The 47435-nt window shown below is 72.7% G+C and carries 41 protein-coding genes and 1 pseudogene; 20 read left to right on the forward strand and 22 right to left on the reverse strand.

The genetic code is table 11. From position 1 onward, the window contains the following. The 3 genes and pseudogenes from DC432_RS10380 to DC432_RS10390 all read left to right on the forward strand — a co-directional run. A pseudogene (locus DC432_RS10380) lies at window positions 1-304 on the forward strand (sugar ABC transporter ATP-binding protein); the annotation flags it as partial. Continuing rightward, entirely contained in the window at window positions 297-1259 is a 963-nt protein-coding gene (locus DC432_RS10385) for a PfkB family carbohydrate kinase (protein ID WP_116537835.1), read from the forward strand. The pseudogene DC432_RS10380 and the gene DC432_RS10385, both read left to right, overlap by 8 nt. Continuing rightward, a complete protein-coding gene (locus DC432_RS10390) occupies window positions 1256-1915 on the forward strand; it encodes a nucleoside/nucleotide kinase family protein (protein WP_116537836.1) in 660 nt (219 codons plus the stop codon). The genes DC432_RS10385 and DC432_RS10390 overlap by 4 nt, the downstream gene beginning before the upstream one ends. A gap of 305 nt (window positions 1916-2220) precedes the next feature. On the opposite strand, the gene DC432_RS10395 is transcribed toward DC432_RS10390, so the two are convergent. The 6 genes from DC432_RS10395 to DC432_RS10420 are packed head-to-tail and all read right to left on the reverse strand — an operon-like array spanning window position 2221 to window position 9189. After that, window positions 2221-3078, reverse strand: a complete 858-nt coding sequence (locus DC432_RS10395; protein ID WP_116537837.1) for a DeoR/GlpR family DNA-binding transcription regulator — start codon at window positions 3076-3078, stop codon at window positions 2221-2223. A gap of 9 nt (window positions 3079-3087) precedes the next feature. Then, window positions 3088-4080, reverse strand: coding sequence for a 4-hydroxythreonine-4-phosphate dehydrogenase PdxA (gene pdxA / locus DC432_RS10400; RefSeq protein ID WP_116537838.1), 993 nt, complete (start codon window positions 4078-4080; stop codon window positions 3088-3090). Further along, complete coding sequence (locus tag DC432_RS10405; protein ID WP_116537839.1) at window positions 4077-5360, reverse strand: four-carbon acid sugar kinase family protein; 1284 nt, start codon at window positions 5358-5360, stop codon at window positions 4077-4079. The genes pdxA and DC432_RS10405 overlap by 4 nt, the downstream gene beginning before the upstream one ends. Continuing rightward, window positions 5360-6823 carry an aldehyde dehydrogenase family protein gene (locus tag DC432_RS10410; RefSeq protein WP_116537840.1) on the reverse strand — a complete coding sequence of 488 codons (1464 nt, stop codon included), beginning with the start codon at window positions 6821-6823 and terminating at the stop codon, window positions 5360-5362. Before DC432_RS10410 ends, DC432_RS10405 begins: the two co-directional genes overlap by 1 nt. A gap of 37 nt (window positions 6824-6860) precedes the next feature. Next, a complete protein-coding gene (locus tag DC432_RS10415; protein ID WP_165801244.1) occupies window positions 6861-7874 on the reverse strand; it encodes a hypothetical protein in 1014 nt (337 codons plus the stop codon). Window positions 7875-7920: 46 nt separating this feature from the next. Continuing rightward, window positions 7921-9189: an ADP-dependent glucokinase/phosphofructokinase gene (locus DC432_RS10420; protein ID WP_116537842.1), complete on the reverse strand. Its 1269-nt coding sequence runs from the start codon at window positions 9187-9189 to the stop codon at window positions 7921-7923. Between the two features lie 212 nt (window positions 9190-9401). On the opposite strand from DC432_RS10420, the gene DC432_RS10425 reads away from it, so the two are divergent. From DC432_RS10425 to DC432_RS10445, 5 genes are all read left to right on the forward strand, one after another. Then, window positions 9402-10415, forward strand: a complete 1014-nt coding sequence (locus DC432_RS10425) for an LLM class flavin-dependent oxidoreductase (protein WP_116537843.1) — start codon at window positions 9402-9404, stop codon at window positions 10413-10415. A 338-nt stretch (window positions 10416-10753) separates the two neighbouring features. Further along, entirely contained in the window at window positions 10754-11959 is a 1206-nt protein-coding gene (locus tag DC432_RS10430; protein WP_116537844.1) for an LLM class flavin-dependent oxidoreductase, read from the forward strand. Continuing rightward, on the forward strand, window positions 11956-13302 hold the full coding sequence (locus DC432_RS10435; protein ID WP_116537845.1) for an NtaA/DmoA family FMN-dependent monooxygenase: 1347 nt from the start codon (window positions 11956-11958) through the stop codon (window positions 13300-13302). The genes DC432_RS10430 and DC432_RS10435 overlap by 4 nt, the downstream gene beginning before the upstream one ends. After that, on the forward strand, window positions 13299-15191 hold the full coding sequence (locus tag DC432_RS10440; protein WP_116537846.1) for an FAD/NAD(P)-binding protein: 1893 nt from the start codon (window positions 13299-13301) through the stop codon (window positions 15189-15191). Before DC432_RS10435 ends, DC432_RS10440 begins: the two co-directional genes overlap by 4 nt. Before the next feature lie 162 nt (window positions 15192-15353). Continuing rightward, window positions 15354-16823, forward strand: a complete 1470-nt coding sequence (locus DC432_RS10445; protein ID WP_181373568.1) for a radical SAM domain-containing protein — start codon at window positions 15354-15356, stop codon at window positions 16821-16823. Window positions 16824-16840: 17 nt separating this feature from the next. On the opposite strand, the gene DC432_RS10450 is transcribed toward DC432_RS10445, so the two are convergent. Genes DC432_RS10450 through DC432_RS10465 form a run of 4 tightly spaced genes read right to left on the reverse strand, consistent with a single transcriptional unit; the run spans window position 16841 to window position 20824 of the window. Then, window positions 16841-17881, reverse strand: a complete 1041-nt coding sequence (locus tag DC432_RS10450; protein WP_116537847.1) for an ABC transporter ATP-binding protein — start codon at window positions 17879-17881, stop codon at window positions 16841-16843. After that, entirely contained in the window at window positions 17878-18711 is an 834-nt protein-coding gene (locus DC432_RS10455; RefSeq protein ID WP_116537848.1) for an ABC transporter permease, read from the reverse strand. The genes DC432_RS10450 and DC432_RS10455 overlap by 4 nt, the downstream gene beginning before the upstream one ends. Then, entirely contained in the window at window positions 18708-19583 is an 876-nt protein-coding gene (locus DC432_RS10460; protein WP_243393096.1) for an ABC transporter permease subunit, read from the reverse strand. Before DC432_RS10460 ends, DC432_RS10455 begins: the two co-directional genes overlap by 4 nt. Continuing rightward, window positions 19580-20824 carry an ABC transporter substrate-binding protein gene (locus DC432_RS10465; RefSeq protein WP_116537849.1) on the reverse strand — a complete coding sequence of 415 codons (1245 nt, stop codon included), beginning with the start codon at window positions 20822-20824 and terminating at the stop codon, window positions 19580-19582. The genes DC432_RS10460 and DC432_RS10465 overlap by 4 nt, the downstream gene beginning before the upstream one ends. Before the next feature lie 72 nt (window positions 20825-20896). On the opposite strand from DC432_RS10465, the gene DC432_RS10470 reads away from it, so the two are divergent. Both DC432_RS10470 and DC432_RS10475 read left to right on the forward strand, forming a co-directional pair. After that, window positions 20897-21589, forward strand: a complete 693-nt coding sequence (locus tag DC432_RS10470; protein ID WP_165801245.1) for a TVP38/TMEM64 family protein — start codon at window positions 20897-20899, stop codon at window positions 21587-21589. Beyond that, window positions 21582-22208 (forward strand): CDP-alcohol phosphatidyltransferase family protein, encoded by a 627-nt coding sequence (locus tag DC432_RS10475; RefSeq protein WP_116537850.1) that lies wholly within the window; start codon window positions 21582-21584, stop codon window positions 22206-22208. Before DC432_RS10470 ends, DC432_RS10475 begins: the two co-directional genes overlap by 8 nt. An 83-nt stretch (window positions 22209-22291) precedes the next feature. On the opposite strand, the gene DC432_RS10480 is transcribed toward DC432_RS10475, so the two are convergent. Continuing rightward, entirely contained in the window at window positions 22292-23749 is a 1458-nt protein-coding gene (locus DC432_RS10480; protein WP_116537851.1) for a dihydrolipoyl dehydrogenase family protein, read from the reverse strand. Between the two features lie 37 nt (window positions 23750-23786). Here DC432_RS10480 and DC432_RS10485 point away from each other — a divergent pair, with 37 nt between their 5' ends. Continuing rightward, the gene (locus DC432_RS10485; RefSeq protein WP_116537852.1) at window positions 23787-24452 is read left to right on the forward strand and encodes a methyltransferase domain-containing protein; all 666 of its coding nucleotides are present in this window, start codon (window positions 23787-23789) and stop codon (window positions 24450-24452) included. Window positions 24453-24581: 129 nt separating this feature from the next. Here DC432_RS10485 and DC432_RS10490 read toward each other — a convergent pair whose 3' ends face one another. Further along, a complete protein-coding gene (locus tag DC432_RS10490; protein ID WP_116537853.1) occupies window positions 24582-25604 on the reverse strand; it encodes a methylenetetrahydrofolate reductase C-terminal domain-containing protein in 1023 nt (340 codons plus the stop codon). Window positions 25605-25712: 108 nt separating this feature from the next. Between DC432_RS10490 and DC432_RS10495 the strand changes: the two genes are divergently transcribed. Genes DC432_RS10495 through DC432_RS10505 form a run of 3 tightly spaced genes read left to right on the forward strand, consistent with a single transcriptional unit; the run spans window position 25713 to window position 29977 of the window. Next, window positions 25713-26327 carry a pyridoxine/pyridoxamine 5'-phosphate oxidase gene (locus DC432_RS10495; protein WP_116537854.1) on the forward strand — a complete coding sequence of 205 codons (615 nt, stop codon included), beginning with the start codon at window positions 25713-25715 and terminating at the stop codon, window positions 26325-26327. Between the two features lie 3 nt (window positions 26328-26330). Continuing rightward, a complete protein-coding gene (locus DC432_RS10500) occupies window positions 26331-27164 on the forward strand; it encodes an FAD binding domain-containing protein (RefSeq protein WP_116537855.1) in 834 nt (277 codons plus the stop codon). After that, window positions 27161-29977: a molybdopterin-dependent oxidoreductase gene (locus tag DC432_RS10505; protein ID WP_116537856.1), complete on the forward strand. Its 2817-nt coding sequence runs from the start codon at window positions 27161-27163 to the stop codon at window positions 29975-29977. Before DC432_RS10500 ends, DC432_RS10505 begins: the two co-directional genes overlap by 4 nt. Before the next feature lie 7 nt (window positions 29978-29984). Here the strand turns inward: DC432_RS10505 and DC432_RS10510 are convergent, their stop codons facing one another. From DC432_RS10510 to DC432_RS10550, 9 genes are all read right to left on the reverse strand, one after another. Beyond that, entirely contained in the window at window positions 29985-30872 is an 888-nt protein-coding gene (locus tag DC432_RS10510) for a helix-turn-helix domain-containing protein (protein WP_116537857.1), read from the reverse strand. Window positions 30873-31081: 209 nt separating this feature from the next. After that, a complete protein-coding gene (locus DC432_RS10515) occupies window positions 31082-31939 on the reverse strand; it encodes a PhzF family phenazine biosynthesis protein (RefSeq protein WP_116537858.1) in 858 nt (285 codons plus the stop codon). 34 nt (window positions 31940-31973) lie between these two features. Continuing rightward, window positions 31974-33257 carry an allantoate amidohydrolase gene (locus DC432_RS10520; RefSeq protein ID WP_116537859.1) on the reverse strand — a complete coding sequence of 428 codons (1284 nt, stop codon included), beginning with the start codon at window positions 33255-33257 and terminating at the stop codon, window positions 31974-31976. Then, window positions 33254-34486 (reverse strand): pyridoxal-phosphate-dependent aminotransferase family protein, encoded by a 1233-nt coding sequence (locus DC432_RS10525; protein WP_116537860.1) that lies wholly within the window; start codon window positions 34484-34486, stop codon window positions 33254-33256. Before DC432_RS10525 ends, DC432_RS10520 begins: the two co-directional genes overlap by 4 nt. Further along, window positions 34486-36129 (reverse strand): AtzH-like domain-containing protein, encoded by a 1644-nt coding sequence (locus DC432_RS10530; RefSeq protein ID WP_116537861.1) that lies wholly within the window; start codon window positions 36127-36129, stop codon window positions 34486-34488. Before DC432_RS10530 ends, DC432_RS10525 begins: the two co-directional genes overlap by 1 nt. 163 nt (window positions 36130-36292) lie before the next feature. Beyond that, window positions 36293-37477 carry an acetamidase/formamidase family protein gene (locus DC432_RS10535; RefSeq protein WP_116537862.1) on the reverse strand — a complete coding sequence of 395 codons (1185 nt, stop codon included), beginning with the start codon at window positions 37475-37477 and terminating at the stop codon, window positions 36293-36295. Continuing rightward, on the reverse strand, window positions 37474-38808 hold the full coding sequence (allB, locus tag DC432_RS10540) for an allantoinase AllB (RefSeq protein WP_116537863.1): 1335 nt from the start codon (window positions 38806-38808) through the stop codon (window positions 37474-37476). The genes DC432_RS10535 and allB overlap by 4 nt, the downstream gene beginning before the upstream one ends. 51 nt (window positions 38809-38859) lie before the next feature. After that, a complete protein-coding gene (locus DC432_RS10545; RefSeq protein ID WP_116537864.1) occupies window positions 38860-39582 on the reverse strand; it encodes an aspartate/glutamate racemase family protein in 723 nt (240 codons plus the stop codon). Further along, window positions 39579-41228, reverse strand: a complete 1650-nt coding sequence (locus DC432_RS10550) for an NCS1 family nucleobase:cation symporter-1 (RefSeq protein WP_116537865.1) — start codon at window positions 41226-41228, stop codon at window positions 39579-39581. Before DC432_RS10550 ends, DC432_RS10545 begins: the two co-directional genes overlap by 4 nt. 159 nt (window positions 41229-41387) lie before the next feature. Between DC432_RS10550 and DC432_RS10555 the strand changes: the two genes are divergently transcribed. The 4 genes from DC432_RS10555 to hpxO all read left to right on the forward strand — a co-directional run bounded on the left by DC432_RS10555 (window position 41388) and on the right by hpxO (window position 44283). Continuing rightward, a complete protein-coding gene (locus DC432_RS10555) occupies window positions 41388-42011 on the forward strand; it encodes a helix-turn-helix domain-containing protein (RefSeq protein ID WP_116537866.1) in 624 nt (207 codons plus the stop codon). A 194-nt stretch (window positions 42012-42205) separates the two neighbouring features. Further along, window positions 42206-42733: a 2-oxo-4-hydroxy-4-carboxy-5-ureidoimidazoline decarboxylase gene (gene uraD / locus DC432_RS10560; protein WP_116537867.1), complete on the forward strand. Its 528-nt coding sequence runs from the start codon at window positions 42206-42208 to the stop codon at window positions 42731-42733. Window positions 42734-42769: 36 nt separating this feature from the next. Further along, window positions 42770-43090: a hydroxyisourate hydrolase gene (gene uraH / locus DC432_RS10565; RefSeq protein ID WP_116537868.1), complete on the forward strand. Its 321-nt coding sequence runs from the start codon at window positions 42770-42772 to the stop codon at window positions 43088-43090. 8 nt (window positions 43091-43098) lie between these two features. Continuing rightward, the gene (hpxO, locus tag DC432_RS10570) at window positions 43099-44283 is read left to right on the forward strand and encodes an FAD-dependent urate hydroxylase HpxO (RefSeq protein WP_116537869.1); all 1185 of its coding nucleotides are present in this window, start codon (window positions 43099-43101) and stop codon (window positions 44281-44283) included. Between the two features lie 45 nt (window positions 44284-44328). Here the strand turns inward: hpxO and DC432_RS10575 are convergent, their stop codons facing one another. Next, a complete protein-coding gene (locus tag DC432_RS10575; protein WP_108320713.1) occupies window positions 44329-44850 on the reverse strand; it encodes an adenine phosphoribosyltransferase in 522 nt (173 codons plus the stop codon). A 216-nt stretch (window positions 44851-45066) separates the two neighbouring features. Between DC432_RS10575 and DC432_RS10580 the strand changes: the two genes are divergently transcribed. Further along, window positions 45067-46746 carry a glycoside hydrolase family 13 protein gene (locus tag DC432_RS10580; protein ID WP_116537870.1) on the forward strand — a complete coding sequence of 560 codons (1680 nt, stop codon included), beginning with the start codon at window positions 45067-45069 and terminating at the stop codon, window positions 46744-46746. 28 nt (window positions 46747-46774) lie between these two features. Next, window positions 46775-47435 (forward strand): LacI family DNA-binding transcriptional regulator (locus DC432_RS10585; RefSeq protein WP_133177921.1); only part of this gene is annotated, 661 nt, incomplete at its 3' end.

Genomic DNA, 47435 nt, shown 5'->3' on the forward strand with positions numbered 1-47435 from the left:
CGTCCGTGCCGCCGCCTTCGGGCGCGGCGTCATCATCATGGACGAGCCGACGGCCGCTCTGGGCGTGAAGGAGTCCGGACAGGTCATCGACCTCATCCGCTCCATCAAGGACCGCGGCATCCCCGTGATCCTCATCAGCCACGACATGCCCCACGTGTTCGAGATCGCGGATCGAATCCACGTCCACCGGCTCGGCCAGCGCGCGGGCGTGGTCGATCCGAAGCAGCGCAGCATGTCGGAGGTCGTCGCCCTGATGACCGGTGCCGAGCGGCCCACCGACGACGAGCGCGCGGGACGTGTCTGAACCGCGAGGCGTCTTCGTCGGGCTGACGACGCTGGACGTGGTCCACGTCGTGGACCGCGCTCCGGCGCCGAACGAGAAGGTCACCGCCACGGCGCAGTTCCTCGCGGCGGGGGGACCCGCGGCGAACGCGGCGGTGACCTTCGCCGCGCTGGGCGGACAGGCGACGCTGGTCACGGCCATCGGGCGCGGCTCCGTCGCGGAGGTCATCGTCGCGGACCTCGAGCGGCACGGCGTGCGCATCGTCGACCTCACTCCCGATGAGGGGGATCGCGCACCGGTGTCCGCCGTCAGTGTGAACCCCGCGAAGGCCCAGCGCAGTGTCGTGTCGATCGACGCGACCGGCGCGAGCGTCGCCGCCCCGGCGTCGGCGGATGCACGGGCTCTCGTCGGCGAGGCAGCCGTCGTGCTGATCGACGGCCACCATCCCGCACTCGCCGTGGCCGTCGCCGGGGCCGCGCGGGCGGCCGGGCTGCCCGTCGTCGTCGACGCCGGTCGCTGGAAGCCGGTGATGGCCGATCTGATCGATCTCGACCCGCACATGCTCTGCTCGGACGACTTCCGCCTGCCCGGCACCGACTCGGCCGACGACAGCGCGCGGGAGCTGCGACAGCTGGTCGGCACCGTCGTGACGACGCACGGCGGTGCCCCCGTCGATTACCGGGAGAGGGGCGAGCCGGAGGGCCGCATAGAGGTACCGCCCGTGAACGCGATCGATACGCTCGGAGCCGGAGACGTCTTCCACGGCGCCTACGCGTTCGCCCTCGCCGCCGGGGAGGCGGACATCCGGGAGCGCATCGCCTTCGCCGCCCGTATCGCCGGGCGGCGGGTGGCGACGATGGGGCCGCGGGAGTGGCTCACCGCCCTCCACGCACCCTCCGCCCCCTCTCCCTCTCCCTCTGTCCCCACGCACTCCGACCCGTCATCCCCCGGTGCCGAGAAACAGGTTCGACCATGACCACTCCTTTCACCCCGACCGTCGAGGAGCTCACCCTCGCCGACGTCGTCGCCCAGGCCCGCACGCTGGCCGTGCCCAAAACTCGCCGTATCCTCGGCCTCACCGGCGCTCCCGGAGCCGGGAAGTCGACGGTGGCGGCACATATCGTCGAGGCCCTGGGCCACGAGAGCGCCGTCCTCGTCCCGATGGACGGCTTCCACCTCGCGAACGAGGTCCTGCTCTCGCTCGGACGCCGCGATCGTAAGGGTGCGCACGACACCTTCGACGACGACGGATACGCCCATCTGATCGAGCGCATCCACGCGCAGAAGCAAACGGACGCCGTGATCTACGCACCGGTCTTCCGGCGCGAGATCGAGGAGCCGATCGGCTCGAGCATCGGCATTCATCCCGAGACGCCGCTCGTCGTCACGGAGGGCAACTACCTCCTGCTCGATAAGGACGCGTGGCCGAAGGCCCGGGCGGCCGTGGATACCGTCTGGTTCCTCGCCCCGGCCGAGGATATGCGCCACGAGCGGCTCATCCGACGCCACCAGGCCTATGGCAAGTCCATCGACGACGCGCGGTTCTGGACCCTCGGTTCGGACCAGATCAACGCCGACCTCATCCACTCGACCGCACGTCACGCCGATCGGGTCATCCGGATCATCGACTGACCGAGAGCACCGAGGCCCCGGTCCTCGCGGAACCCCCGTTCCGTGATCGCCGGGGCTTCGTCGTTCCCCCGACGCTTGAACGGACGGACGCGGGGCCGGCGACGCGGCTCCGGTCGAGGAGAGCAGGGAACGGGTGGATGCCGGGATCCCGGCGGCGCAACTCCGGCAGGGGCGGGGTGGACACCGGAGACCCGGAGCACTCCTACGGCCAAGAGCGGCGGACGCGTGCACGACTCGGGCCGGGACTCGCCGGTCCGCGCGTGCATGCGCGACTGCGGACGAACGGCGGATCCCGGCCCCGCCGGTCAGGTGGACAGGCCGGCGGGCCGCTTCGCCGGACCGGCGGGTACGATGACCACCTCGACACCGGCGTCCTGGTCGAAGGGACGGAGCTGCTCGGCCGTGGCACCGTCGTCGGTGATGAGCGTGTAGCCCCCGGACAGCACGGCCCACGCGGTGAAGGGGGCGTTGCCGAGTTTGGACGAGTCGGCGAGCACGTGCGTGCGCAGCGCGTTGCGCGACATCGATTCCTTGATGATCGTCTGCGTGAGGTCGGCCTCGCAGATACCCCGGCCCGCGACGATGCCGTCGGCCCCGAGGAAGGCATGGTCGGCGCTCACCCGGCGCAGCGCCTCCTCGGAAAGGGGGCCCACCGTGCTCTGACTCGGCCTGCGCAGCTCTCCTCCGAGGAAGATGACCGTGAAGGGCGCCTCCATGAGCGTGGGCAGTTCGGTGAGAGAGTTCGTGATGACCGTCAGATTGCGGAACGACGTCAGACCGGGCACGAGCTGGCCGACCGTCGTCCCGCCGTCGAGGAAGACCGTGTCCCCATCGGCGACGAGTTCGAGGGCGCGCCGTGCGATGGCGTGCTTCTGCTCCCAGGCCTGGCCGTCGCGCTCATCGACCGTGGTCTCGTGCCCGTGGCCCGTGAGGAGGGCTCCGCCGTAGGTGCGCGTGATGCGTCCGTCGCGTCGCAACTCGGCCAGGTCGCGACGGATGGTCGACGGCGAGACGGCGAGCATCGCACTGAGACTCTCGACCGCTGTCTCACCCGACTGCACCATGGCGACGATGCGTTCGCGGCGTACCCGAGTGGCGCCGCGGGCTCCCGACGAGGCCGCCGGGGCGGGGACCGCGGACGACGGTGACGCGCTGTGTCGCATGGAACGTGTCTATCGCACTCGGGCCAACAGGACAGCCTGGCGAAGCGCCTCGGTCATGCCCGCCCCGTCTGCGATCCCCTTGCCGGCGATGTCGAACGCCGTCCCGTGGTCGACCGAGGTGCGCACCACGGGGAGTCCCACCGTGATGTTGACGCCGGCATCGATGCCGAGCACCTTGACGGGGCAGTGCCCCTGGTCGTGGTACATGGCCACGACGATGTCGAAATCGCCGCGCACCGCACGGAAGAAGGCGGTGTCTGCGGGCACGGGACCCTGCGCGTCGATGCCCTGCTCGCGGGCGTTCTCGATCCCCGGCATGATCTTGAGCTCCTCCTCGGCGTAGCCGAAGAGGCCGTTCTCACCCCCGTGGGGATTGATCGCGCAGACCGCGATGCGGGGCTTCTCGACGCCCGCGTCGACGAGGGTCCGGTGCGCGCGTTCGATGGTGCGGGTCACCAGGCCCGGCTCGATGCGGTCGATCGCGTCGATGAGCCCGAGGTGGGTCGTCACGTGGATGACGCGCAGCGACCGCGCGCTCAGCATCATGGACACCTCCTCGGTCCCGGTCAGGTCGGCGAGCAGTTCGGTATGGCCCGGGTAGATGTGCCCCGCCAGGTGCAACGCCTGCTTGTTCAGCGGCGCCGTGCAGATGGCATCCACGGATCCATCGACGGCGAGGTCGACGGCGCGCGCGATGTACCGGTACGCGGCGTCTCCCGCGGCGGCCGAGAGCTGGCCGAAGACGACCTCGGGGGTGACGTTGGCGAGATCGATCACGGGCACGGCCCTGCCGTCGAAGTCCGCCTCATCGGGGTGCTCGACCGCGACGAACTCCACATCCGAGCCGAGGGTGGAGGCGACGTCGCGCAGCCAGGTGAGGTCGCCGATGACGACGGCGCGGGTGCTCTCGCGCACGGTCGGGTCCGCGAGGGCCTTCACGATGATCTCGGGGCCGACGCCCGCGGGGTCTCCCATGGTGATGGCGATGCGTGGACTGGTCATTGTGCTCCTTCGAGTTGCCGCTGCAGATGGATGACGGCGCGGATCAGGGCTTCATCGTCGCCGAACGATCCGGCTTTCGAGACGAAGGGGAAGGCCGCCTGGGGTGCGTTCAGCCCGGGCTCGGCGAGCCCCGCGGCCATGCCGCCGTCGAGGGACGCCGTCACGTGGAGCGTGAGGACGCCCAGTTGCTTGAAGCTCTGGCGGGAGGTCTCGCCGCCGACGACCACGATCCCGTCGACGTAGCCGCGGAGTTCCGCAACCACGGCGGCGATGACGCGGGCGTGCTTCGGGTCGAGCGGGAGCGTGTCGTCGACAGGACGCTGCACCCCGATCGCGGCGACGGCGCCGGTCGCGAGGGCCGCCCGCAGCTCTCTGATGAGGCGCGAGACATCGCTGGGTTCTTCGGCGTAGCAGGCGACGGCCCCGTCGGCGACGAGCGCCTCGAGCTGGGCCGACGAGCGTGCGGATGCGCTCCCGGACACGACGAGGATGCGGGGATCGCGCCGGGTGGTGAGAGCAGGGAGGGCGGGTGCCGACTCATCATCTTCCCCCGCATCGAGCTGCGGAGACAGCTCGAGCGCGAGCTGGCGGAACAGACCGGCCGAACCCACCCAGAGAGCGACGGAGGACGCGACCCCGATCTCGACGATGCGGCGGAGGTCGGCATCCGTCTCCGCGTCGAAGACGTAGATGACCGGCCGTGGGTGCGGCGCACCGACGACCTCGTTGCCGAAGCCGCCGGAGCGCAGCTCGTCCAGGCCCACCACGCGAACGGCGAACCCCGTCTGCTCGGCGAGCGCGCGCACGGTCGGCGCCGCGAACCGCACGTAGCTCTCCGTATCGTCGAGGTCGACCCCGTCGACGACGACGCGAGATCCCCGGGTGATCCTGCCCTGCTCCGGTAGCGCCGGGGCGAGGAAGACCGGGCCGGGCTGCTCGAGCCGTGACACGACCGCGCGGATGTCGGATGCGATGGAGCCCCGCAGGAGGGAATCGATCTTCAAACCGAGGCGCATCGCCGGGGTCTCGAGGACGAGGTCGATGCAGCGGTCCCTCTTGTCCACTGCGGCGAACGGGGAGAGGTCGCGGGTGTCGGAGCACAGGATGCGCACGTCGGCCCCGCGACCGGGGCGGGCGTCGATCGCGGACGATGGGATGACCTGGGTCGTGAAGCCGTGCGCGGAGAAGGGGGCGGCCGCGTCGAGAGCCCCGGTGAGGTCGTCGGCGATCACCGCCACCCCTCGCCGCGTCTCCCGCTCGCCGTCGATGTGCGCCCTCATCAGGACCGTTGCGACGTGTGGCGGACGTAGGTGGTCTGTCGGCGGAAGAACTGGTCGAACCCGTGCGGGCCGTCGTCACCGCCCAGTCCGCTCTCGCGGAAGCCGGTGTGGAAACCGTTCATCTCCTCGGGGCCCGTGCGATTGACGTACACCTCGCCGAAGCTGAGGTCGTCGCTCGCGCGGAACGCGGTGTCGAGGCTCGAGGTGAAGACGTAGGCCGACAGCCCGTAGTTCGTGTCGTTCGCCCGCGCCACGACCTCGTCCCACGTGTCGAACACGCTGATGGGCGAGACGGGCCCGAACACCTCGTGTGTGAACACCGCCATCTCGTCGGTGACGTCGGCGAGCACGACCGGGTTCATCCAGTAGCCGGCCCGGAAGGCCTCGGCATCCGGAAGATCCGCCCCGAGAACGACGCGGGCGCCCTGCGCGGTGGACTCCGCCACCAGGGCCTGAGTCTTCTCGAGCTCGGCGCGGCTGACCTTGGGGCCGAGCTGCGTGGACTCGGAAAGGGGGTCGCCGACCACCAGCTCGCCGACCGCCGCGACGTAGCGCTCGACGAAGTCGTCGTATACGTCGCGATGCACGAAGATGCGCTCGGCGCAGATGCAGACCTGGCCGTTGTTCGCGTGCCGCGAGGCGACGGTCTCGGCCACGGCGTGATCGAGGTCAGCGTCGGGCATCACGATCAGCGGGGCGTTGCCGCCCAGCTCGAGCGAGACGGGCTTCACCTGGGATGCCGCCGCGGCGAGGATCGCCTTGCCGGCGAACGTGCTGCCGGTCATCGAGATCATCTGCGTGGCGCGGCTCGTGACGAGGGCCGAGCCGATGACCTCGCCCGGTCCCGTCACGACATTGACGAGGCCGGGCGGAAGCAGGCCGCTGTCATGGATGATGCGCGCGACGGCGAGCGCCGACAGCGGCGTCTTCTCGTCGGGCTTGACCACGATCGCGTTGCCCGCGGCGATCGCGGGAGCGACCTTGCGCGAGGTCAGCGCCGAGGGGTAGTTCCACGGGATGATCGCCCCGACCACGCCGTGCGGCCGGCGGCGGACCCACAGGCTCTCGCCCCTGTTGGGGGTGTAGCCCATCTCGTCCGTAAGGGTTTCGAGCAACGAGGCCGTGTAGCGGAAGTACCCCGACGTGGCGCCCGTCTCCCCCCGCGCCTCCGAGATGGGCTTGCCCACCTCCGCGACCAGCAGCTGCGCGAGCTCCTCGGCGTGCTCGTCGAGCAGATCGGCGATACGGCGCAGGATCGTGGCTCGCTCCCCCGGCGGCGTCGCCGCCCAGGGCCCCCACGCGCGGTCGGCGGCGGCCAGCGCGCGCTCGAGATCGTCGACGCTGCCGTCGTGGACGACGGCGACGACCTCTTCCGTCGCGGGATTGCGCACATCGCGCGGAGCACCGCGACCGGTGGAGAGCTCGCCGGCGATGAGCAGATCGGTGGTGATGGCGTTCGACATGATGACCTCTTTGCGTTCTTCTTCGGACGTCGTCGGATCAGGCCCGTGCAGCCTCGGCGTGGTACGTCTCGTACCACCCGCTCGAGACGCTCTCCGCGGAGAGCGACGGGCGGTAGGGGCGCGCGTGGGCGCGGGTGATGTCGGTCAGGTCCCGCAGGCGCTGTCGCGCCAGCTCGATACCGATGTTCCAGGCTTCGTCGGTCGTCGCCGTGCCGGCTTCGCGCCAGATGGACCGTCCTGCGAGCCATCCGCTGGAACCCGCCTTCGACGACAGCTCGACCTGGTCGGCGAACTCGGCGAAATCGACGCCCGCCGAGAGGATCACCCACGGCACGTCGATCGCGGCATCCAGTTGCGCGAGGGCGTCCTCGGCGCGCGTCACGTCGCCACCCGCGCCGAGGTAGCCCGGGAACTCGGTCTTGAGCACGTCGGCTCCGAGCTCCACGGCGAGCCGGCCCGACTCCACGATCCCGTCGATTCGCGCTTGCTTCCACTCAGACGAGGTCGGGTCTTCTCCGGCGAGCGGATGCCAGATGGGTTCGACCACGAGGGGCATCGCCCAGTCGGCGGCCTCCTTCGCGAGTGCGGAGACGAGGTCACGCTGCTGCGCGGCGAACGGCGACTCGGGGCGGTAGAACCACAGGAGCTTCGCGACGTCGGCCCCGGCGAGTTTCGCCTGGCGGATGCTCCACGTCTCGCGCATCCGCGTGGCCCGCTCGGTGGCATCGCCGAGGTAGCCGTCGTCCTCGAGGCTGACCATCACGCCGATGTCGCTGCCGATGGCATCCGACAGCACCGACTGGGCGTAGGAGTACTGCGGGTCGACGAGGAAGCCGCTCACCGACTCGCGCAGGCCGTCGATGACCCGGTGCTTGCCCGCGACCGTCTGCTCATAAGTGACGGTGGAGGGGTCGTCGTCGATGAGGATCTGGAAGTCGGAGAGGTGGTCGATCGCGCACAGCGTGAAGAAGCCGTCGGACGTCGTCGACCGACGCAGCGATCGGACCTTGCCCACGTCGTGGGGCAGCGGAGCGGAGGTGGAGTGAGACACGGAGGGACCTTCTTGTCGTAGGTGGTCTGTCGAGGTCGGAGCGAGTTCAGCGGGGCGCAAGGGCGAGCAGCATGCCGGCGACGAACGTATCGCCGAGGCCGAGCGTCACGCAGGGCGACGGCGTATACGGGGAGGGCACCGCCACAAGGCGGTAGCGCGGATCGGGAGACTCCCGGCGCAGCGAGGCGGGGAGGGGGCTGAGAGTGGTCCCGGCCGGCATCTCGCGCGGGAGGACAGGCGCGCCGGTCACCGCCCGAGAGGCGGCGAGCAGGCAGCCGGCCAGCAGGGCCTCCTCCTCGAGCACCGGATCGCCTGTCGTCACGACGAACGCGAAATCGTCGGCGTGCACACTCACACGATCCAGCCCGAGCTCGTTCGCGATGGCGACCGCCGCCTCGACCGGGTCGGGGATGGATGCCAGCTGACCGAGTTCTGAGAGCGACATACCGAGGCTGTTGGCGAATCCCGTCAGCCCGGCGACCGCGGAACGAGCGTGCTCGTGGCTCTCGTACTCGGCGATCTCGAAGTGAACGAGCCGGGGGCGGTCCGCGAGCCAGGCGAAGCGATCCTGGAACCAGGCCCGCGTGGGCTCGACGGCGGCGGGCTCGGCCGTCTGGAAGCCGGACAGCAGCATTGTCGTGAGCCGGTGGTCCTCCACGTACGCCGCGAACGCGTCGTCCAGGTCGAGAGCGCGAGCCGGAGCACGCAGGATGATGCGGGTCGAGCGGCGCGTGATGATCGCCTCGGCGTCGCCGACGGCTCCGCGCAGCAGCACGCCCTGCGTGAACTGGAAAACGAAGATCGGGTCGTTCGGCCGTGCGGGCGACGGCGTGATCTCGCGCGGCGAGTGCAGCCCGCCGTCGTCGCCGACGACGCGGAGGCCGTCGTCCATCGTGTCGAGCTGCGCGGCGGTGCGATCCGACAGGGCCAGTACGCTCTGCACGCCGAGGGATGCCAGCACGCGCGAGACCTGTGCTCCGGTCCCCCCCATCGTGGGCGTGCCACGGAAGGTGCGCACGATCCAGTCGAATCCACGACGCTCGGCGAGGACTTCGCCACCGCGACCGTTCAGGATTCGATCGTGCAACCATCGGGCGAGGTCGCGCACCTCTGCGTCGTCGTCGTCCCGCGCGTCGACGATGGCGGCGAATTCGACCTCTCCGACGGTGCAGATGTGGTCGTTGCACACCGAGAATCCGGTCGCGATGAGCGGCGCGGTCCGGACGAGTCCGTTGAGTCCTCCGAGGACCGCGGCGTACTTCGCGCGAGCTTCCTCGACCTCGAGGAGGTCGTTGCCCGACAGCGTCTCGCTCATCCTTGTGCCACTCCCTCGCGACCTCGTCGTCGACGCCGCATCGCCCCACCTGCCTCGTCGAACGCGTGACCGTGGGTTGGGTGACCTCGTGGTCCGAGACTAAGCGAGTCGCGCACATTGCGCAACTAAAAATGCGAGTCGCGCGATACGCGCACATTGCGCGGATGACGGCACGCCGCGCGACCTGACCGCGCCACCCCTATCGTCGATGCATGACCCGCGCCCTCCGCTCTCTCGGCTTCCTCACCATCGGCCTCTTCGATCGCGAGAATCCGCGCGCCGGGCACGAGACCACGCTGTCGATCATCGAGCGCGGCGAACGCCTCGGCTTCGACAGCGCGTGGCTGCGCGATCGGCACCTGCAGTACGGCATCTCCTCCCCCGTCGCGGTTCTCGCCGCGGCCTCGCAGCGCACGAGTCGCATCCGGCTCGGCACCGCCGTGATCCCGCTCGGATGGGAGAACCCGCTGCGCCTCGCCGAAGACCTCGCCACCGTCGATGTCCTGTCGGGCGGGCGGCTCGAACCGGGATTCTCGGTGGGGCCCCCACCGCGGCTCGACGACGTCGCCCACGCCCTGTACCCCGACACGGTCGAGCACGAGGATTTCGGCTACGAGCGCCTCGCGCGCCTGCGTCGCTTCATCGCCGGAGACGCGGTCAGCGCCCGCGCCGGCACCGAGGGGATCGAGGAGTACTCGGAGCGGGTCGAACCGCACGCCGCGGGCCTGTCCGACCGGCTCTGGTACGGCGCCGGTAGCGCGGCATCCGCCGGCTGGGCGGCCGGGAACGGCTTCCACCTGCTGACCAGCAGCGTGGTGCAGGCGGGCGAGACGACCGACTTCGACCGCGAGCAGTACGCGCAGATCCGGCTTTACCGTGACGCCCATCCCGACGGCGAGAAGGCCCGCGTGTCGCAGGGCCTGGTCGTGATCCCCACCGACTCGGCCACCCCCGAGCAGCGTGCCCGCTACGTGGCCTACGCCGACGCGCGGCGCGGGCGGGTCGGCATCCCGCACGGTCCCCGCGGGCTGCTGTTCGCCGAGGATCTCGTCGGCTCGTCCGAGCAGATCGCCGAGCGTCTGCTGTCGTCGCGGTCCTACCCCGAGGTCGACGAGGTCGCGTTCGCGCTGCCGTTCGATTTCGCCCCCGACGACTACGCGCAGATCCTCGAGGACATCGCGGGGCGGCTGGGGCCGCTGCTGGGCTGGCGGGCCGCCGCCGTCTGACGCGCAATCGCGGATGCCGACGTGCGCAACCTCCGCGATGAGCGCAACCTCAGTCGGCACGGGTCGAGTCGCGCGGAGTTTGCGCACATCGCGGAGGTTGTGCACCTCGCGGAGCATGGGCACCTCGCGGAGTGCGGGCGCCTCGCGGGCGCACCCCGCAGCTCGCGCTCTCCCGGGCCCCCGGCGCTCCGGGCACCCCGGCACCCCCGACGCTCCGCTCGGCCCAGCGACGGGCCCGTGGCCTTTCGTGACGCCGTGAGGCGTTGTGTGACGACGCGCGTTGAGACCCGCCCCGTGCCCGGCGACAGTGGTCAGCACCCCTCGAGAGAAGGAGCCCCATGTCGCACCGCGCCCACCTCGCCGTCGCCCTGGACGGCGCCGGCTGGCATCCCGCCGCCTGGCGCGAGTCCACCGCCCGCCCCACCGAGCTCGCCTCGGCCGGGTACTGGCGCGACCTCGCGCGTCTCGCCGACGACGCCGGTGTGCTCTTCGCGACGATCGAGGACGCCCTCTCGCTGGGCGGTCGCTCCCCCGAGGCGGATGCCGAGACCCGCCGCGACCGCGCCCGTGGACGCCTCGATGCGGTGCTGCTGTCGTCGTTCCTCGCCCCCGCGACCCGTCGGCTCGGCCTCGTTCCGACCGTGACCACCACGCACCCCGAGCCCTTCCACGTCGCCACGGGGCTGCAGACCCTCGACCACGTCAGCCGGGGCCGCGCGGGCGTTCGCCTGGTCGCGGGCTCGACCCCGCAGGAGCGCGCGAACTTCGGGCGTCGCGCCGAGGGCCCGGCGGGCCTGCCGGCCTCGGGCCGCGTCGAGGACGACCCCGCGCTGCTCGCCGCGTTCCGCGAGGCGGGCGAGGTGGCCGACGTCATCCGCCGTCTCGCCGACTCGTGGGAGGACGACGCGATCGTGCGCGACCTCGAGACCGGTAAGTTCCTCCACCGCGAGCGCGTGCACCGCGTCGACTTCGCGGGCGAGTTCTTCTCGATCACGGGCGCCTCGATCGTGCCCCGCTCCCCGCAGGGCCAGCCGCTCGTCACCGCCCTCGCGCACCAGAGCGTCCCTTACCGTTTCGCGGCGGCGCACGCCGACCTGGTGTTCGTCACCCCGAGCGACGCGGGCGGGGTGGGCGGCATCCGGGACGAACTGGCGGATGCCGCGGCCCAGGTGCGCGACGAGGTCGAGCCCCTGCGGGTCTTCGCCGACCTGCTCGTGCTCGTCGCCCCGAGCCGCGCCGAGGCCGCCGAGACCTGGGCACGGCTCGAGGAGCGCGCTCCGCTCACCACCGACGCACGGGTCGTCGTGGGCACCGCCGACGACGTCGTGGACGAGATCCGCGCGCTCGTCGACGCCGGCGCCGACGGGGTGCGCCTGCGCCCCGCTCGCCTTCCGGCCGACCTCGTCGCCATCGCCGAGCAGGTGGTGCCGCGGGCGCGGGCCGCCGGCATCCTGTCGCCCGACGGCGGCGAGCCCACGCTGCGCGAGCGCCTCGGCCTGCCGCGTCCGTCCAGCCGCTTCGCCCGTCAGGAGGTCGGCGCATGACCCGCCGTCAGACCCATCTCGCCGCGCACTTCCCGGGCGTGAACAACACCACCGTCTGGACCGACCCGAGCGCGGGCAGCCAGATCGACTTCTCGTCGTTCGAGCACTTCGCCCGCACCGCCGAGCGCGGGTTCTTCGACTACCTGTTCCTCGCCGAGGGGCTCCGCCTGCGCGAGCACCGCGGGCAGCTGCACGATCTCGACGTCGCCGGTCGCCCGAACACCCTCGCTATCCTGACCGCCCTGGCCGCCGTGACCGCGCACATCGGCCTGGTCGGCACGCTCAACACCACGTTCAACGAGCCGTACGAGCTCGCCCGCCAGCTCGGCACGCTCGACCTGTTGTCGAACGGGCGGGCCGGGTGGAACGCCGTGACCAGCTCGGACGCCTTCCACGGCGCGAACTTCCGCCGCGGCGGGTACCTCGACCACGCCGACCGCTATGTGCGCGCATCCGAGTTCGCGGCGCTGTCGAAGGCGCTCTGGTCGTCGTGGCGTGACGATGCGGTCGTGGCGGACGCCGAGTCGGGGGCGTTCCTGCGCGACGACGCCGTTGCGCGCGTCCGGCACGAGAGCCGCCTGTTCGACGTGGACGCGGTGTTCGACGTGCCGCGCTCCCCCCAGGGGCGCCCCGTGATCGTGCAGGCCGGGGATTCCCCCGACGGGCGCGACTTCGCCACCGACCACGCCGACGTCATCTTCTCGCTGCACACAGAATTCACGGATGCGCAGCAGTTCTACCGCGATGTGAAGGGGCGGCTGGCCGCCCGCGGCCGCGACGAGGACTCGCTCAAGATCCTGCCCGCGGCGACCTTCGTGCTCGGCGACACGGCGGACGAGGCCCGGGAGCGTTCGCGCGAGATCGCCCTGGCCCAGGTGCGGCCGCAGACCGCGATCACGTATCTCGAGCAGATCTGGAACCGCGACTTCGGCGGGTACGACGCCGATGGTCCGCTGCCCGACGTCGAGCCCGACACCGGCGCCGAGACCGCGCAGGGCTTCGCGGGACGCCACGCGGCGATCCGCGCGCGGATCGACCAGCTGCGCGCCCTCGCCGCCGAAGAGAAGCTGTCGATCCGCGAGCTCGTCATCCGTCTGACGGCGAAGCACACCTTCGTCGGGACGCCCGAGCACGTGGCATCCGAGATCGATCGGTACGTCCAGGAGCGCGCGACCGACGGCTTCACCGTGGTCGGCCACGTCACCCCGCACGGCCTCGACGAGTTCACCGATCGCGTCGTGCCGCTGCTGCAGGAACGCGGCTCGTACCGCCGGTCGTATGACGACGGCGCGACGCTGCACGACCTGCTGGGGCTGCCCCCGGTGGCGACTCCGGTGCGATGAGCGTGCAGCCCTCGCGACTCGTGGTGCTCGGCGCGGGCCCGCGCGCGGTCATGCTGATCGAGCGTCTGCTCGCGCGGCGCACGCGCGCGGACGCGCCGGTGCAGATCACGCTCGTCGATCCATTCCCGCCGGGCGCGGGGCGCATCTGGCGGCGCGAGCAGTCTCCGCTGCTCAAGCTCAACTCCATGGCGCGCGACGTGACGGTGTTCACCGATGACTCGTGCTTGATCGCCGGTCCCGTGCGGTCGGGTCCCTCGCTCATCGAGTGGGCGGAGCGCGTGCGCGACGGGCGGCTCCCCGACGTCGACCTCGACGACCCGACGCTGGCCGACGAGGTGCGGGGGCTGCGCGGCGACAGCTTTCCCACGCGGCGGTTGCAGAGCGTGTACCTCGACTGGTTCTGGCGCCGCACGGTGGCGATCGCGCCGCCCGGCGTCGCCATCGACCACCGCGCGTCCAGCGCGCAGTGGGTCGACGACACCCCCGACGGGTGGGAGGTCGCCCTCGACGACGGCACCCGCCTCGACGCCGACGTGCTCGTCTACGCCCTCGGCCACGCCGGGCGCGAACCCTCCGCCGAGGCGCGCTCCCTGCGCGACGCCGCCGCGCGCGAGGGCCTGACCTACCTCGAGCCCGCTTTCACGGCCGACGCCGACCTGTCGGTCCTGGGCGCGGGCGAGGACGTGATCGTCCGGGGGATGGGGCTGGCATCCATCGATGCCGTCGTCCTGTTCGCCGAGGGCCGAGGCGGACGCTTCGCGCGGACCGACGGCCGCCTGACGTACGAACCCTCGGGAGCCGAACCCCGTCTGCACCTGGGCTCGCGCCGAGGGGTGCCGTACCGCTCGAAGGTGTCGTCACCGCTGCGCGGCGAGCCGCCCACCCGCGAGGTCCTCACCCCCGCGGCGATCGCCGGCCTGCTCGCCCGACCGGACTCGGTCGATTTCGTCGACGACGTGTGGCCGCTCATCGCCCGCGAACTCGTCTGGGGGCACTACCGCGAGCTGTTCACCGGCCACCCCGACCGCGTCGGCACGACGTGGGAGCGGTTCCGCGAGACCCTTCGAACGGTGGATGCCGACACCCCCGCGCTGCGCGCCGCCGTGGCCGCGGTGGTTCCCGATCCGCTCGACAGGTTCGACGTGCCGGCCCTCGACCGGCCACTCGCGGATGAGACCTTCGCCGACGCACGGGCCGCGCACGACCGCGTCCGTCGGCACATCGTCGACGATCTGCGGCTGCGCACGACGCCCGAGCACAGCACGGCGCAGGCGTTGTTCCTGACCATCCTCGGCTCGTTCCTGGCGCTCGCCGACATCCCCACCGAGCGGTGGAGCGCCCGCTCGCGCGCGGTGGACCTGCCCGTCACCTGGCACACGTTCTTCAGCTACGTGGCATCCGGACCCCCGCCGCATCGCCTCGAGGAGCTGCTCGCCCTCGCCGACGCGGGTGTCGTGCGCTTCCTCGGCCCCGAGGTCTCGGTCCGTGTCGAACCCGGTCGCGGCTTCGTGGCCTCGTCACCGCGCGTGTCGGGCGAGCTCGCGGCTCGCGCGCTCGTCGACGCGTGGCTGCCGGCGCCGGGCGCTGCCGCGAGCGACAACCCGGTGCTGCGCGAGCTCGCCACCCGGCACGGCCGTGAGGTCCATGTCGCCGATGAGGGCTTCACCGGCTCGCTCGGGCGGATCGACGTGGATGCCGACGGCCGCGTCATCGCACCGACGGGCGCCGCGCACGAGACGGTGTTCGCCCTCGGGCCCTTCACCGCCGGCACCGAGGCCGGGGCCTTCACGCGTCCGAACGCGAACTCGCTGTCGCTGCGGCAGACCGACCGCGTGGCCGAGGCCGTGGCGGCCGCGCTGGCCGCGCGTCGCGTCGCCGCCGTCCGCTGACCCGCCCGCGCCCCACCCGGTCGCCGCGCACCTGCTCAGGAGTTTCGCGCGGCCGCCGCCCCCACCCGGCAACGGGAAGGGGCAGGATGGAACGACGCGCAATCCGAACCGGGGCGAGCGGCGAACATCCCTCGTAGGGCGAAGACGCCACGAAAGGACGACATGCGACTCGCGACGACCCTCCGACGCTTCGAGCTGGACACGCGGCCCATCCACCCCGAGACCCGCCGCGCCCTCGACCGGCGGTGGGCCGAGCTGCCCCCGCACGCCAAGACGCCCAGCCAGCTGCTGGGACGCAGCGCGGTGGGCTGCGAGGGGACGCACGGCGTCTTCCCCAAGTGCAACCTCACGTGCTCGCCCTGTTACCACTCGGCCGACGCCAACAAGGTCCGCATCGACGGCGACCACACGGTCGACAACGTCACGCGTCAGATGGACTACCTGCGCGAGGTCCGCGGACCCCGCGCGCACGCGCAGCTCATCGGCGGCGAGGTCAGCCTGCTGAGCGCCGAGGACCACGCGCGCTCGCTGCTCGCGATGCGCGCCGTCGGCCGCGAGCCCATGTCGATGACGCACGGCGATTTCGACTACGACTACCTGCTCGACGTCGTCCTGGACGACGACGGGAAACCCCGCTTCGACAAGGTGTCGTTCGCCGCGCACTTCGACTCGCTCATGCGCGGTCGCCGCGGCGCGGTGCGCCCCCGCAGCGAGGCCGAGCTCAACCCGTTCCGCGAGAAGTTCGCCCGCATGTTCGTCGACCTCAAGCGCGACCACGGTGTGAGCAGCTACCTCGCCCACAACATGACGGTCACCCCCTCGAACGTCGCCGAGGTGGAGCAGGTCACGCGCGATGTGCTCGAGATGCCGTTCGACATGATGTCGTTCCAGCCGGCCGCGTTCATCGGCGACGACCGCCGCTGGCGCGAGGACTTCGGCGAGGTCACGATCGACGCGGTGTGGGAGCGCATCGAGGCCGGCGCCGGGCAGAAGCTGCCGTGGCAGGCGACGCAGTTCGGCGATCCGCGCTGCAACCGCTCGACCGTGGGTGTGCGCGTCGGAAAGACCTTCGCCCCCGTGCTCGACCCCGAGGACCCCAAGGACATCGCCGCGCGCGACCGGTTCCTGTCGCACTTCGGCGGGATGATCTTCGGTGGCATCCCCCGTCACGTCCTGGCGGTCAAGGTCGTGCGCGCTCTCGCGTCGCACCCGGGCGACATCCCCCCGCTGATCGGCCTGATGTCGCGCGTCCTGCGCCGCGCGGGTGGTCTGCGAAAGGTCGTGGCGGCCGCCCGCCGCGGCAAGGTGTCGTTCAAGACGTTCGTGATCCACAATTTCATGGATGCCGAGCAGGTCGCGCCCGCGTGGAAGCTCATGCAAGAGGGCGTGACCGCCGACGATCCGCTGCTGCGCGAGACGCAGGAGCGCCTGGGCGCGTGCATGTACGCCATGGCGCACCCCGAGGACGGCCGCCTGGTGCCCGCGTGCGTGCAGCACTCGGTGCTCGATCCGAAAGAGAACGAGGAGCTGCGCCGCATCCTGCCGCTGCCGACGGTGCGCCCGGGTGCGACGGTGACGGCACGCCCCTCGGGGCTGACCGCGGTACGCGAGACGGGTGCGCGCACGGCCTGAGGCGGCGGGAACGTCCCTCAGCCCACGACCACGTGCGCAAGGGCCTCCGGCACCGAGAGCGCCACCTCGTCGCCCGGTCGCAACGCCGACACCGACGCGACCTCGGCGTGCACCTCGAGTGCGCCCGCGTCGACGGTGATCTCGCTGCGCGCGCCCACCAACCGGCGCGACCGGACCGTGCCGGCGATGCGGAGGGAGCCGGCATCCGTCCCCTCCCCCACCCGCACATCTTCTTGCCGAAAGACGAGGGTGGCGGGTCCGTCGGCGACGCCGGTCGCGGCCACCGCGCCGAGGGCACTGCGATGGATGCCGCCCACCACCTCGCCCGGGACGGCGTTGCGCCCGCCCATGAGCTCGGCGGCGCGCAGGCTGCCCGGTCGTCGGTAGGCGTCGGCGACGGTGCCCTCGTGCAACAGCCGGCCGTGCTCGACGAGGGCGATGCGATCGGCCACGCGGGCGGCCTCGTCGCGGTCGTGCGTCACGAGCAGGATGGTGGGGGCGAGGTCGGCGCGCACCGCCTCGAGCAGATCGTGCATGTCGGCGCGCAGGGCCGGGTCGAGGGCGCTGAACGGCTCGTCCAGCAGCAGCACGGCGGGTTCGGCGGCCAGGGCGCGGGCGATCGCGACGCGCTGCTCCTGCCCACCCGACAGTTCGCCGACGCGACGCGAGCCGTACCCGGACAGTCGCACGGTGTCGAGGTAGCGCTCGGCGCGCTCGCGGGCACGGGCGCGCGGCATCCCGGCCACGCGATCCGAGAAGGCGACGTTGTCGCGCACGCTCAGGTGGGGGAAGAGCAGCGACCGCTGGAACACCATGCCGACACCGCGGCGTTCGGCGGGGACGGAGGCGACGTCGCGGCCGGCGATCGACACGGTGCCGCGATCCGGGGTCTCGAGTCCGGCGATCACGCGCAGCAGCGTCGACTTGCCCGATCCGCTGGGCCCGAGCACCGCGGTGCAGGTTCCGGCGGCGACCGCGAGGGTCAGGTCGTCGAGGGCGGCGGTCGGCGAAGCCGAGAAGGTCTTGGTCAGTCCCGAGAGGACCAGGTCGGCGCTCACGCGCTCACCTCTTTCGACGAACGGGGGCGGCGGCGGCCGAAGGCCAGCACGCCGACGAGCAGCAGGACGGGCGGGGCGACCGCCGAGAGCGACATGAGAGCGACCGCAGCGTCGTTGCCCAGTCCCGCGGCGGCCGAGGCGACGACGAGCGGCAGGGTGACGACCTCTCCGCCGCCGACGATGAGGGTGACGATGTAGTCGCTCCACGCGACGAGGAACGCCAGGAACGCCGCTCGCGCGAGGGCGGGGGCGATCATCGGCAGCTGGACGCGCCGCAGCACCTGCAGGCGCCCGGCGCCGAGCAGTCGCGCCTCTTCTTCGTAGGAGCGGTCGTAGGCGCCGTACGCGGTGCGCATGACGAACGCGGTATAGGGCAGCGCCATGACCGTCAGCACCAGGGCGACGCCGATGACCGCGGGCACGTGCGCGCGCAGCAGCACGACGTTGACGCCGAGGACCGCGGCGAAGGGTGGCAGGGCGATCGGTGCGAGCAGCAGCACCGACACCAGGCGGGCGCCGGGGACGGCGCCGAAGGTCAGCGCACGGGCCGCGAGGGCGCCGATCAACGTCGCCGCCACGGCGACGACCACGCTCAGCACCAGCGAACGCCCCAACGCGGGCAGGGCCCCGAACGCGACCGCCTGATCGAGCGAGCGCAGGCCGAAGGCCGTGGGGAGCACGGAGGGAAAGCTCCAGCGGTCGGCGAACGACCACAGCAGCAGGGGCAGCAACGGCAGCGCGAACCACACCGCGAGGGCGACGGCGAGCAGCCGCCGCAGCGCTTTGCCGGCTCCGCGGGAGCGGGTGAGGGGGCCGTCGAGGGCGGTCATCGCCAGGCCGCCGTCCGCCGCAGCGCGCCGAAGGTGAGCGCCACCGCACCGAGGGCGAGAACGCACGTCACCAGCGCCACGGCGGCCGCCTCGGGGCGGGAGTCGAGCGAGACGCCCTGGAACAGCCGCACGGCGAGCACGGGGAGGGGCTCGGGGGACGTGCGGCCGAGCAGCCACAACACCTCGTACGACCCGAGCGCGTAGACGAAGCTGATCGCGGCGCCGATGAGGATCGTGGGCGCCGTGAGCGGCAGCAGCACGTGCCGGAACCGCTGCATGCGACCGGCGCCCAGCAGCGCGGCCGTCTCGTCGTAGGTCTGGATGCGGGTCGCGAGCGTGCCGGTGACGATGAGGGCGATGAACGCGGACTCCTTCCACGCCAGCTCCACGATCGCGGCACCCCAGAGGGGGCCGCCGACCCACGGCGCCCACGCCTCGGGAGCCATGCCCAGAAGACGCGGGAGAACCCCGGCATCCGAGAGCAGAAGACCCACGGTGGCGGCGGCGATGAGGTGCGGAATGGTCACGGTGAGCGTGCCCAGGGCCGCCACGACCCGGCTGCTGCGCGTGCGCGACACGATCACGACCGCCGCGGTGGTCCCGATGACGACGGCGAGCGTCGTGGCGACCGCGGCGACGCCGAGCGAGACGCCGATCGCGGCGAACAGCTCACCCGGCCTCGCGGTGAACGCCTCCACCCCCGGGGTGGGTCGCCCCACCACGGGGAGCAGTCCGAACGCCTGCAGCGCCGTCGCCCCGACGCCGCCGCCGAGCACCACGAGCGAGAGGACGACGGCGGGCAGCACCAGCAGCGCGCCGAGCCGTCTCTCGCGCGCGGAACCGGCGCGTCGGGCGACGGGCGCCCAGGTCACCGCGAGAGCACGTTCTGCCGCCACCCGTCGTCGAGGGCGGGGACCCACTCGGCCGCGAGCTCGCCGTGCGCGTTGCGCGAGAGCTCGTCGTACGCGGGTACGACCGGCGACGCCGGCAGCGCGTCGAACAGGGCGCGGTCCTCAGCCGACAGGGCGTCCAGGTCGAGCACGGGGAACTGCCCCCACACGTCGGGCTCGGCCTTCTTGGCCTGCTGCTCAGCGGACAGGGCCACGTTCGCGACGACCATCGCGCCCGCCGCGGCGTCGGAGTTGACGGGGAGGCCGAGGAAGCTGGCGTTGCCGACCGTGCCGTCCTCGAGCGTCAGCACCTTGGTCTGGGCGGGATAGGTCCCGTCCGCCACGAGACCCGTGAGCGTCGCCGGACCGTAAGTCATGGTCATGTCGACCTGACGGTCGGCGAAGAGCTGACCGAGCTCGGTCTCGTTCGCGGGGTAGGTGTCGCCGCCGCGCCACAGGTTCGGGGCGAGGGCGCCGAGTCGGTCCCACAGGGCGGGCGACAACTCGTCGTAGGCGTCCTGCGAGAACGCCGTCGGCACCTGGTCGGCTCCGCCGGACACGCTCGCGAGCGCCTCGCGCACGAAGACCGAGCCGGTGAAGTCCGGCGGCGCCGGGTAGGTGAACCGGCCCGGGTGGGCAGCGGCCCAGTCGAGCACGCCCGCGAGCGTCGTCGGCGGGTCGGCGATCGCCTCGGCGTTGTAGGCGAGGGTGAACTGCGCCTTGTGCCAGGGCGCCTCGCACCCGTCCACGGGCGTGCCGAAGTCGGACTGCAGCAGCGGGTCGTCCGCGCCGGTGTTCGCCATCGAGGGCAGCATCCCGGTCCATCCGCAGCGCCACGCGCCGGCCTCTTTGCCCGTGCGGAAGTTGTCGCCGTTCACCCACACCAGGTCGACGCTGCCGTCCTCGCGACCGGCCTGCAGCTCGGTGAAGACGCGGTTCAGCGCATCGCGGGTGTCGGTCACGGGAACGCGCTCGAGCGTCACGCCGTACTCGGCGACCGCCGGCGCGAGCACGTCGTCGACGTAGGCGTTGCCCTGGTCGTCGCCGCCGTACATCCACAGCTGCACGGTCTGGCCCTGGGCGGCCGAGAGGACGGCATCCCAGTCCGCGAATTCGTCGGCGTCGGGGGCGGCCGGGGCGGCGCACCCGGTGAGGGCGAGAAGGGTGGATGCCGCGGCCACCGTCAGGGCGGTGAGACGACGTCGGCGTCGAAGGGGGGTCATGAGGCTCCTCGGTCGGGACCGGCGACCGCAGGTCGCGTGCGGACTTAGGGTATGGGAGGCGGAGGGGAATCGATGGAACCGAACCGGACCGACGCGCCCGCGCGCGGTGCGATGCGCCGACCCCTGCTGCGCCTCGTTCTTCTCGGTGTCTTCGTCGCCGTCGTCGCAACGGTTGGCTTCGTCTTCGTCCCGCACGACGTCGAGCAGATCCGCTCGTGGTCGAGCCAGGTCGGGTGGCCGGGGGTCATCCTCTTCACGCTGCTGTACGCGGCGCTGACGTTGAGTCCGGCGCCCAAGAACGTGCTGGGCATCGCGGCCGGTCTGGTCTGGGGATTCCCCGTGGCGTTCGCGATGGTCTACGTGGGGGCGCTGCTGGGGGCCGCGGCATCCTTCCTGATCGGTCGCGCGCTCGGCCGCGAGGCCGTCGAACGCTTCACGGGGGCACGGGTGGCCCGCCTGGATGCCGCGATCGGCCGCCGCGGACTGCTCGCCGTCCTGAGCGCCCGCCTGATCCCCGTCATCCCCTTCACCCTCATCAACTACGGCGCGGGGCTGACGTCGGTGCGCCGACGCGACTACGCCATCGGCACGGCGGTCGGGATCCTGCCCGGCTCCGCCGCGTACGTCGCCCTCGGGGCGTTCGGGTGGGAGCTCGGCCCCGCATTCTGGGTCGCCCTGGCCGCCGTGGGCGTGCTGCTGGGGGCGGGACTGATCGCGGCAGCGGTCGTCCGGCGGCGCCGCGCCGCGGAGGCGCCGGATGCTTGACCGCACCATGCGCGCGGTCCTCTCGGGTCCCCTGGATGCCATGGCCGCCGCCCTGGATCGTCCGGGCGTCACCCCCGACCGCCTCACCCTCGCCGGCCTGGCCCTGGCGCTCGCCTCGGCCGGTGCGGCGGCGGCGCAGTGGTGGGCTGCGGCGATCGTGCTGTGGCTGGTGTCGCGGGTGGCCGACGGCCTCGACGGGACGCTCGCGCGACGTCGACGGGCGCGCGGCGACGGCGGCGACAGCGAGGCGGGGGGCTTCCTCGACATCACGGCCGACTTCATCGCCTACGGCACGGGGGTGCTCGGCGTCGCGTGGGGCGCGACGGCCGGCTACGGGGTCGCGTGGTGGCCTTTCCTGCTGGTGCTGGTGGTCTACTACGTCAACGGCACGGCGTTCCTGGCGTTCTCGTCGATCGCCGAACGCACCGGGCGTCGCATCGACGACGGGCGGTCGCTGTCGTTCCTCGGCCGCATCGCCGAGGGAACCGAGACGATCGTCGTGCACGCGCTGTGGCTGATCCTGCCGTTCTGGTCGGGCGGGATCGCCGTGGTGTGGAGCGTGTTCGTGGGGATCAGCGCCGTGCAGCGGGTCGTCGTGGGGTACCGCCTGCTGCGGTGAGATCGCGCGGCGCCCCGGCCCGACCGCCGGACGTCGCGGCGACCGCCCGGCTCCGCGCCGACGCGCGCAACCGCGCCCCGGCCTCAGCGCCGACGCCGGCGTACCCGGCGCAGCAGCCGGATCACCGCGGCCACCGCACCCCGCCGCAGAGCACCCTGCGCGTCTCGCACCGCGGCGTTCCACCCCGCGTCGGAGTAGGTCGGGTACGCGTGCAGCACCCCGGCGAGCGTCCGCACCGTGAGTCCGAGCGACACGGCGGTCGACAGTTCGCCGAGCGACTCCCCCGCGCGCGGTCCCACGATCGTGGCGCCCACCACCCGACCCCGGCGGTCGACCACGAGGCGCGTGAACCCCGCGGTGCGCCCCTCGGCGATCGCGCGGTCGAGGTCGTGGTGCGGGGTCTCGACCACGCGCAGGCCCGAGGCCGCGGCATCCGCCGACGACACCCCCACCGCCGCGACCTCGGGCGCGGTGAAGGTCACGCGCGGCACGTCGTCCAGCCGTGCTCGCCGTGACAGTCCGAGCACGGCGTTGGTGGCGGCGATGCTGCCGAACATCCCGGCCGTGTGGGTGAAGCGCGGCAGCGGCGTGGCGTCGCCCGCGGCGCGGATGCGCGGGTTGCTCGTTGCCAGGGTGCGGTCCACCGCGATGGCGCCGGAGTCGTCGAGCGCGACGCCCGCGGCATCCAGTCCGAGTCCCGTCGTGTCGACCCGCCGGCCGAGCGCGGCCAGGACGCGTTCGGCCACCACCGTCGAGCCGTCGCTGAGGCGAGTGGTCGTGCGCCCGTCCGCCCGCGTGGCCTCGTCGAGCGTCGTGCCCAGGCGCACGTCGACGCCGTCGGCCCGCAGGGCGGCGAGCACGAGGGCGCTGGCGTCGGGATCCTCTTTGGGCAGCACCCGGTCGCCGCGGTGGACGAGCGTGACGCGACTGCCCAGACGCGCGAACGCCTGCGCCAGCTCGCAGCCGATCGCGCCACCGCCCAGGACGAGCAGGCTCTCGGGCAGGGTCTCGAGGTCCCACACCGTCTCGTTCGTGAGCACATCGACGCCGTCGGGGACGACCGGCGAACTCCCCGTGGCGACGACGGCGTCGCGGAAGCGGATGCCGACCCCCTCGACCACCAGCGAACGGGGCCCGTCGAACCGGGCCCGTCCCCGCAGCGTGAACACGCCCGATCCGGCGAGGGTCTCGGGCGAGTCGACGGGTTCGATCTCGGCGATCGCCCTCTTCACGTGCGCCATCACGGCGGCGAAGTCGACCCGCACCTCGTCGACGTGGATGCCGAGCCGCCCGGCCCCGCGCGCGTCCTGCGCCGCGTCGGCCGCCGCGATCAGCGCCTTCGACGGCACGCACCCCGTGTACAGGCACTCCCCGCCGAAGCCTCGCGCCTCGATCAGCAGCACCCGCGCGCCCAGCACCGCCGCGGTGCGCGCCGCCACGAGACCCGCGCTCCCCGCCCCCACGACGACGAGGTCCCATACGGCGCGGCCGGCCTCGACGGGGGTGAGCGGGCGGGCGCGACGGCGCGGGGCGGTGGTCATGGTCGAAGCCTAGGGTGGGAGCGAAGGGGGTGGCGCGATGGCGGCACTGCTGCGCCGATACGGCGCCGGCGCGCGGTGGTACGACGTGCTCTCGGGCGAGCGCTGGGTGTATCGGGCGGGCCGTGAGGCCGGCATCCGTCTGCTCGATCCGCGCCCGGGCGACGTCGTGATCGACCTGGGGTGCGGCACCGGCCTCAACTTCCCCGCGCTCATCGCGGCGGTCGGTCCGACCGGCCGCGTGATCGGCGTCGACCGCAGCGCCGACATGCTCTCCGTCGCCCGCCGCCGGATCGCCACCGCCGGATGGCACGACACCGTGACGCTGGTCGAGGCGGACGCCGCGACGCTCGACCCCGCCGTCCTGCGCGCCGCCGCCGGAGGGCGAGGGGCGGATGCCGTCTTCTCGACGTATGCGCTGAGCGTGATCCCCGAGCGCGCCGAGGCGTGGCGCCGCGCGACCGCGGCGGTGCGCGCGGGCGGACGCGCGGGCGTCGTCGACATGCAGCGGCCGCGTGGGCGGTGGCGCGTGCTCGAGCCCCTGGCCCTGCTCGCGTGCGCGACCGGCGGCGCCGACATCGACGCGCACCCGTGGCGCCTGCTCGAGCGCGACGCCGCCGATCCGCCGCGCGTCGCCCGCGCCGAGCGCAAGGGCGGGCACCTGGTGGCCGTCGCCGCCGCGCTCGCGCCCTCGGTCACCGCCTGACCCCTACCCCCCGTCCCCCGCGCCCTCGCGCGCCCCACTCACCCGTCGAGTGTCCAAAACACACCGCACCACCGCGACACCGCGCGGCGTTTCCTGGACACTCGACGAGTCCGGCGGGCGACCGCGCGCTCAGCGCAGCCGGCGCGCGATCTCGGCGAGAGCTTCGGCGAACGGCTCCTCGGCGCCCTCGCGACCGCCCGACAGGTTGACGCCGACGACGCCCGGCACCGCGAGCATCTGCTGCGCCATCTCCACCGCGAGCGCGATCCCCTCCGCCCGCGGGTCGCGCGCGCGCCGCACGCGCTCCACGAAGCCCTCGGGCAGCGCCAGGGTCGTGAACGACTCCAGCAGGTCGGCCGACGCGTGGTCGACGACCACCGGCACGCAGGGGATGTACCGGATGCCGTCGCCCGCCTCGTCGACGAACCGGCGGACGGGCGCCGCCCCGCCGGCGTGATTGACGAAGCACACGTCCGCTCCCGCCCGGATCTTCTCGCGCAGCCGTGCCGCGCGTCGATCCACCGGCGGAGCCGCCGGTGAGGCGGCCACCGACACCACGTGCCCGGCGGCGCGGGCCAGGGCGGTCGCCTCCGTCGAATCGAGGTCGAACACCGGCGCGGCATCCGGCCGGTGTCCCGTGCGCGTGTGGTCGCCGGTCACGCAGTGCACACCGGCGACCCCCTCGACCGCGAGGGCCGCGAGCTCGCCCTCGATCGCCACGCGATTACGGTCGCGCATGTTCAATCCCGTCCAGACGCGCAGGCCCCGCCGCTGCAGCAGGTGCGCGCGGTAAGCCGGAGGGAACTGCACCCGCGCGTTTCCCGCGTCGCCGGCCAGGACGGCATCCACCTCTCCGGCGAGGATCGCCGCACCCCGATCGATGGATGCCACGCTCAACGCCCGCACAGGAAGATCGGCCACCACCCAGGGACGGGTGCCGAGGGCGTCGAGGGTCTGCGCGGCGGCGGCCGTGCGCGCAGCCGGGGCCACGCCGGTCGTGCGGTCGAGACCCGTCCACGGCACGGTCGGGCGGGGGAGGAACGCGCAGAGGTGCCCCGCGTCGACCTCGCACGATCCGTCGAAGCCGACACCGCCGCAGGGCCCGTACTCCATGCTCTTCGGGCAGGTGTCGATGAGGGGCAGCTCGCTCATGCCCGGCAGTGTACGAATGCGGTGTTTCGGCGGATGTTCATGACGGCAACATCGCCGAAACGCGCGGTGCCTAGGCTCGCCTCCACCCGCAGCACCCCGGAGGTCGCCATGATCACGGCCGGCACCACGTTCGGTTCCGACATCGACGACGTCGACGCACTCGTCGACGATCCCCTCGCCCTGCTCTCACGGTGGCTGCCCCCGCACGACGGCGAGCTGCGGCCCCTCGCGGCGTTGTCGACGATCGGCCGGGACGGCCTGCCGTCGCTGCGGCACGTGCTCGTGAGCGACCGGGATGCCACGGGCCTGTACTTCCACACCGATTCCGCGAGCGCGAAGGTCGCCGAGATTACGGCGAACCCGGTCGCGGCGATGGCGGTGGCGTGGCCCGAGGTGGGTCGTCAGCTGGTCGTGCGCGGGATCGTCGAGCGGGTCGCCCCGGCCGACGCCGCCGTCGCCTACCGGCAACGCTCGCGGTACCTGCAGCTGCTCGCGTGGGTGAACACGAACGACAACGCCGAGCTCCCCGTCGAGGCGCGACGGCACCTGTGGGCCGAGTTCGACGCCGCCCACCCCGCGCTCGATCCGCCCGAGCGGTGGGCCGGGTTCCGTCTGCGGCCGGTGACGGTGACGTTCTGGCGCGGCGACGCGGCGGGACAGAGCACGCGCCAGCACTACACGCTGACCGACGGTCGTTGGTCGGGCCGGATCCTGGCGGGCTGAGGCATGGACATCACCACCGTCACCTCGTTCCGCCCCGCCCGTTCGCGCGCCGACCTCGCCCTCGCCCCGGGAGAGGTGGTGATCGCGGGCGGCACGTGGCTCATGAGCGAGCCGCAGCCCGGCACGACGGGTTTCGTCGACCTGACCACCCTCGAGTGGCCCGACCTCGAGGTGACCGACGAGGGTCTGCGGATCGCCGCGACCTGCACGATCGCGCGGCTGCTCGACTGGGTCGAGGGCGAGGCGCCGTCCGCCTGGACCTCTCTCGCGCTCGCTCGTCCCGCCGCGGACGCCCTGCTGGCATCCTTCAAGATCTGGAACACCGCCACGGTGGGCGGCAACGTCTGCCAGGCCTTCGCGGCGGGCGCGATGATCGCGCTGCTCTCGACACTGGATGCCACGGCCCTGATCTGGACGCCCGACGGCGGCGAGCGCCGCGTCGCCGTCGCCAACCTCGTGATCGACGACGCCGCGACCTCGCTCGCGCCCGGAGAGGTCGTCCGCGCCCTCGATGTGCCCGCGAACGCGCTGCGCGCACGGGTCGGCCTGCAGAAGATCGCGCTCGCCGAGCTGGGCCGTTCGGGGGCCGTGGTGACGGCGCGGGTCGATCCGGACGGGTCGGCGGTGTTCGTGCTGACCGCCGCGGTGCGTCGCCCGCGCGTGCTGCGTTTCGCGCGCGTTCCTGGTGCCGGAGAGCTGCGGGATGCCATCGCCTCCGCGAGCGACTTCTACACCGACCCGCTGGGCAGCGCCGACTGGCGCCGCGGCGTGAGCGTCGTGCTCGCCGAGCGGTTGCGCCAGGGCTTCGTCCTCGATCGCCGGGAGGACGCCGCGTGAGGTTCACCGTCAACGGCTCCCCCGTCGAGGCGGAGCCGCTCCCCGGCCAGTGCGCGCGCACGCTTCTGCGGCAGACCGGCCACGTCGAGGTGAAGAAGGGCTGCGACGCGGGTGACTGCGGCGCCTGCTCGGTGCTGCTCGACGGCACGCCGACGCACTCGTGCATCGTCCCGGCGATGCGCCTCGAGGGGCGGACGATCACGACGGCCGCAGGACTCGCTCCGGACGACGACCTGCACCCGGTGCAGCAGGCCCTCGCCACGGGCTTCGGCTTCCAGTGCGGCTTCTGCACCCCGGGCATGAGCGTGACGGCGTCCACCCTGACCGCCGACGACATCGACGACCTCGACCGCCGCATGAAGGGGAACCTCTGCCGCTGCACCGGCTACCGCCCGATCCGCGAGGCGATCCGGGCCTCGGTCCTCGGTCCCGTGCGCGAGACGGGTTCCGGATGCCGCGACCAGGCCGCCGCGTCCGACGGCTGCGCGGGCGCGTGCGGCGACGCCCCGGCATCCCCGTCGATCGAGACCGTCGGCGCCTCGGTGGTGCCCGAGGCCGCGCGCCGCATCGTGCAGGGTCGGGAACCGTTCACCCTCGACGAGCCGGTGCCCGGCGGGCCTCCCCTCGTGCTGCGGGTGGTCGTCTCACCGCACGCGCACGCCCGCATCCGGGCGATCGACACCGCGGCGGCCCTGGCCGTACCGGGCGTGGTCGCCGTGTTCACCCACGAGGACGTCCCCGAGGTGCGGTACTCGACCGGTCGACACGAGCACCGCACCGACGATCCCGATGACACGCGCATGCTCGACGACGTCGTGCGTCACATCGGCCAGCGCGTCGCCGCCGTGGTGGCGGAGTCGGCCGAGGCCGCCGACGCCGGGTGCCGCGCCGTGCGGGTCGACTACGAGGTGCTGCCAGCGGTGTTCGATCCCGAAGAGGCCCGCGGGCCCGGCGCTCCGCTCCTGCACCCCGATCGCACCGCCGAAGAACGGGTGATGGATGCCACCCGCAACGTCGTGGCGGGTTTCCACACGGGGCACGGGGGCGACATCGACGAGGCGCTGGCGGCCAGTCACGTCACCGTGTCGGGCGAGTGGCGTTCGTCCCGTGTGACGCATGCGGCACTCGAGACGCACGCGGCGGTCGGCTGGCTCGACGACGACGGGCGGCTCGTGATCCGCTCCTCGACGCAGGTGCCCTTCCTCACCCGCGACGAGATCGCGCACGTCTTCGGCCTCGAGCGCGATCGCGTGCGCGTGCTCGCCGCGCGGGTCGGCGGCGGCTTCGGCGGCAAGCAGGAGCTGTTCACCGAGGACCTCACCGCCCTCGCGGTGCTGAGGCTGGGGCGACCGGTCGCGTACGAGTTCTCGCGCACCGACCAGTTCGTCCGCGCCTCGCTCCGGCATCCCATGCGCGTGCGCGCGACCCTGGGGGCGGATGCCGACGGCCGATTGACCGCGATGAAGCTCGACGTGCTGAGCGACACCGGCGCCTACGGCAACCACGCGATCGGCGTGCTGTTCCACTCGTGCGCCGAGTCGACGACGCTGTACCGCGTCCCGACGAAGTGGATCGACGCCGAGGCGGTCTACACGAACAACCCGCCGTCGGGAGCGTTCCGCGGATACGGGCTCGGGCAGGTGGTGTTCGCGGTCGAGTCCGCGATGGACGCGCTCGCGCAGGAGCTCGATCTCGATCCCTTCGACCTGCGTCGCCTCAACGCGGTGCGCGAGGGCGACTCCCTGCACCCCGACGACGACGAGAAGTACGAAGAAGACCTGATCTGGGGCAGCTACGGCCTCGATCAGTGCCTCGACCTCGCGCAGGACGCCCTGCGCCGCGGAAACGGGGTCGATGCCCCCGCGGGCTGGCTGGTCGGCGAGGGCATGGCGACCGCGATGATCGCGACGATGGCTCCCCGCGGGCACATCGCCCACACCACCGCCACCCTGCGCTCGGACGGCACCTTCTTGCTGCGGGTGGGCACGGCCGAGTTCGGCAACGGCACGTCGACGGTGCACCGTCAGATCGCGGCGACGGTGCTGGATGCCCCTCCCGACCGTCTCGAGCTGTGGGCCGCCGACACCGACGCGGTCCGCCACGACACGGGTGCCTTCGCGTCGGCGGGCACGGTCGTGGCCGGCAAGGCGCTGCACGCCGCCTGTGTCGCGCTGCGGCGACGCATGACCGAGATCGCCGCCGACCTCTCGGGAGGGGATGCCACGACCGCCGAGATGTCGGCATCCGGTGTCCTTGTCGGCGACGAGGTCGTCTCGTGGGACCGCATCGTGGCGGCGGCCCCCGCCTCGCTGCTCGACGAAAACGGCCTGACGGCCGACGGAGCGGAGTTCGGCGACCTGCGCTCGCTCGCCTTCAACGTCCACGCGGTGCGGGTGGCGGTGGATGCCGAGACGGGAACGGTGCGGGTGCTGCAGTCGGTGCAGAGCGCAGACGCGGGCGTGGTGATCAACCCCGCGCAGTGTCGCGGCCAGATCGAGGGCGGAGCCGCTCAGGCGCTCGGCGGAGCGCTGTACGAAGAGGTGCTGCTCGAGGACGGCGTGGTGAAGAACCCGGTGTTCCGCACCTACCGGGTGCCGCAGTTCGCCGACGTGCCCGACACCGAGGTGCTCTTCGCCCGGACCGACGACACCCTGGGCCCGTTCGGAGCCAAGTCGATGAGCGAATCGCCGTACAACCCCGTGGGCGCGGCGATCGGCAATGCGGTGTCGCGCGCCCTGGGACGGCGCGGCTACGAGCTGCCGTTCTCGCGTGACCGGGTGTGGCGTCTCGCCGCCGAGCGGGAGCAGCCCTAGGCGCGGTTCATCGCCGCGGCGCGACGGGCGGCATCTCGACCTCGCCCGGCACCCGACCGCTTTCGCGACGCACCCGGGCCAGGGAACGGGCCGAGGCGAACCCGGAGCGGGCCACCACCTCGTCCCGGGCGAAGCCCGCGGCGAGGAGCGCATCGGCCACCTCCCAACGACGTCGCCGCACGGCATCCCGGGGTGAGCACCCGTGTCGCGCGAAGACGCGAGCCAGGTACTGCCGCGAGACCCCCAGGCTCGTCGCCAGGTGCTGCACGGAGAAATCCGCGCGGACGGCCTCGTCTCGAATGACCGCCATCGCGGCCGCGAACAGCTCGTGCGAACCACCGGACGACGCACCGGACTCGTCGCGCGCGCGGGCGGCGATCAGCGCGACGCACAGTTTCTCGATCCCCGCGCCCAGCTGTTCCCGGGCGGACGGGGGTACGCGCGCGACATCGCCCAGGATCGCCTCCGTCGCGGCGGCCAGGGCACTCCAGGACGGCCCGTCGTCGGCCGTGGGCAGGCGGGTCGCCCCGTCGATCGGCAGATGGGGGGCGGTGATCTCGATCCGGGCGGAGGCGACGACGCTCGTCGCGACGCGAAGGGTGGACGCGGGGTGGACCAGCGCGTCCCCGGCCCGGGTCGTCTCGGTGCGCTCGTCGTCCGCCCACCCCCAGTCCGTGACTCCTTCGGTCTGCAGCACCACCGTCGACCATCGGTCCCCCTCGGGACTCGACGAGGGCGACAGCGCCAGCGGCGTGTGCCGCACCCGTCGCAGCGTCACGGAGGGCAGCTCGATCTCGTCGAAGAACAGCACCGGCGTCGACGCGGCGATCGGTTCGGCGACCAGACCCCGATCGGCGAACCACCGCCGGAGCTCGTCGCCCTCTGCTCGTCCCATCGGTGCCCCCTTTCGGACCCACCCTGGTCGAGACCGCGGCGCCGGCCGGACCGGCGTGACCGTCGGGGGACCGGGTGGTCGACCGCGAGGTCCGCGCGCCGACGACTCGACGGCGGCGGAGCGCGCGGTCGACCGTTTCGCCCGCGTGCTCGGCTCGCCCGCACATCGCTCTCACCCGTGCGGGAACCGCGGCTCCGGCGCGATCCGGATCAGAGGGCGACGGCCGTGCCGCCGACGACGATCCCCCCGGTTGCGGGCACCGCGACGGCGAGCACGCTCGGGCGTCCGACGTGCCGCCCCTGGAGCACGGTGAACGAGAAGGGGGTCGGCATCCCGAGCCGATCCCGCAGGTACGCCCCGAGGGAGGCGGCCGCGGAGCCGGTCGCCGGGTCTTCGGTGATATCGCCGACCGGGAAGAGGTTGCGCGCCTCGACCACCGCCCCGTCGGCCACCTCGCCCCCGACGTGCACCACGGTGACCGTGCCCTTCCACCCCTGCTCGTCCATCAGAGCTCGCACGAGCGCGGGATCGAAGGAGAAGCCGTCGAACCGCTCGCGCGAGGCCACCGCGACCACCGGATGCAGGTTGCCCGCGAACGACTGGGCGAGCGGCATCCGCGGATCGAGGTCGGCGTGAGCCAGGCCCAGTAGGCCGAGCAGGCGGTCGGCGACCTCGGGCGCCAGGTCCGACGTGTGCGGCTCGACGCTGGTGAACCCCGCCGACACACGACCGGTCGCGTCTCGCGACGTGTCGACGGCGACCACGCCCGCGGCGGTATCGAACACGAATGCGCCCTCGCCCTCGGCCTCGGCGAGCGCCACGGCGGTGGCGATCGTCGCGTGACCGCAGAACGGAACCTCGGCGCCGGGCGAGAAGTACCGCACGGCGACCCGGCGGCCGGAGCGCTCACCCACGAACGCCGACTCCGGATGCCCCAGCTCTGCCGCGATGCGCTGCATGTCCGCCTCGGTGAGGGCGGTGGCATCCAGGACGACCCCGGCCGGGTTGCCCCCGCCGGACTGGGCCGCGAACGCCGAGAACTGCAGGATGTCGGGGTGAACGGTCATGCGGCCATTCTCGCGCGGGCGACGCGCGAGGTCGTCAGCGGGGCTCGGCCGCCAGGTGCAGCACCGACTCCGCGAGGGCGCGGATGCCGGCCGCGACGTCGGCTCCCCTCACCGACTCGGCGGGGTGATGGCTGATCCCCTCGGCATTGCGCAGGAAGAGCATGCCGACCCCGGTGATCGCCCCGATCGCCATCGCGTCGTGGCCGGCCCGACTGAACAAGGTCGGGGCCTCGGCGCCGATCCCGGCGCGCACGACGTCCTGCAGCAGGGGCTCACAGAAGACGGCGGGGGCGCTGTGGACCTCGCGGGAGCGCCACCGCAGTCCGCGGCGGCCCATGATGGCATCCAGCTCCGCCGCGATCGCGGTCCAGGTGTGATCGCGGGTGTCGTCGAACTCCCCCCGCAGGTCGAGCGAGAAGTGCGCCTCGCCCGGCACGACGTTCACCGCACCGGGGAACGCCTCGAGCTGCCCCACCGTGCCGATGACGTGGTGCTCGCCGCGGCAGATCCGCTCCACCGCCAGCGCCGCCTCGCTCGCGCCCAGCAGCGCGTCGCGGCGCATGTCGTACGGGGTTCCGCCCGCGTGACGGGCCTCGCCCTCGACGATCAGCTGGAAGCGCCGCGCCGACGCGATCGACGACACCGCGGCGAGCGCCTGGTCGGCGCGATCGAGTTCGGGGCCCTGCTCGATGTGCGCCTCGAGATAGGCGACGAGCTCGTCGGGGCGGCGCGCGGCCTCGCCCACGCGAGCGGGGTCGAGTCCGAACTCGCGGAAGGCCTGGCGCAGCGTGGAGCCGTCGGCATCCGTCAGATCCCACCAGGACTCGTCCCACTGACCGGCCACGGCCGACGAGCCCAGCAGCGCCTTGCCGAAACGCGTGCCCTCTTCGTCGCTGAATGCGATCACCTCGAGGGCGAACGGGAAGGGACTCGCCACGGCGCCGTCGGCGTCGACGTGACGCACGAGCCGGACCACCTCGAGCGCCATGAGCACGCCGACGATCCCGTCGTACCGACCCGCATCGGGGACCGTGTCGAGGTGCGAACCCATCAGCAGGGCGGGCGCGTCGGGGACGCCGGCGGGCGCCAGGCGGCCCACCTGGTTACCCGCCGCGTCCTGCCGCGTCGTCATGCCCAGCTCGCGCATCCACTCCGCGGCCAGACGGTTGACCCGCGCGTGCTCGGGCGAGAGGTACACGCGCTCGATCCCGCCCGTCATCGACGTGACGCGGGCGAGTTCCTCGCACCGACCCATCACGCGTCGCGCCGCCGACGCGATGCGCTCCGGAGACGCCTGCAATCGGGTCTCGAGCGTCATCGCTCCGCCGCCGCGTAAACCCCCTGCGCCGCCTCGACGCCCCCGCCGGCCGGCACCGCAGCGCCGTGGCGCCGCAGCACCGCCTCCAGAGCGGCGAGCGTCGTGAGCACCGCGTCGGTGCGGGCGTTGTAGCCCATCGTGCCGATGCGCCACACCCGGCCGTGCAGCGGACCGAACGACGTACCGATCTCGATCCCGAAGTCGCTCAACAGCTCGGACCGGACCGCGTCGCCGACGACCCCGTCCGGGATCTCGACGGCGACGACGTTGGTCATCTTGTGCGCGACGTCGCCGAACACCGTCAGGCCCAGACCCTCGACACCCGCGAGCATCGCATCGCCGTGCAGGCGGTGGCGGTGGATGGTGGCATCCCGCCCCTCGAGAAGCAGCACGCGGGCGCACTCCCGCGCCCCGTAGAGCATGGTCGTCGCCTCGGTGTGGTGGTTCAGGCGGCGCGGTCCCCAGTAATCGAGGATCATCGCGAGGTCGAAGTAGTTGGAGCGGATGAAGTCGGATGCCGAGGCATCGCCCTCTTCGCGGATCCCCGCCTCGACGCGGGCGCGCGAACGCACCACCTCGACCGCCCGGTCCGACAGGCTGATCGGTGCCGACCCCGACGGGCCCCCGAGGCACTTCTGCAGGCCGGCGGTCGCGGCATCCAGGCCCCACGCGTCCATCTCGAAGGGGTTCCCGCCCAACGACGCCGTCGCGTCGGTGTAGAAGAGGGCGCCGTGCGCGCGGCAGATCTCGCCGATCTCGTCGAGCGGCTGCAGCATCGTCGTCGAGGTGTCGCCCTGGACGCAGGCCACCAGGTGCGGCTTCACCCGCTCGATCGCCTCGCGGATCATCGACACCGGGAAGACCTCGCCCCAGGGCACCTCGATCGTGTGCACCTCGGCGAGCGCACGCTCGGCGATCTCGGCGAGCAGGTGCCCGAAGCGGCCGAAGACCGGCACGAGCACGCGGTCGCCGGGACGGATGAGCGACACCATCGCCGCCTCGATGCCCGCGCGGCTCGTGCCGTCGATGAGCAGCGTCGCCTCGTTGGCGGTGCCCCAGACCTCGCGGTACAGGGCCTGCGTCTCGGTCATCGTCGCCGTCATGAACGGGTCGTACTGGCCGACCAGCGGCGCCCCCATCGCGCGGAGCACGCTCGGGTACGCCGAGATGGGCCCGGGGCCCATGAGCAGACGGGCGGGCGGGTCGATCGGGCCGGGGAGGTGGGACATCAGGACTCCGTGGTGCGAGGGCGGGGCGGGCGGGCGGGGCGGGCGACGAGTGCCTCGAGGCGGCGGGCGAGGCGGACCAGCGCGATGTCGGTGCCCGCGCGGGACACCAGGCACACGCCCACGGGCGCGGCGCCGACGGTCAGCAGGGGCACCGAGACCGCGGGCAGCCCCGCCGCCGCGGCAGGGGCGGTCATGCGCAGGGTCGCGGAGCGGACGGCATCCACATCGGCGGTCCGAAGCGGTGCGGGACCGGGAACCGTCGGAAAGATCAGCACCGCGTCGTGGACGAGATCGGCGAGGTGCGCGGCGATCGGCTCGAGGTCGCGGCGGGCGGCGGCCTCGTCGGCGGCGGTGATGCGCGACGCGGCGGCGAAGCGCTCCGCGACCGCGGCACCCACGGCCCCGGGGTGCGCACGCAGCCACTCACCGTCGTTGCGCCAGGCCTCGGCACCCTGGACCGTCCGGAACGCGGTGAACGTGGCATCCACGTCGACCGCATCGACGGCGCGCAGGGACGGAGGATCCTCGGATGCCGCGAGCGCCGCGAGCAGCCGCGAGAACACCGCGCGGGTGTCGGGATCGACGCAGTCGAGGATCTCTTCGGGCACGAGGAACCGCCACGGCAGGTCGTCGCCCGAGGCGCCGTAGACGTTCTCGGTCGAGGCGGAACCGTCGTAGCTGAGGCACCAGTCGGCCACGCGCTGCAGCGTGTCGCCGTCGCGGGTGAGCCAGCCGATCGTGTCAAACGACTGCGCGAGCGGCAGCATCCCCTGACGCGGGACGAGGTCGTGGGTCGTGCGCAGGCCCCACAGGCCCTGGTACGACGCGGGTACGCGGATGGAGCCCGCGGTGTCGGTCGCGAGACCGACGTCGGCGTGGCCGAGGGCGACGGCCGCGGCCGGTCCGCTCGAGGACCCCCCGGGCAGCGCACCGACGACCGCGCCGTTGGGCGGGGTGCCGTAGTGCACGTTGTCGCCCGCGATCGAATAGGCGAATTCGTCGGTGCGGGCGATCCCCCGCAGCGACGCCCCGGCGCGCAGCAGGTCGGCGACCGCGGGAGCGGTGACCTTCTCGGGACGCGCCTGCTCGAGGTACGTCGGATTGCCGGCGCCGATGCGGAATCCCGCGATCGCGAAGAGGTCCTTCACCGCGACGGTGAGTCCGGCGAGCGGCCCCTCCCACGCGCCCTGCAGGAACGGGTCGCCGACGCTGCGCCAGATCGACCGGTCGAACGCCGGCGTGCGCGGGGTGACGTGCGCTGCGGTGATGACCCACCGGCCGTCGACGTGCTCCCACACCTGCGTCTGCAGACCGCGGCCTCCGCCGGTGAAGCGCGAGACCGACACGAGCAGCGCGACGTCGCCGTCGATGCTCGCGGCGTCGTCGTCGGCGTCCGGACGGGGGCCGCGGGCCAGCGGACGGTAGTGGACGTCGGCGATCTCGCGCGGGGGGACGCCGCCGCGCAACGACCGGAATCCGCTGATCGCGTCGTGTCCGACGAGCAGGCCGCCGGGATCCCCGCGCAGGGTTCCGGGTCCGGGCGCGAAGAACGCGTCGAGCGCGTCGAGGTCGTTCGCGACGATCGCCCGCTCGTACGCCTCGAAGGCCTCCCACAGGTCGGCGGGGATCGTGGCATCCGTCACTGTCGTCCCTCTCTCGGCGCGTCGTCGGACGTCGAGTGTCCACGACACGCGGATGCGCGCGCGACCCGTCCGCGTGTCGTGGACACTGAACCATCGTCCGCAGCGCGACGCGGAAGGATGCCGGGGGCCTCGGCGCGGGCGAGGGCGGCGGCGAGCGCGGGGCTCACGCGGCACCTCCGTCGGTGTCCCGCGGCGCCGGCTCCACCGCCGGAACGGCCGCGAAGTCGGCCTCGCGGATGCGCGCGTGCACGCCCGAGACGATGTCGACGACCTGCGAGATGTCGAAGTCGGTCGCCGCGCTCAGGTAGGCGTAGGCGAGGTGCTCGTCCATCCCCCACCGCCCGTTCATCAGCGCGAGCGCGGCGCGCACGCACGCGCGCATCGCGGCGTCGAGATCGGGGTCCATACCGGTGGGCACGAGGAACTCGGGGGTGCGCACGAGCGGGCCGGTGACGTCTCCGAACGCGGCGCGTGCGGCATCCGCGGGAATCACCTCGAAGCGCAGCGTCGCCCGGAGCGAGGCCTCGAGCGCCGTGAGCGCCACCTCGCCATCGCCCTGGGCGAAGTGCGGATCGCCGACGTAGGCCATCGCCCCCTCGACCTGCACCGGCAGGAACAGGGTCGTCCCCTCGACGAGCAGGTTGATGTCGATGTTGCCGCCGTGGGTTCCGGGCGGGACGGAGTGCGGGCGCTCGTCGCCGGCGACGGCGACGCCCATCGTGCCGAGGAACGGCGCGAGCGGAAAAGCGACGACCGGGGCTCCGCCCTCGACCACGGGCAGCGTGCCGAAGAGCGCACCCGCGCGCTCCTCGACCGCCGCGAAGACGCTGACGTTGTGCGGGGTGCGGGGCAGCTCTCCCGGCAGCGCCCCCTTGCCGTGACGGTTCGAGATGACCCCGTAGGGCACGCGCGGAGCGAGGGTGTCGACGGTGATCTTGAGCAGGTCGCCGGGGCGCGCGCCCGCCACGCGGACGGGTCCGACGACGACGTGCGGTCCGTCGGCGAAGGGATCCCGCGAGACGGATGCCGCGATCTCGACCGCGTCGTCGAGCACCTGGTCGGCGGGCACGCCGTGCGCGCCGAAGAACGCGCGGGGGTCCTTGCCCTGGTCGTCGAGCACGCCCTCGTGGCTGACCGTGTCGAACGTCACGCTCTCGCCCGACGCGATCTCGAGGACCGCCGCGTCGCCCGCGCACGGAAGGCGCCCCCACAGCACGGTCGCCGGGGTGGCGGGGAGGTAGTGGTCGCCGGGGATGGGGCCGGTGTGCGGCTGGAGGATCGGGAAGGGGGAACGGGCGCTGGGGGTCCCGGTCCCGTCGACGGGCTCGGTGACCTCGGCGGCGGTCATGCGGGCACCGCCGTGGGGGCGGGGAGGATCTCGCGACCCTCGCGCTCGGTCACGGGCGCACCGCGACGATAGGCGGACACCCCGCGCAACCAGGTCTCGCGGACGACGCCGAGGAGCGTCTCGCCGTGCCACGGCGACACCGGATTGCGGTACTCGAGGCGGGCGGCATCCACGACGAAAGGCTCATCGGGGGCGAAGGCGACGAGGTGCGCCGGGGCGCCGGGCGCGATCACGCCCAGTCCGGCGAGTCCCGCGATGCGGGCGGGTCCGGTCGTCAGCAGCGGCAGCAGCGACTCGAAGGCGAGGCCCCGCTCGCGGGCCGTCGTGTGCACGGCCGACAGTCCCGTCTGCAGGCCCGAGATGCCGCCCCACGCGAGACCGAAGTCGGGGTGGCCCTTGAGCTCCACGGTCGCGGGCGAGTGGTCGCTGACGATCGCGTCGATCGTGCCGTCGATCACCCCGGCCCACAGCTGATCGCGGTTGTCGCCGCCGCGGATGGGCGGGCAGCACTTGAACGCGCCGGCGCCGTCGGGCACCGCCTCGGCGTCGAGCGTGAGGTAGTGCGGGCAGGTCTCGACCGTGAGCCGGACGCCCTCGGCCTTCGCCGCGCGGACGGCGGCGAGCGCCCCTCCGTCGGACACGTGCACGATGTGCGCGCGCGCTCCGGTGCGTCGCGCGGCGGCGATGACGCGTTCGATCGCGGCGCGCTCGCTCATCGGCGGCCGGCTGCGCTCGAAGTCGCGGTAGTGCGGACCCAGTGCGCCGTCGGCGTGCAGGTGCGCGGGGTCTTCGGCGTGCACGATCAGCAGCCCGTCGAACACGGCCAGCTCGGCGAGGCAGCGCTCGAGCTGGTCGGCGTCGAGGTGGCCGAACTCGTCGATCCCGCTCGGCGAGAGGAAGCACTTGAAGCCCACGACGCCCGCGTCGGCCAGGGCGCGCAGCGAGCCGAGGTTCTCGGGCACGGCTCCTCCCCAGTAGGCCACGTCGACGGCGAGCTTTCCGCGGGCGGCGGCGCGCTTGGCATCCAGCGCCTCCACCGAGGTGGTCACGGGGAGGCTGTTCAGCGGCATGTCGACGACCGTCGTGACGCCGCCCGCGGCCGCCGCGGCGGTACCCGTGGCGAAGCCCTCCCACTCGGTGCGCCCGGGCTCGTCGAGGTGCACGTGCGAGTCGACCAGCCCCGGCAGCAGCACGGCGTCGGAGGGCAGGACGGTGTCGGCCGAGGCGTCGAAGGCGTCGATCCGGGCGATGACGCCGTCGTCGATCACGACGGTGGCGGGGGCGAACGCGCCGTCGAGGTAGACGCGTCGGGCGGCGATCCGGGTGGTCATGCCGCTCACGTTAGGCACCCCGCGTTTCACGAATGTAACCGTCATCAACATTCACGCGAACACCTCGACGGGCCGGCGCACGGGCGGGCTCGCGTACTCGTCGCGCTTGCTCGTACCGAGGCCCATGCGGACCATGCCGGATGCCATCCCCACGGCCGCGGCCACCCCGTCGACCACCGGGACCCCGACACGCACCGTCAGCTCGGCGCACAGGTCGGCCATGCCCGCGCACCCGAGCACGATGACGTCGGCCCCGCCCGCGGCGGCCTCGGCACTCAGCGCCGCGATGGTGGCGACGGCGGAGGACGCGGTGTCTTCGAGGTCGAGGACGGGGATGCCGGTCGCCGCGAGCGAGACGCACGCCCGCTCCATGCCGTAGCGCGAGACCAGGTCGCGGGCACGGCCCAGGGTGCGGCTGAGGGTCGTGACGACGCCGAAGTGCCGCCCCGACACCGCGGCCAGGTGCATCGCGGCCTCGGCGATGCCGATCACCGGAGCGTCGACCAGCTCGCGCGCCGCGTCGAGCCCCGGGTCGCCGAAGCAGGCGACGACGTACGCGTCGGCCGGAGACGGGCCGTCGCGATCGGCGGCGACGAGCTCGACCACGGCCGCGGCGGCGGCGATCTCGTCGACGTGGCTCTCGATCGCCGCGGCGCCGACCTCGGGGCAGACCGCGTCGATCTCGACGCCGGGCCCCGCCACCCCCCGGGCGGCGTCCGCGATCTTCGCGGTCATCGCCCGGGAGGTGTTGGGGTTGATGAGCAGGATCCTCACGCGGTGGCATCCGTCCGCGTCGTTCCGACCGCCTGCACGGGCACCTCGGCCGAGATGGCCGGGGGCTCCGAGGCCGTCGTCGCGGCCGCGCCGTCGACCGTGCCGTCCGAGATGCCCTCGGTCTCGCCCTCGAAGGTCGGAATGCGCGGGTCGAGCCGCTCGAAGAACAGGAAGAGTCCCAGACCCAGCGCGCAGCCGATGAACCAGCTGTAGTCGCTCACGGCAGACACGTCGAACAGACCCAGGTCGGCGAACAGCTTCGGGAAGATCGCCACGGCGACCGTGGGGACGCCCGCGGCGATGACGGCCTTGACCGCGTTCGGGTTGAAGCCGTTGCGATACCAGTAGGGGCCCGCGGCATCCATCGTGAACATCGCATCGACGTTCACGCGCTGGCGAGCGGCGAAGTAGTAACCCGCGATCAGGATGCCGAAGAGCGGGCCGATCAGCGCACCCAGCACGCCGAGCGAGTAGTGGATGGCGTCGCTGTTGGAGTACCAGTTCCAGGGCATGAGGAACGTCGAGCCGACGGCGGCGATCATGCCGCCCGCGCGCCACGAGATCTTCTTGGGCGCGACGTTCGAGAAGTCGAACGCGGGCGAGATGAAGTTGGCGACGATGTTGATGCCGACCGTGGCGGTGACGAAGGTGAGTCCGCCCAGCAGGATCGCGAACGGGGTGTCGATGCGCTCGACGGTGGCGATCGGGTCGGTCAGCAGTTCGCCGAACACCGGGACCGTCGCGGATGCCGTGATGACGGTGAGCAGCGAGAAGAACAGGAAGTTGATGGGCAGGCCCCAGAAGTTGCCCTTCTTGACCGCCGCGAAGCTCTTGCCGTAGCGGGCGAAATCGCCGAAGTTCAGCATCGGGCCCGAGAAGTACGCCACCACCAGCGCGATGGCCGCGAACATCACGGGGATCGACGCCCAGAAGTCGAGCTGCGTGGTCGACAGGGTGAACGAGATGTTCTCGATGCCCGCCTGCGAGACGAGGTACACCGCGAGCACGATCATCACGAGGTAGACCGCGGGGCCCGCCCAGTCGATGAAGCGGCGGATGACCTCCATGCCGTTCCAGAACAGCAGGAACTGCGCGGTCCACAGGATCGCGTACGAGATCCACCCGAGGGCCGACAGCCCCGCGAACGACACGTCGAGCAGGGCGGCGGAACCGGGCACGAACTTGAGGAACACGATGTTCAGCGATTCGGCCGCGAGGAAGGTCTGCACGCCGTACCAGGCGATCGCGATGAGGCCGCGGATGATCGCGGGGATGTTCGCGCCCCGGATGCCGAAGACCACGCGGTTGATGACCGGGTAGGGCACGCCCGTCTTCTGGCTGGGCTTGGCGACGAGGTTGGCGAAGACCTGCACGATGACGATGCCCGCGATCAAAGCCACGAGCACCTGCCAGGACTGCAGGCCGAGGGCGAACAGCGAGCCGGCGGTGACGTAGCCGCCGACGGAGTGCACGTCGCTCATCCAGAACGCGAAGATGTTGTAGCTCGACCACTTCTGCTTGCGCAGCGGAGCGAGGTCCTCATTCGCCAGACGCTCGTCGTAGTGGGGCTTCATGTTGCCGCCCCCGTGGGGGTGGCCGGCGGCCTCCACGAGGTCGTGGGGGCCGGTGAGGGGTGTGGAAGTCATGTCATTCCTCTCAGGACGATGGATGCCACGACGTGGAGTCCGCGGCCGGAGTGGAGCTCTGATGTGAAGTTATGGGTTCACACGACCCCGGCGATTTCGCCCATGTAACGAGTGTGTGAAGTCGCACCTTCACGCCCTCGCGCTCCTTAGACTCGGGACATGTCGCAGTCGCCCGTCGCCGAAGCCGCCGCCGCCGTCGAGCCCGACGCGGGTGCGGACACCGGGGTCGGCACGCGCATCCGCGAGCTGCGGCAGGCGCAGAACATGTCCGCCCGGGCGCTCGCGAAAGCCCTCGGCATCTCGCCCAGCGCCGTGTCGCAGATCGAGCGCGGGGTGATGCAGCCGAGCGTCTCGCGGCTCATCGCCATCACCGACGCGCTCGGCGTCCCCCTGGTCGCGGCCTTCGACCCGGCATCCGATCGCCCCGTCGAACCCGCGGGACCGTCCGGATTCACCCTGCAGCGCGCCGGGCAGTCGCCCGACATCGTGCTCGACAGCGGGGTGTCGTTCCGACGCCTCACGCCCGGGACCTCGCCCGGCGTCGACTACTTCGAATCGGTCTACCCTCCCGGAGCCTCGGCGCACGGCGCCGACGAGCTGTTCCACCACGAGGGCTACGAGGTCGGCACCCTGGTCGCGGGTGAACTGACCATCGACTTCGAGGCGGAGAGGGTGATCCTGCGGGCGGGGGATGCCATCAGCTACCCCTGCTCGGTCCCCCACCGTCTGCACAACACCGGCACGGTCGACGCGGTCGCGCACTGGCTGATCGTGCACGCCTGACGCCGCGGGCGGAGCCGGTCACGAGAACAGGCCGCAGCGCCGGCAACAGGAGAACGACGGGCGCATCGGCCTGTCCTCGTGGCATCCCCTGTTCTCGTGACGCCGCACCCGCGCGGCCGCGGATGTTCGCCACAGCAACATCGCCGACACATCAGGCCACGGGGGCGTAACGCGCGCCGCCTAGCCTGGCGGGCATGCTCCTCACCGACTTCCACGCCGCCGACGACGCCGAAGCGGTCGCCACGGTGCGCGTCTGGGCCGACGTCCCGGGGTGGGTGGACGCCCTCGTCGCCGGCCGGCCCTACGCGAGCGTCGACGCCCTCGCCGCCTACGCCGGCGACCTCGCCTCGGCCTGGTCGCCCGCCGACCTCGAGGCCGCGCTGCACGCCCACCCCCGGATCGGCGCCATGGTGTCGGGCGACGGCGCCGAGGCCGCGGCATCCCGGCGCGAACAGGGTTCCATGGCATCCGCCGCCGACGACGACATCGCCGCGATCGCCGCGGGCAACGCCGCCTACGAGCAGCGGTTCGGCCGGGTCTTCCTCATCCGCGCGGCGGGCCGCACCCCCGGCGAGATGCGCGCCGAGCTCGAGCGCCGCCTCGCCAACGACCCGGACGCCGAGACCATCGAGGCCACGCGGCAGCTCGCCGAGATCGCGCTGCTGCGCCTGCGCACCACCTTCGCCGACGCGACCCCCGCCGAACCGGAGGCGGCGGAATGACCCGCCGCACCCCCCCCACGCCCCGGAGCACCCCGCATGACGCACGTCACCACCCACATCCTGGATGCCACCACCGGCAGCCCCGCGACCGGCGTCACGGTGACGCTGAGCCACCTCGACGGCGCCACCATCGACGCGGCCACCACCGACGCGGACGGCCGCCTCGCCCTGGGCCCCGACGTGCTCGCCGACGGGGACTACGCCCTCACCTTCGGCACCGGCGCCTACTTCCGCGGCCGCGGGGTCGCGTCCTTCCACCCCGTCGTGACGGTGGCGTTCACCGCGTCGGGCGAGGCCCACCTGCACGTGCCGCTGCTGCTGAGCCCGTTCGCCTACTCCACCTACCGCGGCAGCTGAGGAGAACCATGAAGGTCATCGTCATCGGCGCGGGCGTCGGGGGCACCTCCGCCGCCCTCGCCCTGCAGAAGCTCGGTCACGACGTCGTCGTCTACGACCGCATGCGCGAGAACCGCCCCGTCGGCGCGGCCCTGTCGCTGTGGTCGAACGGGGTCAAGGTGCTCAACTGGCTCGGCCTCGGCCCGCAGGTCGCCGCCCTGGGCGGCCGCATGGACGACATGGCCTACTACGACGGCCATACGGGCGACGAGCTCTGCCGCTTCAGCCTCGCCCCCGTCACCGCGCAGACGGGCCAGCGGCCCTACCCCGTCGCCCGCGCCGATCTGCAGGCGCTGATGATGGATGCCGTCGGCCCCGCCCACATCCGACTCGGCATGCAGCTGACCGGTGTCGCCGAGCACGACGGCGTCGTGACCGCCACCTTCGCCGACGGCACCACCGACACGGCCGACCTGCTGATCGGCGCCGACGGGGCGCGATCGATCGTGCGGGACTACGTCACCGAGCCCACCGGCATCCGTCCCGAACGCTCCTACTCGGGCTACGTGAACTACAACGGCCTGGTCGCCGCCGACGAGCGCATCGGACCGCTCGAGCAGTGGACGACGTACGTCGGCGACGGAAAACGCTGCGCCGTGATGCCCGTGGCGGGCGACCGGTTCTACTTCTTCGTCGACGTGCCCGGTCCGTCCGGTGTCGTCGAGGACCGCATGGCGGCGCTCGAGCACGCGTTCGGCTCGTGGGGCGCCCCGGGCGTGCGCGCGCTGCTCGACGGCATCGACCCCGACGAATCGCTCAACCGCGTCGAGATCTGGGACATCGACCCCTTCGACACGTGGGTGCGCGGGCGCGTCGCCATCCTGGGGGATGCCGCGCACAACACCGCCCCCGACATCGGCCAGGGGGCCTGTTCGGCGCTGGAGGACAGCTTCGCGCTCGGCATCGTGTTCGCCACCGCGACGCTGGGCGTCGAGGACTCGCTGCGGCGCTACGAGCGCATCCGCACCGAACGGGCGGGCGACCTGGTGCTGCGCGCGCGCAAGCGGGCGTTCGAGACCCATGCGTTCGACGTCGCCGCAACCCAGGCCTGGTACGACGGACTGCGCCGCGAGGACGGGACGGGCGTCATCCGGGGCATCGTCGGCAACATCGAGGGAAGTCCCGTCGAGCTCGGCGCGAGCGTGCTCGGCTGAGACGCGCTCGGCTGCGGCGCGCGCGTGCGCGGCTGCGGCGCGGGGTTAGACGTGGAAGACCGCGTGCACGTCGCCGAGGGCCTCGCGGCCGCCCAGCCCGTCGATCTCGAGCAGCGTGGCGATCCCGACGACCTCGCTCCCCACGGCCTGCAGCAGGTCGCGGCCCGCGCCCAGGGTGCCGCCCGTGGCGAGGACGTCGTCGAGCAGCAGCACGCGCGCGCCCGCGGCGTTGTCGTCGTGCATCTCGATCCGCGCCGAGCCGTACTCGAGGTCGTACGACATCGTGGCGGCGGGGCGGGGCAGCTTGCCCGCCTTGCGGATCGGCATGAGTCCGACGTTCGCGGCGATCGCCGCCGCGCCGGCGAGCAGGAACCCGCGCGCTTCGACACCCGCGACGGCGTCGAAGCGACCGGCGAAGGGTTCGATGAGGGCGTCGACGACGGTGCGCAGGGCCGCGGCATCCGTCAGAAGGGGCGTGATGTCGCGGAACACGATCCCGGGCTGGGGGTAGTCGGGGATGCTCGTGATGAGCGATTCAGCGCGGGCGAGGGCGGTGGCGTCGGGCACCCGTCCAGCCTAATCGCGGCGCCCCCGGGCGTCCCGTCGCGGCGACGGCGCGACCGCCCGACGCCGCTCCATGGTCGAGTGTCCACCACACGCCGCGAGCCGGCGGACGAACACGGCGTGCCCTGGACACTCGACATCGCGAACGAGCGGTGGAGGCCGCGAAGGCACACTCGACGTGTCTATCGAACGTGCAAGCGCTTGCAGTAGCCTGGGCGCATGACTTTCACGCAGGAAGACGCGCGCGCCGAACTGGCCTCGGCACCGGGCTCGGAGTGGTGGCGCACCGCCGTCATCTACCAGATCTACCCCCGCTCGTTCGCCGACGCCTCGGGCGACGGCCTGGGCGACCTCCCCGGCGTCACGGCGCACCTCGACGACCTGCGCGAGCTGGGGGTGGATGCCATCTGGCTCAGCCCCTTCCAGACGTCGCCGCAGAAGGACGCCGGCTACGACGTCGCCGACTACCGCGACGTCGACCCGATCTTCGGCACGCTGGCCGACTTCGACGCGATGCTCGCGGGCGCGCACGAGCGCGGCATCCGCGTGATCGTCGACCTCGTCCCCAACCACTCCAGCGATCAGCACGTGTGGTTCCAGCAGGCGCTGAAAGCCGCCCCCGGCAGCCCCGAGCGTGCGCGGTACATCTTCCGCGAGGGCAAGGGCGAGAACGGCGAGCTGCCCCCCAACAACTGGGAGAGCGTCTTCGGCGGCGGCATGTGGAAGCGCGTGACCGAGGCCGACGGCACGCCCGGCCAGTGGTACCTGCACATCTTCGACGAGACCCAGCCCGACTTCGACTGGACCAACGAAGAGGTGCGCGCCGAGTTCCGCGACGTGCTGCGCTTCTGGCTCGACCGCGGGGTCGACGGCTTCCGCGTCGACGTCGCCCATGGCCTGATCAAGGCCGAGGGCCTGCCCGACTACACGCCCGACCCCGAGGGCGGCTCGATGGGCGGCGACGCCGACGCCGTGCCGTACTGGGGCCAGCCGGGCGTGCACGAGGTGTGGCGCGAATGGCACGAGGTGCTCGCCGAGTACGACGGCGACCGCGCGCTGTGCGCCGAGGCGTGGCTGCCGACGGTGGCCGAGACGGCCCTGTGGGTCCGCCCCGACGAGATGCACCAGGCGTTCAACTTCCACTACCTCGAGACGAAGTGGGATGCCGCAGCCCTGCGCGCCGTAATCGAGGAGTCCCTCGCCGAGTACGGCGCCGTCGGCGCCCCGAGCACATGGGTGCTGTCGAACCACGACGTCGTGCGCCACGCCTCGCGCCTGGCGCTGACGGCCGAGAACCCCCAGGGCGCCGGCATCGGACCGAAGTCGCCCGGCCAGCCCGACCCCGTCAAGGGCCTGCGCCGCGCCCGCGCCGCCACCGCGCTGATGCTCGCGCTCCCCGGCTCGTCGTACCTGTACCAGGGCGAAGAGCTCGGCCTGCCCGAGGTGATCGATCTGCCCGACGACGCCCGCCAGGATCCGACGTGGTTCCGCACGAACGGCGAGCGCTACGGTCGTGACGGATGCCGCGTGCCCCTGCCGTGGACCGCGGACTCCCCCGCCTACGGCTTCAACGACACCGGCGCCTCGTGGCTGCCGCAGCCGAGCGAGTGGGCCGACCTGGCCCACGACGTGCAGGTCGACGACCCGGCCTCGCCCCTGTCGATGTACCGCGCGTTGCTCGCCGAGCGTCGCGCCCGCGGCCTGGGCGCCGGCGCGCTGGAGTGGATCGACGGATACGGCGACGACGTCGTGGCGGCACACAACGGCTCGGTGCTCGTGATCGCCAACCTCGGCGACGCGAGCGTCGACCTGCCCGCGGGCGAGGTCCTCGTGGCGAGCGGCCCGCTGGACGGCGACCGCCTGCCCACCGACACGACGGTCTGGATCGCGGCGGCCTGAGCCGCGGCATCCCTTCTCGGACGAGACCGTGGCCGGTATCGACGACGTCGCCCGCCGGGCGGGAGTGTCGACGGCCACGGTCTCGCGTGCTCTGAGCGGCCGGGGTCCCGTGTCCGCCGCGACGCGCGACCGCGTACGTGCGGCGGCCGATGCCCTCGGGTACGTCGTGTCGGCCTCGGCCTCGAGCCTCGCGACGGGGCGGACCCGCGCCGTCGGCGTGGTCGTGCCGTTCCTGGACCGCTGGTTCTTCAGCACCGTGCTGGCCGGCATCTCGGACGGCCTGGTCCGCCGCGGCTACGACATCACGCTGTACAGCGTCAGCGAGGACCCCGCCGAACGGCGCCGCGTCTTCGACGACCACCTGCGTCGCCAGCGCATCGACGCGGTGATCACGATCGCCCTCGAATTGGATGCCGCCGAATCAGCGCACCTGCGCGGACTCGGCGTGCCCATCGTCGCGATCGCCGGCCCCAACCCGCTGCTGACCACGCTGACCGTGGACGACCTCGCCGTCGGTCGTCTCGCGACCGCGCACCTGCTCGACCTCGGCCACCGGCGGATCGCGCACATCGGCGACGACGGCGCCGGTTCCGCCGACACGGGCTCGTCGGTGCCGGCCCTGCGCCGCCACGGCTTCGTCCGGAGCCTCGCCGACGCCGGCGTCGACGAGGCTCCGGACGAAGCCGTGG

Source organism: Microbacterium testaceum, from assembly GCF_003075375.1.
Lineage (GTDB): Bacteria > Actinomycetota > Actinomycetes > Actinomycetales > Microbacteriaceae > Microbacterium > Microbacterium testaceum_E.

Excerpts from the sequence above, each read along its gene's own strand:
- DC432_RS10390 (WP_116537836.1), top strand. The coding sequence starts at position 1,256 with ATGACCACTCCTTTCACCCCGACCGTCGAGGAGCTCACCCTCGCCGAC.
- DC432_RS10395 (WP_116537837.1), bottom strand. The coding sequence starts at position 3,078 with ATGCGACACAGCGCGTCACCGTCGTCCGCGGTCCCCGCCCCGGCGGCC.
- pdxA (WP_116537838.1), bottom strand. The coding sequence starts at position 4,080 with ATGACCAGTCCACGCATCGCCATCACCATGGGAGACCCCGCGGGCGTC.
- DC432_RS10405 (WP_116537839.1), bottom strand. The coding sequence starts at position 5,360 with ATGAGGGCGCACATCGACGGCGAGCGGGAGACGCGGCGAGGGGTGGCG.
- DC432_RS10410 (WP_116537840.1), bottom strand. The coding sequence starts at position 6,823 with ATGTCGAACGCCATCACCACCGATCTGCTCATCGCCGGCGAGCTCTCC.
- DC432_RS10420 (WP_116537842.1), bottom strand. The coding sequence starts at position 9,189 with ATGAGCGAGACGCTGTCGGGCAACGACCTCCTCGAGGTCGAGGAAGCT.
- DC432_RS10425 (WP_116537843.1), top strand. The coding sequence starts at position 9,402 with ATGACCCGCGCCCTCCGCTCTCTCGGCTTCCTCACCATCGGCCTCTTC.
- DC432_RS10430 (WP_116537844.1), top strand. The coding sequence starts at position 10,754 with ATGTCGCACCGCGCCCACCTCGCCGTCGCCCTGGACGGCGCCGGCTGG.
- DC432_RS10435 (WP_116537845.1), top strand. The coding sequence starts at position 11,956 with ATGACCCGCCGTCAGACCCATCTCGCCGCGCACTTCCCGGGCGTGAAC.
- DC432_RS10440 (WP_116537846.1), top strand. The coding sequence starts at position 13,299 with ATGAGCGTGCAGCCCTCGCGACTCGTGGTGCTCGGCGCGGGCCCGCGC.
- DC432_RS10445 (WP_181373568.1), top strand. The coding sequence starts at position 15,354 with ATGCGACTCGCGACGACCCTCCGACGCTTCGAGCTGGACACGCGGCCC.
- DC432_RS10455 (WP_116537848.1), bottom strand. The coding sequence starts at position 18,711 with ATGACCGCCCTCGACGGCCCCCTCACCCGCTCCCGCGGAGCCGGCAAA.
- DC432_RS10465 (WP_116537849.1), bottom strand. The coding sequence starts at position 20,824 with ATGACCCCCCTTCGACGCCGACGTCGTCTCACCGCCCTGACGGTGGCC.
- DC432_RS10470 (WP_165801245.1), top strand. The coding sequence starts at position 20,897 with ATGGAACCGAACCGGACCGACGCGCCCGCGCGCGGTGCGATGCGCCGA.
- DC432_RS10475 (WP_116537850.1), top strand. The coding sequence starts at position 21,582 with ATGCTTGACCGCACCATGCGCGCGGTCCTCTCGGGTCCCCTGGATGCC.
- DC432_RS10480 (WP_116537851.1), bottom strand. The coding sequence starts at position 23,749 with ATGACCACCGCCCCGCGCCGTCGCGCCCGCCCGCTCACCCCCGTCGAG.
- DC432_RS10485 (WP_116537852.1), top strand. The coding sequence starts at position 23,787 with ATGGCGGCACTGCTGCGCCGATACGGCGCCGGCGCGCGGTGGTACGAC.
- DC432_RS10490 (WP_116537853.1), bottom strand. The coding sequence starts at position 25,604 with ATGAGCGAGCTGCCCCTCATCGACACCTGCCCGAAGAGCATGGAGTAC.
- DC432_RS10495 (WP_116537854.1), top strand. The coding sequence starts at position 25,713 with ATGATCACGGCCGGCACCACGTTCGGTTCCGACATCGACGACGTCGAC.
- DC432_RS10500 (WP_116537855.1), top strand. The coding sequence starts at position 26,331 with ATGGACATCACCACCGTCACCTCGTTCCGCCCCGCCCGTTCGCGCGCC.
- DC432_RS10510 (WP_116537857.1), bottom strand. The coding sequence starts at position 30,872 with ATGGGACGAGCAGAGGGCGACGAGCTCCGGCGGTGGTTCGCCGATCGG.
- DC432_RS10515 (WP_116537858.1), bottom strand. The coding sequence starts at position 31,939 with ATGACCGTTCACCCCGACATCCTGCAGTTCTCGGCGTTCGCGGCCCAG.
- DC432_RS10520 (WP_116537859.1), bottom strand. The coding sequence starts at position 33,257 with ATGACGCTCGAGACCCGATTGCAGGCGTCTCCGGAGCGCATCGCGTCG.
- DC432_RS10525 (WP_116537860.1), bottom strand. The coding sequence starts at position 34,486 with ATGTCCCACCTCCCCGGCCCGATCGACCCGCCCGCCCGTCTGCTCATG.
- DC432_RS10535 (WP_116537862.1), bottom strand. The coding sequence starts at position 37,477 with ATGACCGCCGCCGAGGTCACCGAGCCCGTCGACGGGACCGGGACCCCC.
- allB (WP_116537863.1), bottom strand. The coding sequence starts at position 38,808 with ATGACCACCCGGATCGCCGCCCGACGCGTCTACCTCGACGGCGCGTTC.
- DC432_RS10550 (WP_116537865.1), bottom strand. The coding sequence starts at position 41,228 with ATGACTTCCACACCCCTCACCGGCCCCCACGACCTCGTGGAGGCCGCC.
- DC432_RS10555 (WP_116537866.1), top strand. The coding sequence starts at position 41,388 with ATGTCGCAGTCGCCCGTCGCCGAAGCCGCCGCCGCCGTCGAGCCCGAC.
- uraD (WP_116537867.1), top strand. The coding sequence starts at position 42,206 with ATGCTCCTCACCGACTTCCACGCCGCCGACGACGCCGAAGCGGTCGCC.
- uraH (WP_116537868.1), top strand. The coding sequence starts at position 42,770 with ATGACGCACGTCACCACCCACATCCTGGATGCCACCACCGGCAGCCCC.
- hpxO (WP_116537869.1), top strand. The coding sequence starts at position 43,099 with ATGAAGGTCATCGTCATCGGCGCGGGCGTCGGGGGCACCTCCGCCGCC.
- DC432_RS10580 (WP_116537870.1), top strand. The coding sequence starts at position 45,067 with ATGACTTTCACGCAGGAAGACGCGCGCGCCGAACTGGCCTCGGCACCG.